Consider the following 55143-nt stretch of genomic DNA (forward strand, 5'->3'; position numbering starts at 1 on the left):
CCTTCCCCCGGACCCCCATCCCCCTTTCCCTCCTAAACTTTTTGTGCGCTTCGCGGAGAGCGGGGGAGAAGGAAATTCGGATTAATGGGGCAAACGGTCTTGCCTTATCGTCCACATGCCGGATACAAGGGGCGGGCGTGAAGGTTAGCGCCGCACCCCGCGAAGCGGCGATAAAAAGTTTTGGAGATTCTTAAGAACCTTTTCCAAAAGGTTCTTGAGCGGGTCCAGGGCAGCGCCCTGGCCGCCGGAGGCATCCGCCTCCCCATGGCACAACCGGGACAGCTTGAACGAGTGTTCCGTATTGATATAAGGACGGATCTCCAGTGCACGGGGCACGGCGGGAGCGCCTGCCGGGAGCGGTGAAAAAGCCGTGACCGTCGAGGTGGCGCGTGGATCGCCAAACTCCCCGCTTGGGCTGGGAAGCCATTCGCATCCACATTTTACCCACAGAGGATATCACCATGGAAGAGCTGTTTATCCAGGACCCGGCGGTCGCCACCGCCATTGCCGACGAAATCGACCGTCAGGTCTCCAAGCTGGAGCTCATCGCCAGCGAGAACTTCGTGTCCACCGCCGTGCGCCAGGCCCAGGGCTCGGTCATGACCCATAAATACGCCGAAGGCTATCCGGGCAAGCGCTGGTACGGCGGCTGCGAGTTCGTGGACGAGGTCGAGGACCTGGCCCGCGAGCGCGCCAAGGAGCTGTTCGGCGCGACCTACGCCAACGTCCAGCCGCACTCCGGCTCCCAAGCCAACATGGCCGTGTATTTCGCGGCCTGCCAGCCCGGCGACACCGTGCTCGGCATGGACCTGTCCCACGGCGGCCACCTGACCCACGGCTCCCCGGTCAACTTTTCGGGCAAGCTCTTCAACATGGTGCACTACGGCGTGGACAAGGACACCCAGACCATCGACTACGACGCGGTCGAGGCCCTGGCCAAGGAGCACAAGCCGACCATGATCATCGCGGGCGCGTCCGCCTACCCGCGCATCATCGATTTCGCCCGCTTTCGCGCCATCGCGGACGAGGTCGGAGCCAAGCTGATGGTCGACATGGCCCACATCGCGGGCCTGATCGCCGCGGGCGAGCATCCCTCCTGCATCGAATACGCCCACTACACCACGACCACGACCCACAAGACCCTGCGCGGCCCGCGCGGCGGCATGATCCTGAGCACCGACGACCTGGAGCAGGAACTGAACTCCAACATCTTCCCCGGCATCCAGGGCGGCCCGCTGATGCACGTCATCGCGGCCAAGGCCGTGGCCTTCGGCGAGGCCCTGTCCCCCGGCTTCGTGGAGTACCAGCAGCAGGTGGTCAAGAACGCCAAGCAGCTGGCCGCCTCCCTGACCGAGGCGGGCTACAAGCTGGTCTCCGGCGGCACCGACAACCACATGATGCTGCTCGACCTGTCCGACAAGGACTACACCGGCAAGGACGCCCAGATCGCCCTGGACAAGGCGGGCATCACCGCCAACAAGAACACCATCCCGTTCGAGACCAAGTCCCCGTTCCAGACCTCGGGCGTGCGTCTGGGCACCCCGGCCCTGACCACCCGCGGCATGATCGAAGAGGACATGATCGTGGTCGCCGAAGCCATCGTGGCCGCGCTCGACAACATGAACGACGACCAGACCCTGGCCAACATCGCCGAGGAAGTGGAGGAGTTCGCCCGCGAATTCCCGCTCTTCGCCTGGTAGGCCGCGTTCGATACGCCTTTACAAAGCCCCGGCCCGCATGTGCGGACCGGGGCTTTTTTTGCCTCCGGCAGCCAGAGGGGGAACCTCTTGAAAGAGGTTCCCCCCTCTGGACTCCCCCTCCAGAACTTTTTGGCGCCGCTTCGCGGGGGGAGCGGGAGATGGGCTTATTCCACCGGGAAATCGAAGTAGGTTTCGGGGTAGGGTTCGTCGCGGAGGGTGAAGTGCCACCATTCGGCCTCGTAGGGCTTGAAGCCGTGGCCGACCATGACGGCGCGGAGCAGGGCGCGGTTGGCCCGGACCTGAGGCGGGAAACCGGCGGCCTCGGGCCAGGATTCCGGGCCGAAGAAGTCGAACGGGGTGCCCATGTCGAGCTCCTTGCCCGTGGCCCTGTCCACCAGGGTCAGGTCCACGGTGGAGCCGCGCGAGTGGCCGGACCGCGCCGCGATGTACCCGTCGCGGAACAGGTTGCGCTTGTCCACGTCCGGGTAGTGCGCGGCCTTGGTGCGCGTGTCCTTGAGGTCGGCGGCCCAGCGCACGAAGTGGTCCACGGCCATCTGCGGGCGGTAGCCGTCGAAGAATTTGAGGGACAGGCCGAACCGGGCCACGTCCGCCTGGACCGCCTTCAGGGCCGTGGCCGCTTCCACGGTGGCCAGGACCTTGGGCGCGTGATAGCCGTCCACCCGCGCGCCCACGAAGTTGTCTCCGGTGTAGTACTTCACGTCGTAGACCGCGCCCGGAAGGAACTCGTTAAGCGTGACGAACCCATCGGGCTGCCCTTCGGCCAGGGCCGGGGCCGCGAGCAGCAGGCATGCGAAGAGGACGGCGTGGACGAAGGGAAGAACGAGCGGGGCGGGACGGATGTGTTTCATGGCCGTCTTCTAGCCCCTTTTGCCGCGCAAATCCAGCGGGGGAGCCGGGCGGCTCCCCCGCTGCGTGGTTACTTCAGGGTCTGGCCCAGGAACTGCGTGAACCGCGCCCAGGACTTCTCGTCCGCGTCCTTGCGGTAGCGCTCCGTGCCCCACACGGTGAAGGCGTGGGGCGCGCCGCCGTAGGTGGTCATCTCGTGGGGGATGCCCGTGGCCTCCAGCTGTTCGGCCAGGGCCGCGAACTGACTCATGGGCACGGACTGGTCCGCCGAGCCGTGGAAGACCAGTATGAACCCCTTGGCGGCCTTGTAGTCCTGGCCCTCGGGCGTGGCCAGGCCGCCGTGGAAGGTCACGAAGGCCTTGAGGTTCACCCCGGACCGGGCCAGCTCCAGGACCGCCGTGCCGCCGAAGCAGTAGCCCATGGCCACGGCGTCGGACAGGTTGGCCCCCAGGTCGGCGGCCTTGTTCATTCCGGCCATGAGCCGCGTGCGCATCATCTGCCGGTCGGCGTACAGCTCGCCGGTCAGCCGCTTCTTGTCCTCGATCCTGGTGGGCCGCACGCCCTTGCCGAACAGGTCCACGGCGAACACGGCGTAGCCCAGGTCGGCGAGCATTCCGGCGCGCTTCACTTCATAGTCGGTCAGCCCGTCCCAGTCGTGGACCAGGAAGACCAGCGGGGCTTTGGCGGCCGGGCTGATGTAATATCCCTCGAAGGGCTCCCCGTTGATTTCGTAGTCCACCGTCCGCCCGTCCGCCGCCATGGCGGTGTACGGAAGCAGCAACAATGACAATATGATGAGTGATTTCTTCATGGCATGCTCCTTGGTTTGGCTAGAGTTCAATGCCTGGAGAATACCACAGGTGTGGCGTATAGGGCGAGAAAAAGGGGAGGGCGATCAGTCTGTGGTAGCCATGCGGTCAAGGGTCTGATCGCACCGGCCAACGACGAACTCCACGATGGCGGGCACGATTCGCGACTTGCCGTACCGCTTGGCGAATTCCGTCCCTACTATGGGGGCGGCCATCTTGAGCAGGTTGGCCATCTGGATGACCACATTCAGTCCTGCGACCGGGGTGAGCCCGGCTTGTTCCGCCAGACGCAGCCAGTGCCGCTTCATGACGAATTTCGGATAGTATTGCCCGCCGATCTTCATGGCGTTTTTCGTGCTCAGGCCGTAATCAACGTATACTTGGGTGCAGAGCAAGTCATAAAATGGGGCAAGGACAGGCCTGGGCGGGTCGGGATAGAGCAGGGAAAGGTTCTTGGCGTGGGCGTCCGTGTTGCCGATCAGGAAGTTGTAGACGAAGAGCTTGAACAATTGTTCCCGGTCGGCCTGCGGGTCGGCGCAATGGTCGAGCAGAGCGAAACAATCCTCTGGTCCGGGGCCGCCCTCGTTTTGGTACTTCAGGGCTACAGGCAGTCCCATGGCTTGGCAGAAGTCCTCCTGATGGATGCGCCGGATGCCTCCCCCTTCGATCATCCGGTCGTACCTGGCCACCAGGTACCCCCTCGGTATGGTGTCTGTGATGAGCACATTGGGAACGGTGAGGTTTGCCAATCGGGCCAAACTCATGCAGAAGGTTTCGTTTTCGACGGTCTCGGGCAGGTCGTCGATGGGCGGCTTGAGGATGTGTGTACTCGGGGAGCCATTGAGAGGGATGGAAAACGCTCCATCGAAAACGGCAACGGGCAATTTGTTCTGCGCACCCGCCAGGGAAAGGCGCACCCCGTCCTCGCCGGCCAGGAGCGGGCGTTTGGGCAGGAGAGCGATCAGTTCCCCCAGTTTCGCATTGGAGACTGGATTGTATTCGGGCCGCAATGCCGGGTGTTCGTTCTCGGGCAGGATGGACAAGGCCCCCGCGCACTCGCCACCTAATGTCTCCAGCAGGCCAAACACATTCTTTTCGGAAATATGCACCTGTTTCGAGACGTTGGCTCGGATTCCCTCTTCGGGGAGAAGATTGTCGAAGAACGAGCGTGTGCTCTCATCGTCGAAGGGCTCCGACCTCAGGGGAAGGCTGATGGAGAGGGGGAAGCCGGACTTGAGCCAGTCCTTTCCATAGGCAAACGCCAGCCGGGACTTGCCTTCCCTGGAGATGGCGCCGACGAGCCGACCATCGAACCAGACTCCCAGTTGCTGTTCCATGCCTAGCCTCGAACCGTGATCCTGGTTTCCAGGCCAAGGGCATGGAGCAGGTCGAATACCTTACCAACCTCGGCGGTTTCCTTGCCTCGTTCAATCTCGCCGACGAACCGTTCGCCTGTACCGCTTGCGTCGGCCAGCTCCTTTTGCGTCATGCCCAAATCCTTCCGCCGGAGCCGGATGGCTTCGCCGATATCCCTTGCAGTGGCGGCGGTACGTGAAGTGAATCGTTTTTCAGGCGAAGAAAGCAAGGCGTTGAGAACGACGCCGCCCATCAAGAGGCCACCCAAGGCCAGCGCTCCCTTGGCAACAGATGATTCGCTCTTGGGCGTTTCGTCGTTGAAAAGATTGCGGGCCTTGGCTTCGATTTCTTCCTGGGTGGGAATACTGGTGTTGCTAATCGACTCGGACATTTTACCTCCCGTACGGTAAGATAGATGCTGAACGGTAAAAGTCAAGTCAAATTACCGTACGGTAAGACGTCAACGTTCTTCAGTACCGGGCCTCGATCCGGCGGATGGTGCCGTCCCGGCGCATTGCGCGCAGCACCCGGTTGATTCTTTGCAGGGTTTCCCGCCGGGCCATGCTCTGGGTGAAGCCGATGTAGTTGTCGTCGCGGACAAAGGGCGTGTCCAGGATGACGAACTGGTCGCGGTTTTCCATGAGCGTGTTGTCCCGGGTGATGGCCGTGCGGACCGAGGTCCGGCCGGGGCCGATCAGGGCCGCGTCGATGCGCCCGACCAGGAGCATGCGCAGCCGGGAGACCGCGCCGGAGTCCTCGCTGGGAACGAATATCCTGCCCTTGGCCCGATCGTACTCGTCGCCGTAGGAGGCCCCGCGCGTGACGCCCAGGGTCTTGCCCTTGAGGTCCTCCACCGAGCGGTAGGCGAACTCGCGTCCCTTGAGCACCACCAGGCGCATCTCGTCCACGTACATGACGTCGGAGAAGTCGAACAGGGACAGGCGTTGCCTGTTCTTGGACAGACCGAAGATGCCGCCCCGGTCGTCCAGGGCGCTCAGGTAGGCCCGTTTCCAGGGCATGAGCCGGATGTCGAAGACCAGGCCGGAGCGCGCCTCGATCTCGTGCAGGATGTCCACCAGGATTCCCTTGGCGCAGCCGTCCTCCATCCAGGACTTGGGCGGTTTGCTGTCGTTGCCGAAGATGACGATGGGGTCGGCGGCATGAGCGGGCGGAGCGGGGAGCTGGGCGGCGAGGAGGGTGAGGAGGGCGAGGAGCAGTGTGAAGGGGCGCATGCGTCGTGTCCTTGTCCGGGCCTATGGTCCTGGTGGTGTTTCCATGCCGCAGCCCGCGCACTGCCCGCATCCACGGGCCGAGCAGCCCGGGCTGACCTTGGCGGCCTTGGCGCGTTCCCATTCCTTCCACATGTATTCGCGCCGGACGCCGATATCCACGACCTCCCAGGGGAAGGGCTCGTCCTGTCCGCGCTCGCGGTCCAGAATCACGGCGGGGTCGCCGTCCCACAATTTAAGCGCCTTTTTCCAGCCGCCGTGCTCGGCGGCCAGAAGGATGAACTCGGCCAGTTCCTCGCCGCCGCGCGCCAGCAGCCCCTGGAGCCGGGCCTGGAACGGGTCGTCGTGCTGCAGGGTCACGCCCTTGTACGGCTTGGCCAGCTTCTCCAGGCTCTTCATGCGCGCGTTGAGGGCGTCCTCGGACAGCATCGGGGCCCACTGGAACGGGGTGAACGGCTTGGGCACCAGCGAGCTGACTCCGATGGTGATGCGCATGAACTGCTTCTTGCGCCCGCCGGGCTCTTCGCCGCGGATGCGCACGATCTCGGCCAGGAATTCGGCCAGTTCGGCGTAATCCTCGTCGGTCTCGCCGGGCCAGCCCGCGATCATGTAGATCTTGAGGTGGTTCACGCCGTACCGGGCGCACAGCCGGACCGCGTTCAGAAAGTCCTTGGGATCGAGCTTCTTGCTCATCATCCGCCGCAGCCGCTCGCTGGCCCCTTCCAGGGCCAGGGTGATGGTCCGGATGCCACGTTCGCGCAGGTAGACCAGCAGCTCCTCGGTGATGCCGTCCGCGCGCATGGAGGAGAGCGAAAATTTCTTTTTGCGTTCGTGCAGCCACTTGAGGAACGGGAGCAGCTCCGGCCAGTCGGTCAGGGCCGTGCCCACCAGCCCCACCTTGGGCGGGTCGGCCAGCTCCACGATGCGCTTGAGTTCGTCGAGTTCGGCGTGGCGCGGGGGGCGGTAGATGTATCCCGCCGCGCAGAACCGGCAGCCGTAGGGGCAGCCCCGGTTGACCTCGAGCAGCAGGGTGTCGCGGAAGGCGGCCCGGCCCGAGATGAAGCAGGAGAAGGCGGGGTCGGTCAGGGGGCCCTGGCCGCCCGAGGTGATCCGTTTGACCGGTGTCCTGGAGCGGCCCGGCGCGTACACGCCGTCCATGTCTTTGACCGCGTCGAGGATGGCTTCCTTGTCCGCGCCGTCAAAGACCAGTCGGCGCAGGGTGTCGAAAAAGAGGAGAAAGCGGTCGTCCGCCTCGCCCACCCAGAAGCAGTCCACGAACGGGGCGATGGGCGCGGGGTTGAGAAAGGCCACCGGGCCTCCGGCCACGACCAGGGGAAGAGATGGGCGTTCCGCCGCAAGCGGCGGAACGCCCGCTGCCAGGAGCGTTCGAGGAAGGCTGAGGAAATCCTCCTCGAACGTGATGCTCCAGGCTATTACAGGGAATGAGGATAGTGGGCTGTTTGATTCGCGCGTTCGGGGATCAAGACCCTCGGTGGTGCCGAGCTTGTCGGGAAAGACCCGCTCCACGGCCAGTCCGGGCGCTTCGGCCAGGGCCCGATACACGGACTGCCAGCCGAGCGCGGACAGGGCCGCCTTATCGCCTCCGGGGACGGCCAGCGCCACGGGCAGCCGTCCTCCGAGGTCGGGAGCAGGTGGCTCCGACACGCCATGATACAGGGTACGGGTACCGATGAGGGCACCCCCTTACACGCGCCGCATATCGCGTCTAGTCCACGTTCTTGCGGATGAACGCGGGAACGTCGAGGTTGTCTTCCTCGAAGATGAACTCCTCTTCGCCGGGGCCCGGCAGATTGCCGCCCACGACGCGCTGGCCGACCTGCCGGGAGGGCAGGTCCGTGGTGTTCAGTTCGCCGCCCGCCTTGCGCAGGTAGGCCGGGATGTTGCGGTCCGTGTTCAGGACCCGCTGGTGCCCGGCGCGGCGCGGCTGTTCGACGGTCTTGTTCACGCCGCGGGGTCCGAGCAACAGCAGCTTCTGCTGTTCGGCCTTGGACAGGCCCGGTTCGGGCTCTTCCATGGCGGGCTCGATGCCCGTGGCGATGACGGTGATGCGCATTTCGTCGCCCGCGTCCGGGTCGAAGACCGTTCCGAAGAAGATCTCGGCGTCGTCGTGGGCTTCCTTGTAGATGATGTCGGCGGCTTCGGAGACCTCGTCGATGAGCATGTCCGGGCCGCAGGTGATGTTGATCAGCACGCCCTTGGCGCCCTCGATGGACACGTCCTCGAGCAGCGGGGAGGTGATGGCCTTCATGGCCGCTTCCTTGGCCCGGGACTCGCCCGAGGCGATGCCGGTGCCCATCAGCGCCATGCCGGAGTTGGACATGGCCGCCTTGACGTCGGCGAAGTCCAGGTTGATCAGGCCGTGCACGGTGATCAGGTCGGCGATGCCCTTGACCGCGTAGTACAGGACCTCATCGGCCTTCTTGAGCATGTCCGAGAAGGACGCCTTCTTGGCGGCCAGCTGGAGCAGGCGGTCGTTGGGGATGGTGATGATGGAGTCGACCACGTCGGCCAGGGCGCGGGTGCCCTCTTCGGCCTGTTCCAGGCGGCGTTTGCCCTCGAAGTAGAAGGGCTTGGTCACGACGCCGACGGTCAGCGCGCCCAGTTCCTTGGCCACCTGGGCCACCACCGGGGCGGAGCCGGTGCCCGTGCCGCCGCCCATGCCGGCGGTGATGAAGACCATGTCCGAGCCGTCCAGGGCCTCGCGGATCTGGTCCATGGACTCCATGGCGGCGGACCGGCCGATCTCGGGGTTGGCGCCTGCGCCGAGCCCCTTGGTCAGCTTCTCGCCGATCTGGATCTTGTGTTCGGCCAGGGACTTGTGGATGTCCTGGCTGTCGGTGTTGGCGACGATGAACTTCACGCCCTTGAGCGCGGACTGGATCATGTTGTTGACCGCGTTTCCGCCGCCTCCGCCACAACCCACGACCTTGATTTTGGCGTTGGATTCATGTTCGATCTCGAAATATTCCATTTCAATGTCCTCCTCAGTTTGTTCCCTGTTGAGCGTTTCCCTGTATCCTCAAAGTCATTCCTCGTTTAAGCGATGTCCGAGAACCACTTCTTCATCCTGCCGACGATGCGGTCGAAACCGGAGTCGTCGCGGATCTTGAAGGGCCGGACCTTGTTGTGCAGGCCTTCCTCTTCGGCCCCGTGGAGCAGCAGCCCCACGGCCGTGGCGTACTTGGGGCTCCTGACCTCCTCGGCCAGGCCGCCGATGCCCTCGGCCGGAAAGCCGATGCGCACCGGCAGGTCGAAAATCTGTTCGGCCAGTTCCTGCATGCCGTCGATGAGCACGGTGCCGCCGGTCAGGACCACGCCCGCGGCGATCATGTTCTTGAACCCGGACTTGATCAGCTCCTGGTCCACCAGGGCGAGGATTTCCTCGCAGCGCGGCTCGCAGATCTCGGCCAGCACGCGCTTGCTCATCTTGCGCGACTCGCGGCCGCCCACGCTCGGGACCTCGATGATCTCCTCGGAGGTGACCAGGTCGGCCATGGCGCAGCCGTAGTCCATCTTGATCTTCTCGGCGGACATCATCGGCGTGCGCAGGCCGTAGGCGATGTCGTTGGTCAGGTTGTGGCCGCCCAGCGCCAGCACGCTGGTGTGCTTGATGGAGTCCTTGGAGAAGACCGCGATGTCCGTGGTCCCGCCGCCGATGTCCACCAGGGCCACGCCGATCTCGCGCTCCTCGGCCGAGAGCACGGCCTTGGAGGAGGCCAGGGACTCCAGGACGATGTTGGACACGTCCAGGCCGGACCGGTTGCAGGAGCGGATGATGTTCTGGGCCGAGGTCACCGCACCGGTGACGATGTGGACCTTCACTTCCAGCCGGACTCCGGCCATGCCCAGCGGATCGGCGATGCCGCGCTGGTCGTCGACGATGAATTCCTGGGGCAGGGTGTGCAGCACCTCGCGGTCCATGGGGATGGCGATGGCCTTGGCCGCCTCGATGACCCGGTCCACGTCGCGTTGGGTCACTTCGCCGCCCTTGACCGCGATGACGCCGTGGGAGTTGAAGCCCTGGATGTGGCTGCCCGCGATGCCCGCGTAGACGGTGCGGATGTCGCACCCCGCCATGAGTTCGGCGTCCTCCAGGGATTTCTTGATGCACTGGACGGTCTTCTCGATGTTGACGACCACCCCCCGGCGCAGCCCCGTGGAGGGGGCGGTGCCGATGCCGATGATGTCGACGCCGTTGTCCGTGGCCTCGCCGACCACGGTGCATATCTTGGTGGTGCCCACGTCCAGGCCCACTATGAGATCGTTTCTAGCCATACTGACTCCTGTGTTGTTCCCTGTGAGATATTGTCGGGCGCTAACCCGCTGCCGGGTTCTGGCGCTTCTGTATCCAGATCTTGTCGCCGCTGGCCGCGATAATGGCCGCGTCGTCGAATTCGTTGCGGCGCATGAGGTCGCGCCAGACCACCTTGAGCCGCTCCAGCTGGACCTCCCAGCGGTCCATGGACAGCTTCACGATCAGCCCCTTGCCGCCCGCCGCGCCGTCCAGGTAGATTTCCAGTTCGTGGGCGCTGGTCAGCTTGATCCAGGCCGTCTGGGCCTGGGTGAAGGGGGTCTCCTGGTCGGCCATCTTCTTGAGGATGCCGGTCAGGACCTCGGAGCCTCCGGGCAGGTCGTCGGCCACGCTCAGGATGGGCAGGGAGGCCTGCTCGCCGGGGTGCATGGGCGCGATGACCCGGCCCTGGGCGTCCGCGAAATACAACCCGGCGCCCTGGCGCACCCAGAAGGCCGGGACTTTCTCGCGCACGTCGATCAGCAGCCGGTTGGGCAGTTCGCGGCGCACGGTCACGGAGTCGATCCAGGGGTTGGCGTCGAGCCGGTTCTTGACCTCGCCCACGTTCATGTCCAGGCAGTTGAGGCCGAGATCGACCTGGGCGGTCTTGAGGATGTCCTCGTAGCTCAGCCGGTCGTTGCCCGCCACGCGGATGTCCTGGAGGTCGAAATAGGGGTGGGCGGTGATGTAGCGGTACCCGTAGAGCAGCCCCACGCCGAGCACGGCCACCATGGACAGCACCAGGCTGAGCATGACCATGCGGACGATGAATTGGCCCGCTCCCACCAGCCTGCGCGTGGAGGACTCGCGCGCCAGCAGGGGGTTGGCGGTTTTTCTGCGCTTGCGGGTGTTGCCGCGGGCGGCGCGCTTTCCGCCGATGTTCAGGCGGCTCTGTTTGCCCATGGTCAGGGTGCTCACAGTACGATGACCTCCGGTTCGAGAGTTATGCCGAATTGGTCCATGACCCGCTCGCGGCCCAAGGCCATGAGTTCGAGCGCGTCGGCGGCCTTGCCGCCGCCCAGGTTGACGAGGAAATTCGCGTGCACGTCCGAGAAGGCCATGTGCCCCAGGCGCACGCCCTTCATGCCCGCCTTGTCCAGGAGCCTGCCCGCGCTTTCCTCTGGCGGGTTCTTGAACACGCAGCCCGCGGTCCGGGCCGTGACCGGCTGGGCGGCCTTCTTCTTTTCGTAGACGTCGTGCATGGAATGGCGCACCCCCTTGGGGTCGGACTCCCTGAGGGCCAGCTCAACTTCCCAGACCAGGCACTTGCCCGGCAGCTTCACGGGGGAGAAGTGGCGGTAGTCGAAAATACACTGGTTGCGGTCCAGCCAGGCGAGGCCGCCCGACGGGGACCATATCCGCACGCGGGTGACTAGGTCGCCGATCTCCACGCCGTAGGAGCCCGCGTTCATGGCCACGGCGCCGCCCACGGTGCCGGGGATGCCGGTCATGCCCTCCAGGCCGGAGAAGCCCGCCTTCTGCGCCCAGCCGAGCAGGCCGGGCAGCCTCAGCCCCGCGCCGCAGCGGACGATGATGGCCGAGCCGTCGCGCTCCACGCGCTCGGGGCCGGGGCAGTCGGCCACGCGGACCAGGGCCAGCTCCAGGGGATCGTCCCCGGCCAGCAGGTTGCTGCCCGCGCCGATGACGAACGGCGGCAGGGTTTCCCTGGTCAGGAAGGCCGAGAGCTCGTCCAGGTCGGCTTCCTCGCGCACGACCGCCTCGACCACGGCGGGGCCGCCGAGGCGCAGGGTGGTGCGCTCGCAGAGCAGGGGATTGGCGGTCAGTTCAAGCGGCATCTACAGCTCCTCGTCTCCGTTGCCGTTCTCCGGGCCGTCTTCGGGTTCGTCTTCCTGTTCGAGCCAGTTCTCGCCGATCTTCCAGATGGAGCCCGCGCCCTGGGTCATGAACAGGTCGCCGGGCCGCAAAATATCCTTGAGCCGTTTCTCCAGGGACTCGAAGTCCGGGAAGAACTGCACCTTGGTCTCCGAGACCTGCTTGATGCCCTGGGCCAGCGACAGGCCGGACACGCCGGGAATGGGCGACTCCGAGGCCGGGTAGATCTCGGTCAGCAGGAGGATGTCCGCGTCGCCGAAGGCCTTGCAGAACTCGCCGAACAACGCCTGGGTGCGCGAGAAGCGGTGGGGCTGGAAGGCGACCACCAGCCGCCGGTCCGGGTAGCATTCCTTGGCGGTCTTCAGGTTGGCCATGATCTCAGCCGGGTGGTGGCCGTAGTCGTCGACCACGATGACGCCCTTTCTCTCGCCCTTGCGCTCGAAGCGCCGTCCCACGCCGCCGAAGTTGCCCAGCCCCTGGATGATCTCGTCCTTTTCCAGGCCGACCTCCAGGGCCACGCCGATGCAGGCCAGGGCGTTGAGCACGTTGTGCGTGCCGGGCTGGGCCACGGTGACCTCGCCCCACTCCTCGCCGTCGTAGTAGACCTTGAACAGGGAGCGCAGGTGGGAGCTGATGATCTCGCCCCTGAGCTTGTTCTGCCTGCCCAGGCCGTAGGTCAGGTAGGGGCGCTTGATCAGCGGGAGCAGCCGCTGCACGCCCTCGTCGTCGCCGCAGACCACGTTCATGCCGTAGAACGGGGTGGAGTTCATGAAGCGCATGAACGACAGGTCGATGGCGTCCTGGTTGTCGTAGAAATCCATGTGGTCCTTGTCGATGTTCGTGACCACGGTGATGATCGGCGCGAGCCGCAGGAAGGAGCCGTCCGACTCGTCCGCCTCGGCGATGAGGTAGTCGCCCTCGCCCAGGCGCGCGTTGGCCCCGTAGGTGTTCAGCCGACCGCCGATGATGACCGTCGGGTCCAGGTCCGCCTCGGTGAAGATGGTCGCCAGGAGCGAGGTGGTGGTCGTCTTGCCGTGGGTTCCGGCCACGGCGATGCCGGTCTTCAGGCGCATGAGCTCGGCCAGCATCTCGGCGCGCGGGATGATCGGGATGCCGCGCTCGCGGGCTTCGACCAGCTCCGGGTTCTTGTCCGGGATGGCCGTGGACTTGATGAGCACGTCGGCCTCGCCCACGTTGTCGGCCCCGTGGCCGATGTAGACCGTGGCCCCGAGCTTTTCCAGCCGCCGCACCGCCGCCGACGCGGACAGGTCCGAGCCGGTGATGTTGAAGCCCATGTTGATGAGCACCTCGGCGATGCCGTTCATGCCCGAGCCGCCGATGCCGACCATGTGGATGTTGTTCACCCTGGCCCGCATGGCCGGGCAGGCCTCGCCGCCCACGGTGAGATACGGTCCCTGTGCTGCCATACTCTATAACTCCTGCCCGGCCATGGCGGTCAACCCGGCCACGATGTCCCGCGCCGCGTATTGCCTGGCCATGCCCTTGGCCGCTGTTTCCATTGATTCGAGCCGCTCGCGGTCGGCGAGCAGTTCCAGCACGCGGTCGGCCAGGGCCGCGCCGCTCAAGCCCGACTGGGGCAGCAGCACGGCCGCGCCGATGTCCGACATGGCGCGCGCGTTCATTGTCTGATGATCGTGGGTGGCCTGGGGGAAGGGCACGAAGATGGCCGGGGCCCCCGCCGCCGCGATTTCGAAGACCGTGGACGCCCCGGACCGGCAGACCACCAGGTCGCAGGCCGTGTATTCGGCGCCCATGTCGTCGATGAATTCCCGGACCTGTGCCGGGTCCGCGCCCGCCGCCTGATAGGCTGCGCGCACGCGGGAAAAGTCTATCCGGCCCGCCTGGTGGACGATCTCCACCCCGGCCTCCATGAGCCTGGGCAACGCCTCGATGACCGCGTCGTTGATGGGCCGGGCCCCCTGGCCGCCGCCGAAGACGAACAGCCGTTTGCCCGCGATCCGGCCGCGACGCCGCTCGCCCGCCTTGAATATCTCGGGCCGCACCGGGTTGCCGGTCAGGAAGGTCTTGTCGGCCGGGAACACGCCCATGGTGTCCGGGAAGCTCAGGAAAATCCGTTTGACCATCCTGCCGAGCACCTTGTTGGTCACGCCGGGCACGGAGTTCTGCTCGTGCACGGCCGTGGGGACGTTCAGGATGCGCGCGGCCAGCACCGGGCAGAAGCCCGCGTAGCCGCCGAAGCCGATGACCGCCTCGGGCCGGAAGCGCCAGACCTCGTACAACGCCTTGGGGATGCCCGTGCCGAGCCAGCCCAGGCCGGAGAGCATGCCGGGGATGCCCTTGCCCATGACGCCGCTGGCGGGCAGCTCCAGGAACTCCAGGCCGTGGTTGCGGGCCAGCTCGCCCTCGGGGCCGGGGCCGCCCATGAACAGGATGCGCACGCCCTTGTTGTATTCGCGCAGGGCCGTGGCCACGGCCAGGGCCGGGAAGATGTGGCCGCAGGTGCCGCCGGTGGTCAGTACGACGCGGTTCAGGCTCATGCCTTCACCCTCCGGGAGAGATTGAGCAGGATGCCCGCGCAGATGAAGGACACGGTGAGCGAGGAGCCGCCGTAGGAGATGAACGGCATGGCCACGCCCTTGGGCGGCACGGTGCCGAGCACCACGGCCAGGTTCAGGACCATGCCCAGCGCCAGGATCAGGGTCGTGCCGAAGGCCGTGAACCGGTCCTGCAGGTCCTCCAGCCGCATGGCCACGCGGAAGGCCCGGTACAGGAACAGCCCGACCAGGACGAAGAACAGGGACATGCCCACGAAGCCGAGCTCCTCGCCGACCACGGCCATGATGAAGTCGTTGTGCGCCTCGGGCAGGAAGAAGAGCTTGCGCTGGCCCGCGCCGATGCCGGTGCCGAAGATCTTGCCCGAGCCGAAGGCGTACAGGGACTGGACCAGCTGGTAGCCCTCGTTCTGGGCCGAGGCGAAGGGGTCCAGGAAGGCGGTCCAGCGCTTGAAGCGGTAGGGCGAGGACGAAATGAGCATCCAGCCCGCGCCGCCCGCGAAGATGAGCGAGATGAACAGGTAGCTGAACCGGGTGCCGCCCGCCAGGCACATGAAGAAGAGCAGGCCGCACATGACCACGGCCCCGCCGAAGTCCGGCTGGAGCAGGAGCAGGCCGCACAACAGGCCCGTGACCATGAAGGGCGGCAAAAAACCCACCGAGAAGGTCCGGACCAGGTCCTGCTTGCGGGCGAAGAAGTAGGCCAGGTACAGGACCAGGGCCACCTTGGCGTATTCCAGGGGCTGGACGTTGACCGGGCCGATGCGCACCCAGCGGCTGGCCCCGTTGACGCTGGCCCCGAGCGGGCTGACGCACAGGGCGAGCAGGATGATGGCCAGTCCCACCCAGAAGTAGGTCAGGGAGTAGATGGCCTTGCGGGGAATCTGGATGATGGCGACCATGGCCACGATGCCCGCGCCCGTGAACATCAGCTGGCGTTTGAAGAAATAGTAGGTGTCGCCGTAGATGCGCTCGGCCATGATGCCCGAGGCGGACAGGACCATGATCAGGCCGAAGCCCGCCAGCATCAGGGTGGCGGTCAGCAGCCAGTAGTCCATGCGGCCCTTTTCGCCGCCTTTCTGGGCGTTCAGCGCGCTAGCCATCGATCCCCTCCACCGCGCGTTTGAAGTCCGCGCCGCGTTCGGCCATGTTCCTGTACTGGTCGAAGCTCGAGGTGGCCGGGGAGAGCAGGATCACGTCGCCCGGCGCGGCCAGGGCGGTCTGCCGCCGGACGGCCGCTTCCAGGGTCTCGTCCCAGGTCACGGAAAAATGTCTGGCCAGTTCCGGCTCCAGGACGTCGCGCGAGCCGCCGAACAGCCCGACCGCCGCCACGCGGCCCTCGATGCCCTCGGCGAATTTGGCCACATCGCCGCCCTTCCACACGCCGCCCATGAGGATGCGCACCGGGCGGTCGAAGGCGTGCACGGCGGCCTCGGCCGCGTCCAGGGTGGTGGCCTTGGAGTCGTTGATGTAGAGCACCCCGTTCTTCTCGGCCACGGGCTCGATGCGGTGGGGCAGGGGGCGGAAGTCGCGGATGGCCTCGGCGGCCTGCTCCTCGGTGACCCCGAACCGCTTCACGGCCTGCCAGGCGGCCTCCACGTTGGAACGGTTGTGCTCGCCCATGAGGTACGGGGCCTCGAACCGGCTGGTCGGGCCGAACCACTCGATGCGCGCGCTGGTGAATGTCCGGCCGTCGAGCAGGGGGTGCAGGGATTCGTGCAGCAGGGCGGTGTCGTCCAGGGTCATCCGGCTGAACAGGTGCAGCTTGGCGTCCAGGTATTCGTCCAGGTCCTGGTGGTAGTCCAGGTGGTTGGCCGAGAAATTCAGGAACACGCCGACGTGCGGCTTGAACAGGCGGCAGTTCTGCAGCTGGAAGCTGGAGACCTCGAGCACGATGATCTCGGCGGGCTCCATGTCCAGGAGGTATTCGCACAGGGGCACGCCGATGTTCCCGCCGGTGAACACGCGGCGGCCGGATTTCTCCAGGATCTGCGAGATCAGCGTGGTGGTCGTGGTCTTGCCGTTGGACCCGGTCACGGCCAGGATCGGGGCCTCGATGAACCAGGAGGCGAACTCCAGCTCCGAGACCAGGTTGCGGGTCGGGATGCCTTCGAGCACCGGAGCGAGCTTGCGCACCGCCACGCCCGGGGAGAAGACGATCATGTCCGCGTCCGCGAAGTGCGCCTTCTCGTGGGGGCCGGTGACCAGTTCGGCTTTGCCCTTGAGCGGGCCGAGCTTGTCCTCGGTGACCGCCTCGTCGCGGTCGACCACGCGCACTTTCGCCCCGAGCACGTCCAAAAGCCGGGCGGCGGCCAGGCCGGACTTGCCGGTGCCGACGACCACGGCCCGTTTGCCGGTGAGAATGGCCTCGTTGATGAAGTTGCGGACGATACGGTTCACGACTCTACCTCAGTTTCAGCGTGGACAGGGCCATCAGGGCCATGAGTATGGACAGGATCCAGAAGCGGACGATGATTTTGGATTCCGGGATGCCCTTGAGTTCGAAATGGTGGTGCAGCGGGGCCATCTTGAAGATGCGCTTGCCCCCGGTCAGCTTGAAGTAGCCGACCTGGAGGATGACCGACAGGGTCTCGAAGACGAACACGCCGCCGACGATGGCCAGGAGCAGTTCCTGTTTGGCCAGCACGGCCACGAAGCCGAGCGCGCCGCCCAGGCCGAGCGAGCCCACGTCGCCCATGAAGACCTGGGCCGGGTGGGCGTTGAACCACAAGAAGCCGAGCCCCGCGCCGACCATGGCCCCGCAGAAGACCGTGACTTCGCCGATGCCCTGGATGTTCTGGACCTGGAGGTATTCGGCCATGGTCGCGTGCCCGGACACGTAGACGAAGATGGCGAAGCAGGCCATGGCCACGACCATGGGGCCGATGGCCAGCCCGTCCAGGCCGTCGGTCAGGTTGACCGCGTTGGACGCGCCGACCATGACCACCAGGGCGAACGGCAGGTAGAACCAGCCGAGGTCCGGGTTGAAATTCTTGAAGAACGGCACGGACAGCCGGGTGGAGTAGGCCGGTTCGCTGATGAGCAGGGCGATGGCCGTGGCCGCCACCAGGCATTGCAGGGAGAACTTGGCCTTGGCCGACAGCCCCTTGTTCCGCCGCTTGACCACCTTGATGTAGTCGTCCGCGAAGCCGATGGCGCTGAACCCGGAGAAGGCCAGCAGGGTCAGCCAGACGTAGATGTTGGTCAGGTCGGCCCACAGCAGGGTGGATACGCCCACGGAGAGCAGGATCATGATTCCGCCCATGGTCGGGGTGCCCTGCTTGGCCTGGTGCTTGGGGCCGTCCTCGCGGATGTATTGGCCGCACTTGATCCGGGTCAGCCAGCGGATCATGGCCGGTCCGAACAGGATGGAGATGATCAGCGCGGTCAGCAGCGCCCAGACCGAACGGAAGGTGATGTACCGGAAGACGTTGAGGACGCCGACGTCCGTGCTGAGCGGGACGAGCAGATTGTAGATCACAGCCCGCCTCCTTGGGCCCGGGCGTCCAGCGTCCGGCAGAGAACGTTGGCGAACTGCTCCATCTTCAGGGAGCGGGACCCCTTGACCAGGACCACGCCCTCGGTGATGCACAGCTCGCGCCACGCCTCCAGAAACGCTTCGGGTTTGTCGGCCTCGCGCATGTACCCGCCGAAGCCGCGCTCCACGTCCAGGAAGTGGTCGCCCTTGTAGAAGACCATGGCGGGCGCGACCTCGCGCAGGACCCGGCCGAGCTCCTCGTGGAGGGCCATGGCCTCCTTGCCGAGTTCGCGCATGTCGCCGAGCACCAGGACCAGGGGCTTTTCCCCGGCCATTTCCCGCGCGGTGCGCACGGACTGGGCCATGGACAGGGGGTTGGCGTTGTAGGTGTCGTCGATGACCGTGATGCCCTTGCCGATCTTGCAGCAGAACCGTTGCGGGTCCGCAGTCATGGCGTTTACCCCTTCGACCACGTCGTCCCGGGACAGGCCCAGGCAGTGGGCCGCCGCGGCCACGCAGGCCAGGTTTTCGGCATAGTGCGCCCCGAGGAACGGGGCGGTCAGCTCGCCGTCTCCGTCCGGGGTCCTCAGTCGGAAGCGCCCCCGCCCGTCGGAGGCGGCCCCGAGGAATACGGCGAAAAAGTCGGTGTCGGCGTCGTCCCGGCCCGAGAAGCCCACGGGCGCGTCCACCAGTTCCAGGGCCGCGTTCCAGAGCAGGGGATAGTCCTTGCCGATCACGGCGCGGCCGCCCTGGCGCAGGTAGCGCAGCAGGGTCGTTTTGGCGCTCGCCACGCCCGCCTCGTCGCCGAGGCCTTCCAGGTGGCCGGGGCCCACGTTGGTGATGATCGCCAGGTCCGGGCTGGCCACCGGGGCCAGCTCCTCCATGTCGCCGAGGCGGGAGATGCCCAGCTCCATGATCCACAGCTCCTGGTCGGCCGAGGCCTTGAGCATGGATACGGGCAGCCCGATCTGGTTGTTGAAATTGCGGTAGTTCTTGGCTGTGGCGAACTTGCGCGAGACCACGGCGTGGAGCATTTCCTTGACCGTGGTCTTGCCCGCCGTGCCGGTCACGGCCACCAGCTTCGCCCCGCAGGTGTCGTGCCAGCAGGCGGCCAGCCTGCCCAGGGCGGCCTTGGTGTCGCGGACCATGATGATCGGCGCGTCGAGCTTGTCGATCATGCGCGAGGCCACGATGGCGCAGGCCCCGCTCGCGGCGGCCTGGGCCGCGAACTCGTGGCCGTCGTAATTCTCGCCCGCGATGCAGAAGAAGAGATCGCCGGGTTCCACGGTGCGGGAGTCCGTCTTCACCTCGGTGACCACGGTGTTCTCGAAGCCCTCGTCGGCCAGGGTGCCGAGGCAGCGTGCGATTTCAGCCAGGGTCAGGTTCACGAATACACTTCCTCGATGGCCTTGAGCGCGGCTTCCCTGTCCGAAAAGTGGCGCTTGGTGGTGCCGATGATCTGGTAGTCCTCATGCCCCTTGCCCGCGATGAGCAGGGCGTCGCCCGGCTCCATCTCGGCCACGGCCATCCTGATGGCCTCGGCCCGGTCGGGGTTCTCCATGACGCGCTTGGCCCCGGCCAGTCCGGGGCGGGCGTCGTCCATGATCGCGGCCGGGTCCTCGGTGCGCGGGTTGTCCGAGGTCAGGACGGCCACGTCGGCGTAGCGGGCCGCGGACGCGGCCATGAGCGGGCGCTTGGTCCGGTCGCGGTCGCCGCCGCAGCCGAACACGGTGATCAGCCGCTTGAAATCCAGTTCCTTGAGGGTCTCCTGCACGTTCTCCAGGGCGTCCGGGGTGTGGGCGTAGTCCACGAAGATGTCCAGGTCCCGGTCGTTCATGACCCGCTCCAGCCGTCCGGGCACGCCCGGGAAGGAGGACAGCGTGCGCATGTCCCGGCAGTTCAGGCCGAGCTGCAGCCCCACGGCCTGGGCGGCCAGCAGGTTCATGGCGTTGAACGAGCCCACCAGCGGGGACTGGACCACCCAGGTCTTGCCCTTGAAGGAGGTCTCGATCTCCATGCCCTGGCCGGTCATGGACAGGATGCGCCCCTGGACCAGGGGCTTGTCCCCGACCTCGGCGCGGACCGCGTCGGTCTCGCCGATGCCGTAGCCGATGCCGCCCTCGCATTCCTTGAGCAGGCGCAGGCCGTACGGGTCGTTGAAATTGATCACGCCCGCCTTGTCCAGGCGCGGGTACTCGGCGAAGAGCTTGGCCTTCGCCCGGAAATAGGTCTCCATGTCGCCGTGGTAGTCCAGGTGGTCCTGGGTCAGGTTGGTGAACACGGCGGCGTCGAAGTCCAGCCCGGCCACGCGGTACTGGTCGAGCGCGTGGGAGGAGACCTCCATGACGGCCACGTCCACGTCCGCCTTCTTCATGTTGAAGAGCAGCTCGTGGATCATCCAGCAGTCCGGGGTGGTCAGGGGGGCGTCCATCATGAAGCCGGGCCAGCGGTAATTGACCGTGCCGAGCACGCCCACCTTGAGCCCGCTCCGGGCCAGCAGGTGCTCGATGATGTAGGAGGTGGTCGTCTTGCCGTTGGTCCCGGTGATGGCCACCAGCTTGAGGTCGCGGTCCATGACGTGGAAGTGCGCCCGTGCCAGTTCGCCCAGGGCGATGGCCGGATTCTTCACGTACACGGCCACGGCGCGCTTCTCGACCACCGGGGCGACCAGGTCGCGGGCGGCCTCGGGGGCCACGATGTAGCGCGCGCCGTTGTCCATGGCGCCCGGGATGTAGTCGATGCCGCGCACGGCCGTGCCGGGCATGGCCACGAAGCACTCGCCGTCCTGGATCTTGCGTGAATCCGTGCGCACGACCAGGCCTTTTTTCGCCTTTTCCAACAGGGTCTCGAAATCCATGACGCCCCGTACCTTTTCCTTTTCGCTATGAGAGCCAGAGAACAAAAACATCATCCGCTCCCTCCTTGGTGCGGTTTCCGGGCCAGGGCTGCCCCGCCGCGGGCTCCTGGCGCTTGACCGTCATCCCCTGCCCCTTGAGCACGGGGACTATCCCCATCCGAACCAGGGTCTCGAGCGCCCGGCGCACGGGCATGCCCTCGATGTTCGGCACCTTGCCGTCGTCGATCCGGGCCACGGGCGCGGGCACGGCCCCGGTCAGCGGTTCGTCGGCCAGTTCGTCCACGGTGCCGTTGTCCCCGGCCGAGGCGTGCAGAGTCTCGGACAGCTGGCCGTGGTAGGCCAGGGTGCGCACGGTCACCTCGCGGCAGACCGGGGCGGCCACCATGGAGCCGTAGTTGGCCTTCTGCGGTTCGTCGATCATGGTGATGACCAGCAGCTCCGGGTCCTTGGCCGGGACCAGGGTCACGAAGGAGGACAGGTACTGGTCGCCGTAGCCCCCGTCCTTGGAGGCCTTCTGGGCGGTGCCGGTCTTGCCCGCCATGGTGATGCCCTCGATGCGCGCGCTGCGGCCCGTGCCGTCCTCCTGGACGACCTCTTCCATCATCTTCAGGACCGTGGCCGCGGTCTCGGGGGTGAACACCTGGATGGAGGCGTTCTTGCGCGCTTCCCTGGGGCTCAGGATGAGATTCAGGTCGCGGGTGGCCCCCTGGTTGGCCAGACAGAGGAAGGCGTGGGCCAGCTGCACGGCGGTCACGCCGATGGACTGGCCGAAGCTGATGCAGGCCAGGTCCACGGTGGACCAGGACCCCGGAGGCCGGAGGATGCCCGAGGACTCGCCGGGCAGGCCGAGGTGGGTCTTCTCACCGAAACCGAGTTTGGTCAAATAGTCGTAGTACACGCCCGCGCCGAGGTTCATGCCGATCTTGGCCGAACCGATGTTCGAGGAGTAGCGCAGGACCTTGTGGGCCGGGAGCCATTTGGACGGGTGGGTGTCCCGGATGATCCGGCGGGCCACCTTCCAGCGGCCGTTCTCGCAGTCGATCAGCGTGTCCGGGGTGATGGTCCCCTCCTGGAGCGCGGCGGCGAACAGGAACGGCTTCATGGTCGAACCGGGCTCGTAGATGTCGGTCAGGGGCCGCAGGCGGCGATGGGACGGCCTGGACGAGCGCACCGTGTTCGGGTTGAAGAAGGGCTCGCTGGCCATGGCCAGGATGTCGCCGGACTTGACGTCGACCACCAGGACGATGCCCGCCTTGGCCTCGTACTTGGAAATGGAATTGGCCAGGGCCTGCTCGGCGGCGTGCTGGATGTGGGTGTCGATGGTCAGCTGCACGTCCTGGCCGTTGACGTCGATCTCCCGGCCGTGGGCGTCCAGGTAGAGATGGCGGCCCGTGGCGTCGCGCTGGACCACGAACTCGGCCTTGCTCGGGGCGAGGAGCTTGTCGAAGACGTGCTCGATGCCCTCGCGGCCCCGGCCATCGATGTCGGTGAAGCCGAGCAGCTGCCCGGCGAGATGCCCGTTGGGATAGATGCGGGAATATTCCGTGGTCAGGCGGATGCCCTTGAGGTCGGCCCGGTTCAGGGCGGCGGCCTCGCGGTCCGAGACCTGCCGTTTTATCCAGATGAATTTCCGGCGCGACTTGAGCTTGCGGTAGACCTCGGTGCGGGGGAGCTTGAGGTCACGGGACAGGGTGTCGGCGGCCACGTCGATGTTCTCGATCTCGTGGGGACGGGCGAACACGGACTGGGCTTCCACGGACGTGGCCAGCATCTCGCCGTTGCGGTCGAAGATGCGGCCCCGCTCGCCGTATTCGTATTCGGCGGCGCGGCTCTGCCTGGAGGCCTGATCGGCCAGGTCGTCGCCGTCATGGAGCTGCACCCATCCGGTGCGCACCCACAGAGCACCGAGCGCGATCGAGAAGAGGGCCATGACGAACCCCATCTTGATCCCGCTGTGATCCGTGCGCCTTGTCTTGTCCTGTGCCATCGTATTCCCTGTTTCCCACTATGGCGGCGCGTTGTATGGCGTAAGCGCGTCGCTATTGCGAGGCAATGCGCCGTATCTGGCCCGGCGCCGCCACTCCCAGGCCGAGTTGGCCCGCGAGCTTTTTCAGCCTGTAGGGCGAAACCAGGTTGTTCCTCTCAACCGTCAGTTTCGCGGCCAGATCCTCTTTCCGGCCCAGGCTCTGCTCCATCTTGCGCAGGTCGTATGCCAGATCCATGCGCTCGATGTTCAACCAGACCGCTCCCAAACCGAGGCACAGCGCCATGCCCAAAAGGCCCAGCACCATCCAGAGGAGCGTCTTGTCGGTCTTGCTCATGCTTCTTCTCCGTCGGGGCTAAGCTTCTCCGCCACCCGGAGCTTGGCGCTCCTGGCGCGGGGGTTCGCGTCCCGCTCGGCATCCGAGGCGGCCTCCGGTTTCCTGGTGAGCACTTTCATCTCGGGCACGCCGCCGCAGGTGCAGTGGAGTTGATGCGGGGGGCATTTGCACCCTTTGGCGGCATCCCGAAATGCGTGCTTCACGGCCCTGTCCTCCAGGGAGTGAAACGAAATTATGGCCAGCCTCGCGCCCGGTCTCAGGCGTCCGACTATGGTTGAAAGGTAATGTTCAAGTTCCTCAGTTTCCCTGTTGACCGCTATGCGCAGTCCCTGGAAGGTCCGGGTCGCCGGGTGGTTGCGGGCCGTATGCCGCATCTTCGGCGGGTAGGCCAGCCGCACTATCTCGGCCAGCTCAAGCGTCCTCGTGATCGCTCCCTTTTCCCGTTCCCTCACTATTGCGGACGCGATCTTCCCGGCCAGGGGGTCTTCCCCGTAGACCCGGATGATCCGCGCCAACTCCCCGTGTTTCAGCGTATTGACCAGTTCCTCGGCCGGGGGGCCGACGTCCGGGTCCATGCGCATGTCCAAGGGCCCGTCGTGGATGAAGCTGAATCCTCTATCAGCCTCGTCCAGCTGGAGGGAGGACACGCCGAGGTCCAGGACCGCGCCGTCGATGTACTCCCAGCCGACCTCGTCGAGGGCTTCCTCATACCGGGAAAAGGGCAGGTGAAAGAGGTGCACGCGGTCCTTGAACGGCTCAAGCCGCTTGGTCGCGAGCGCCAACGCCTCCCGGTCCCGGTCGAGCCCCACGAGCTCGGCCCCTTCGCCCGCCGCTTCGAGAAGCGCCAGGCTGTGGCCGCCCATGCCCAGCGTGCCGTCCATGTAACGGCCTCCCGGGCGGGGGCGCAGCCACCGAACCACTTCATGTAAAAGAACCGTGGTGTGGAGCGATGCGGGGCTGACCTCTCCCGTCTTCATCTAGAAGGGCAGGGAGACGTTGTTTTCCGCCAGCTCCGTGGACACGTCGTAGTCCTGGTCGAGCAGCTCTTCAAATGCCTCGGCGGACCAGATTTCCAGCCGCCTGCCCGCGCCGATGACCACCACTTCCTTGTCCAGCTTGCCGGACTTGCGCAGGTGCGCGGGAATGGCGATGCGCCCCTGCTTGCCCACCGGGGTCTCGGTGTACCCCAGGTTCAGCAGCCGAATGGTGTTCTGCAGCTCGCGGCTGGGCGACTTGATGGACTCCAGCTCGCGTTCGAGCTTGTTCCACTGGTCCGGGGTGATGCCGATGACGTGTTTGTCGAAGATGGTCAGCACAATGACGCCGTCCGGCAATTCATCCCGGATCGCATCCCGGAACTCGGGCGGCAGAATCAGCCGTCCCTTGTCGTCCAGGCTTCTGTGTGCGTGACCTCTGAATTTCATCGTTTTCCCCGGAACACCATCTTGCTCCACATCTTTACACCATGTCCACACTAAATTCCACTTCTTCCCACCTCTGCGCGAAAATCAAGGGAAAGTCAACCGTTCGCCAGGAAATGCTGGGCAAAATTCACCGAGTTTAATTGATTTTTTTACGGCCGGGGCCTAGACTTGGACCACTCTTGAACGAGTGCCCTCGGCAATTGTTCTGTAAATTCAAAACATAAGACAGGCTCCGGCAGGAGCGCCCGCAGGGCGCGAGCCGGGGAGGGGAGGCCGTCATGGACAGGCATATCAAGATCATATCCACGCTGGGACCAGCCACGGAGACCTATGAGGGCGTCAAGGAGCTGGTCAGCTCGGGGGCCAAGATCTTCCGGCTCAATTTCTCCCACGGCGGCAAGGAGTTCTTCGCCAAGATGGTCGATATCATCCGCAGGCTGGAGAAGGAGACCGGGCTGACCCTGACCGTGCTCCAGGACCTGTCCGGGCCCAAGATCCGTACCTGCGACGTGGGTCTGGGGGCCATCGAGGTGACCAAGGGCACCGAGGTCCTGCTCGGCACCCCGGACAAGGCCGAGGGCGTGACCGAGCCGTTCATCTGCCTGGACATCCCCGAGATGTTCCACGGCGTGAAGATCGGCGACCCCGTGGCCCTGTCCGACGGCATGATCCGCTTCAACGTGGTCAAGATCGAGGGCGAGAACCTCATCCGCCTGAAGGCCACCAACTCGGGCATGTGCCCGCCGCGCAAGGGTATCACCTTCCCCGGCACCAAGACCCCGCTGGCCCCGCTGACCGACAAGGACAAGGCGGACCTGGCCATCGGCATGGAGCTGGGCGTGGACGTGGTGGCCATGAGCTTCGTGCAGAAGTCCGAGGACATCCGCCACCTGCGCAAGGAGATGCTCAAGCACGGCAAGTCCCTGCCCATCATCGCCAAGCTCGAACGCACCGCGGCCCTGGACTGCCTGGACGAAATCATCGACGAGGCCGACGGCATCATGGTGGCGCGCGGCGACCTCGGTCTGGAGCTGGACCTGGCCGAGCTGCCCGTGGCCCAGAAGCGCATCATCAAGCAGTGCAACCAGGCGGGCAAGCCGGTCATCGTGGCTACCCAGATGCTCCTGTCCATGGTCAACTCGCCCATGGCCACTCGGGCCGAGACCACGGACGTGGCCAACGCCATCCTGGACGGCGCGGACTGCGTCATGCTCTCCGAGGAGACGGCCATCGGCAACTATCCGGGCGAGACCGTCCGGTTCATGCGCAAGATCGCCTATCAGATCGAGGCCTTCATGTTCGAGTCCGGGCCCGAGGAGCTGGACCGGGGCGGGGCCAGGGACAACCCCTCGACCTTCCTGGCCTATGCCGCGGCCATGCTCGCCGGCAAGACCAACGCCCGGGCCATCGTCTGCCACTCCACCTCCGGGGCCACCTCCCGGCTGCTCTCGTCCTGCCGCCCCCGGCAGTCGGTCTACGCCCTGTCGTCCGACCGCGTCGTAAGGCACTTCACAAATTTGTCCTGGGGGGTTATCCCTGCCATACCCCTGGACGTCATCCACGACCATCAGGAGCGCGCCGAGGTCTTCGTCCGGCAGAGCGCGGACTTCTCGGAAGGGGATATCGTCATCATCACGGCGGGCCAGCCCGAGCAGGGCAAGTCCACCACCCAGACCAACGTGGTCAAGCTGTACGAGAAACTGAACAAGGAAGAGGAATAGCCCAGCGATGCGAGCCGACCAGAAGCACGACATTCCCGACGGACTCAACGAGGAGTACTACCAGGTCAGCGAGGACATCCTGGGCAGCTTCAACAAATATCGGCCTCCCCTGAACATCTTCACCTTCAAGGAGGATGTCGCCCGGGTGGTGCCGTATTACAAGGTCGGCGGCAGGCTTTCCAACGACCAGGTGGCCGAACTGGCCGAACTGACCAACGAGGGGCTGGTCTTCGTCTCCCGCGAGGACCATCCGGTCTACGTCAAGCACATCAGCTACCAGCTCGACCTGGTCCTGGTGGACGGGAACCTCAAGGAAAAGGAGATCGCGGACATCTTCACCCAGGCCCTGACCCGCAGGCTGGCCGAGTTCTTCGAGCAGCCCGTGAATGCGGTCTTCGACAAGCTCTGGGTGGACCTCATGGTCCTGTCCGAATACCTTTATGCCGACATCCGCCGCGCACGGGCCCTGGTCCGGCGGCTGCACCGCGAGCACACCCTGGAGAACCACTCCATGAACACCGGGTTCCTCGGCCTGGCCCTGTGGGGCAAGCTCAAGGACAAGGGCTTTGCGGAAGCGGTCAAGCGGCCCACCTTCGACCGCGTCCTGGCCGGGCTGTTCCTGCACGACCTGGGCATGGCCAAGGTGCCCGTCTTCATCCGCACCAAGGACAAGCCCCTGACCGGCGACGAGCGCACCAAGGTCAACGCCCACACCAAGGTGGGCTTCGAGATGCTCGGCAAGCTCGGCCTGCGTTACGCCGAGATGGACCAGTGCGTGTCCGAGCACCACGAGCGGGTCAACGGCTCGGGCTATCCGCTCAAGTCGGTCAAGCAGGAGTTCCCCGGCAGGCTGACCGCCGTGGCCGACTCCTTCTGCGCCATGATCACCAAGCGGCCCTACGCCGAGGCCATGAACCCCGTCCAGGCGGCCAACGCCCTGGCCCAGGATCCGCGCTACGACGCGGAGATCACCAAGGCGCTGCAGATGCTCCTGCTGATAGACCTGAAGATGAAGTAGGGCGGGCGCCGCACTCCGCCACGACACTGCCGAAAATAAAGGGCCCGCTCCATCCGGAGCGGGCCCTGCGCGTTTCGGGGGATCGCGGAAACTACTTCTTGAAGATCTGGACCATGTCGCGGGTCATGTCGCGGTACACGTCGGTGACGTAGACCACGCCCATGACCTTTTCGGACTCCACCACCAGGGCCCAGTCGCGGCGGGACTTGAGGAACACGTCCAGGACCACCAGGATGGGGTCGTTGGGCTTGAGCAGCGGCGGGTTGGGGATGATGTACTCGTCGAGCCTAAGCTGGGTGCAGATCAGGCAGGCGTTGGCGAACTGCTGGTCCCAGTCGACCTCGCCGTCCAGGGTCAGGTTCTCGTCCTTGAGCACGGACTGCTTGACCGCCTTGAAGAGCTGCCACAGGTTGATGGTCCCCTTGAGCTTGCCGCCCTTGGTCTTGACCACCACAACCTGCGAGTCCGGGGCCTCGACCATGGCCTCGCGCATGACGCGGATGGCCTCGGCCAGACTGGCGTCTTCCTGTACGGTCGGGTATTCGTCGCGCATCATGTCCCAGGCGCGTTTTCTGAGCATCATAGGGGCTTTCCTCCGGTAACTGGCTTGAGTCAGGGCTTCTCCTCTGCCTGTCGTACCTCGTGTGCAGGTATTTGTCCATAACAACGGCGTGGTTACAGGGCTCCTCCTTGACTTGGGCGCGGTTCGTGCCGACTATGTGGCATGCGCAAAATCATTCTGACCGCATTTTTCGTGCTCCTTCTGGCCGTTCCGGCCCGGTCCGCCGAGGACCCGGCCATGCCCTTCGGCCAGGGCGAGAGGCTCTATTACGACATCTACTGGACCGTGATCCACGCGGGAAGGGCCGAACTGCTCTGCATGGAGGACACGGAGATGGACGGCCGGCCCGCCCGATACTTCTTCGCCAAGGCGCGGACGCTCGGCTGGGTGGACAACTTCTATAAGGTCCGGGACACCATGGAGGCTTGGACCGACATGGATGTGAACTACGCCCTGCGCTACAAAAAAGACCAGAACGAGGGCTCCTACCACAAGAAGGTGGAGCTGATCTTCGACAAGAAGACCAACCGGTCCTACCGCTACGCCCGGGGCAAGCTGCAGCACACCCTGGACCAGCCCGAGAACGTCTTCGACCCCATGTCCATCCTGTTCGCCTTCCGCAAACACTCCCTGTACAAGGGCATGGAATTCGACGCCAACGTGTCCGACGGCAAGGTGTCGGTGGTGGGCAAGGCGTACGTGGAGGACAGGGAGCGCGTCGAGACCGGCATCGGCGACGTGGACGCCTACCGAGTGCGCCTGGACATCAAGCACCTGTCCGGGGTGTTCAAGAAGTCCAAGGATGCCGAACTGTACGTCTGGTTCTCGGCCGACGAGCGGCGCATTCCGGTCAGGGTCAAGTCCAAGGTGGCGGTCGGCTACTTCTCCATGACCCTGCGCGAGTATTACCCGCCGGCCCGGAGCTAGGCGCACGGCTCAGCGCTCACGCACGTGGACCTTGTTGGACCGGGGGAACTCCCGCTTGAGGATGGCCTTGAGCCGCTTCCTGAGCCCGGCGGCGTCCTCCGTGCTCGTCTCGTCCAGGTAGCCGAACTCGCGGATTTCGAAGCCCGCGCCGACCCTGCGCACGGCCACGCCCCGGTCGCGCTTGAAGGTCAGAAGCTCCAGCACCGCGCCGTCGGGCAGCTTCCTCAGCCGGGAGAGGGCCGTGGGCAGGGCCGCGCCGAGGTCGATCATATGATCTTGCGCTCCCCGAGTCCGGCCGCTTCCGCCGCGCCGAGGTCGTAGACCCGGATCTTGGCCGAGCGCGGGAACTCCCGCTTGAGCAGGACCCTGAGCAGTTTTTTCAGGTCGGCGAACGGGACCCGGAAGTCCTCCCGGTGGAAGCCGTCCTCGGCCACGTCGAAGGCGTCCGCGCCCGCGCGCCGGATGAGTACCGAGCGGTTGCGCTTGTATGTGCGCAGGTCCAGGGCGTGTCCTTGGGGCAGCTTGTCGAGTTTTCGCAGCAGGGCGGGCAGGGCGGTGGCCTTGTCGAGCATGGGGTAAACCATAGACAGCCGCTTCAATCCATGTCAAACCCGCTATCCGCGACAATCATTGTATACAGCGTCCCGGCGTGCCACAGTGTAGGCCAACCGGAACCACAGGAGGCGCCCCATGCCCTTGCAGAAAGACGAAATCATAGAATGTTCCATCGAGTCCCTGGCCTTCGGAGGCCGGGGAGTGGCCCACGTGGACGGCATGGCCGTGTTCGTGGCGGGCGGCCTGCCCGGCGATACGGTCACGGCCCGCGTGGCCAAAGCCAAGAAACGCTTCGCCGAGGCCGTGCTCGAAACCGTGGTCACGCCGTCCGCGCACCGCGTGAAGCCGAGATGCCCCCACTTCGGGGAGTGCGGCGGCTGCGCCATGCAGGACCTGGACTACCCCGAGCAGGTGGCCCAGAAGGCGGCCCAGGTGGAGAACGCCCTGAAGCGCATCGGCGGGGTGGAAGGGTTCGTCATGGACGCGCCCGCGCCGTCGCCCGCCGTCTGGAACTACCGCAACAAGATGGAGTTCGCCTTCGAGCAGCGTTCCGACGGCCTGCACCTGGGGCTGCGCTCCAACCTCGCCGCCGGGGAGAAGGGGCTTGCTCCGGTCCTGGACATCGAGGAGTGCCACCTCTGCGCCGGCCGGGACGTGGATATCCTGCGCGCGGCCCGCGAGTTCGCCCGCGCCTCGGGCCTGCCCGCCTTCGACCCGGAGGCGAACGACGGCTTCTGGCGGCACCTGGTGGTCCGCCACACCTCGCTCAACGAGATCATGGTCCACCTGATCACCAGCGAGGAGACGCGCCACTACGCCCGGGCCGAGGAGTTGGGCGCGACCCTGGTGGACCGTTTCCCGGACCTGACCTCCTTCGTCCACTCATCGCGCGCCCGCCGTTCCCTGGCGGCCGTGGGCGAGAAGACGGTCTTCCGCCTGGGCGCCCGCGCGGTGGAGGAGATGGTCGAGCATGATGGTCGCCAGGCTCGCTACCACATCGGGCCCAACGCCTTTTTCCAGACCAACACGGCCGGTGCGGGCGAGCTCTTCGGCACGGTCCGCGAGTTCGCCGGGTTCACCGGCGCCGAGACCGTGCTCGACCTCTACTGCGGCATCGGCGCCATCGGCATCTTCCTGGCGGACAAGGCCGCCCGGGTCATCGGCTTCGAGATCAGCGAGGAGGCCGTGGCCAAGGCGTGGTCCAGCGCCAAGCTCAACGGCCTGTACAACTGCGACTTCGCCGTGGGCACCCTGGACACCGCCGCCAACCTCAAGGCGCTGCCCGAAAACGACGTGCTGATCATCGACCCGCCCCGCGCGGGCATGCATGAGAACACGGCCCGGGCCATCCTCGACCTGGGTTCCCCGAAGATCATCGCCGTGTCCTGCGACCCCGCGACCCTGGCCCGCGACGTGAAGCGGCTCTCGGAGAAATATGTACTGAAGCGCGCCCGCGCCGTGGACATGTTCCCGCACACCCATCACATCGAGACCGTGGCCCTGCTGGAATTGATCTAGGCCGGATGTCCGGGCCCGGGTATAATTGTTTTGAAGACGAAAGGGGGGGGGCAGTCCCATTCCATGATGGACAGGTTGAGACAATTCCGCTTCGAGAGCGGCGTCGATGACGGAGGGCGGTCCCTGCTGCCCTTGCTGCTGTGCTGCGTCTTCTGGTTTTCGCTCCCCGTGGGCGCGATGGCCGGGGAGTTCAAGGTGTTGGTCATCCCCAAGGCCGAATCGACCAGTTATTGGGAGGCCGTCAAGCAGGGCGCCATGGATGCGGGGATCGAGCGGGGCGTGAAGGTCGTCTTTCGCGGGCCGAGGGTCCAGGAAGAAGTCAAAGCGCAACAGGCCATCCTCGCCGAGGAGATGCAGGACAGGCCCGACGCCATCGTCATCGCGCCGGCCCACACCACCCACCTGGCGGATGCCCTGAACAAGGCGCGGCAACGGGGCACCCTCGTGCTGGGCATCGACTCGTCCATGGAAGGGGTGGACCTGACCAGCTTCATCGCCACGGACAACAGGGCGGCCGGGCGCGAGGCCGCGGCCTACCTGCTGCGGCTCACCCAGGGCCAGGGGCCGATCCTGCTCCTGCGCCACACGGACGACAACGGGTCCACCCTGGCCCGTGAGAAAGGCTTTGTGGAGACCGTGGCGGCCCGGGCTCCGGGCGCGGAGTTGATCGACTCGGAATTCATCGGAATCAGCGTGGGCAACGCCTATCACCGCACCCTGGACCTGCTGCGCCAACACCCGGACGCCAAGGCCGTCTTTTCCTCGGCGGAAATGACGTCCATCGGCTGCGTCCAGGCCTTGCGCGAGCTGAACCTGGCGGGCAGGGGCCATGTCCTGGTCTTCGACCAGACCCCGGAGATCCGGGAGGCGTTGCGGGAAAAGTACATCGACGCCGTCATGGTCCAGCAGCCCTATCGCATGGGCTACCTCGGCGTAGCCACGGCCTGCGACGCCCTTGAGGGCAAGCCGGTACCCAAACGTATCGTCACCAAGGTGAAACTCGTCACCGAGGTCGAGGAACTCCGGTCCGAGACGCGGTAGCGGGCGGGGCCTTTCCGCAGGCCTGTTTGGCACATAATTAGCATAAGCTTGCGGCGAATCCCCCCAGTGGGAAAATTTGGCACGCTCCGTAGGAATGGGCCGCAACCGCTGCGCATGGTGAATTATGCTTACCAAAGTCTACATCCCGGTGGACGACTACGTCGAACTGCTCCCCCTCATCCTCAAGGCCCGCATCCCCCACTGCAAGAGCAGGCCCCGGCCCGAACTCGATCTCGGCGACCTGCGCTGCATGTTCCTCACCTTCCAGGGGGTGGACGCCTACGTCAGGACCCCGTTCGCCTTTCCCTTCGTCCTGTCGCTCCTGCGCGGTGAATTTTGCCAGCCCATGCACCGCCTGGGCGGGGTGGACTGGCTGTTCCTCGGGAGCGACAAGAAGGTCTTCGCCGCGGCCCTGGCCGAACACGTGGAGGCCACGGGCGAGGAGGCCGAGCTGATACCGTTCCGGCAGCTGACCGGCACCGTGCCGCAGGAGCCGCGCGAGGGCGAGTACCACCTGATCGTCCCGCGCAAAACGACCAACTACAACGAGAAGAGCTGGGTCCGGAACAAGCGCCTCCTGTCCGACACGCCGCCCGAGGAGTGGGCCCGGAAAACCGCTGAAAATACCGGCAACTTCGCGCACCTAGTGGACCGCTTCGCCACGCCGCGCCTGCCCCGCCCGCCCCGGACCATCGTCGACCTCGGCAGCGGCCTGGGCTACACCGCCGCGGGCCTGGCCCGGCTCCATCCCGAGGCGCAGGTCTTCGGGCTCGAACTGTCGGACGCCGCCCTGGACGTGGCGCGCGCCTCCTTCGACGAGCCGAACCTGACCTTCCTCAAGCACGACATCTCCAATCCCCTCGATTTCGAAGAAGGGTCCATCGACCTCCTGGTCAGCATCAACGCCCTGGTCTACGCCTGCGACCAGAAGCGGAGCGCGGCCGATATCTTCGCCAAGCTCTCGCCCGACGGCATCTTCTTCAACCACAACCGAACCGGCTATGCCCATGATTTCTGGGAGTTCCCCTACAGCTTGATCTGGCCCCTGATCTTTCAGATCTATCCCGAGACCTGGGCCGGGGCGGCCCGTGAGCGCGGGTTCAACACCCGGATGCTGCCCGCGCAGCTGAGCCGCCGCCTGACCCCCTGGAGCTTCATGCACGGCATGTCCCAGGGGACCATGCGGGGCATGGAGCGGTGCAGCCTGCGCTACCAGGAAGAGGAGAATCCGGAGTATCTGCCTTGCCTCACCCACTCGTTGATGCTCCACTCGCGGCACGTGGAGGACAACATGGACGGCCTCCTGAGCGGCGACGGCTCAAGGCGGGAGACCCTCGCCCATTGCCTGGGCCTGGCCCCGAAAATGCCCGACTACGTGCAGGAGGTGGCGCTGCGCAGCCACCGCGAAAACGCCAGGGAGATCGGGCTCGGGGACGTGGGGATGGATTACTGCCGTCGTTTCACCGGCTGCCGGTTCGCCTTCTAGGCGGGCTCCCTGTGCCGGACGCATTGCCGGACGCGGGGGCATCCTCGCGTCCGCCGTCGTCTTTCATGCCTCAATGAATAAAAATCGCCGCCGGAAACCGCGCGGGGGACGGCGGGTTACGGCCGGATGTGGAGGACGGGGTCTTCCGGCGGTATGCCGTCCGGCAGGTTGGGGTTGTCGATGCGGATGATGCGGCGGTGGTTGAGGTCGGCCCGGCGGATGGTCTCGTCGAAGTTGTCGTGGAACATGCGGTCCAGGGTGCCGTTGCCGTCGAGGATCGCCATGCCGCGCCGGATGCGGTCGGCCAGGCCGGGGAAGGCGGGCGAGACGTAGAAGAATTGCGGGCACGGGATGTACAGGGCCAGGGTCGGCTCCACGCGGAGGTCCGGGTTCTTCACGGTCCGCGTCGACGCTTCACGGTAGCAGTCGCTGAGGGAGGACGGGATGTAGTCGAAGCGGCGGGCGGCGAGCATGGAGAACAGCCCTTCGTAGCTCGTGGCCCTGACCAACGCGCACCCGGTCCGGTCGAGGATGTCCTCCGAAATCCATTGATAGACCACCCCGCCCTTTAACCTGCGGAAATCGTCCATGGTGCGGACGTCGCGGAAGCGGTCGAGGGACTGGCTGTTCACCAGCAGCAGACGGTAGCTCTTCACCCCCCTGAAGATGGGAACGCGCACGGGAAGCGCCTTCTCGTCCCATTCCCGGCTGGCCGTGGCGATGCTGACGTTGATCGACTTGCCGTCGCCCAGTTCGGCCAGGGCACGGTCGAAGTGCATGGGCAGCCGGTACCGGCCGATGCAGAACGGGCCGTCGGTGTCCTCCGTGGCCATCATGGCCCGGGTCAGCACCTCAAGGGGAAACCGCCAGCGGGTGTCCAGGGGCGAGGTGTCGGCCGGGAGCACCAGCCTGTCCATGGCGTGCGCGGTCCCGGTCGTCCCGGCAAGGACGGCGAGCAGGACGAGCGTATGGAGGAGGCGGTTTCGCATCTGTTCCCGCAGGGTTGGAATTCCGAACGTCAACGGCCCGATAGACGACCATATACCGAAAGGAAGCGGGGGACAAGGCGGCGTGCCGCCGTGTGCCGTCTAGTCGAAATCCGCCAGCAGGGCGCTGACCTGGACCCCGGCGACCACCGGGGCTTCCTTGTATTTCTGCTGGATGCGGTACAGGGCGTGGTGCAGCTGGCCCGAGGAGATGCCGTTCTTCAGGGCGGTGTGGGCCTCGATGTACGCGGCCAGGGCATCCGAGACCTTGAGCAGGGGGCCGTCCTTGGGGTCCAGGGTGTCGTGGTTGTACCTGCCCGCCAGGTCGGCTTCCGGGGCCTCGGTGATCACGCCGTCCAGGACCACGGTGGCCTTGAACTCGCTGCCGACCTCCAGGCCCAGGAAATACTCCAGCCGCTCGGTGATGTCCGTGTACCCGCCTGCCTTGAGGGGGTTGAGGACCACCCGGTGCAGCTCCAGGATCTCGTATTCGTGGATCAGCTCGCTGATGTCGTGGGAGGCCGCCTTGACCGGGGAGATGATGTCACGGGTCAGCAGCTCGGGCAGGTCGTGGAACAGGCCGGAGAAGAAGTTGTTCTGGCAACGGGCGCGGCACGCGCCGACCTCCATGGAGAAGAACCAGGAATAGGCGGCCACGATGAACATGTGGCCTAGGACCGAGGTCTCGGGCACGCGCGGGGTCTGGGACCAGCGCTTCTGGAACCGCAGCCGCCCGCACATGCGCGCGAAGCCGCCGAGCACCGTGCCGTCCTCGTCGAGGAGCTCGGCCACGCCGTTCAGGTCGCGCATGGCCTCCAGCCGGTCGATGAAGCTCTGCTCGATCTCGGTCAGTTCGTGGTCCATGCGGTTGATGGACTTGAGCAGCTTGAACTCCGAGTAGCTGGCGTACAGGTGGGCGGCGTGCAGGATGCGCCGTGCCAGCCCCTTGTCCTCGGGGTGCATCAGGTATTCGCCCATGCGCCGCATGAAGTCCTCGCCCAGCGGCATGATGCGCGGGGTCAACTCCTTGAGCACCCAGTTGGTCAGAGTGCGGTAGTCCTCGGCGTTCTCCTTGATGCGGTAGAAGACCGGCGGCTTGATGTCCGTGATGACCAGGCGGTAGAGGTAGTCGAAGATGCCGCCCTCGATGATCGCCTCGCCCAGCGCCCGCTTGCGGGCCACGTCCATGTCGCGGGAGTTGAGCAGGAAGAGCAGCCAGGCCACGATCATCTTGTGCCCCTGCTTGTCCACCTCCACCAGCTCCATGGGCCGCAGCTTGTCGTTCCAGCGCTTCATGAACGCGCCGGAAAAGATGAGTTCGAGCAAGCTCTTTCGAATGATGACCGACATGGATTCTCCCTTTGGTTGCCGTGCGTTCCAACAGTGCCGCAAAGGGCCGGGGATGGCAATACGCCCGCCCGCCGGGCCGCCCGCAAAGACCGCTTGAAAAAACGGTTCGCGAGGTGTATACAAATTCACAATTGTTAACACGCTGGCGAAATCTTCCCGGAATCCGGGGGGTTGTTCCGTCCGCATTTATGGAAAGCGGGTCCTATGCACATCTCGGAAGGGGTTTTATCCTGGCCGGTCCTCGCGGGCGGGGCGGTCCTCACCGTGGCCGGGACGGCCATCGGCCTGAAGAAGATCGACTACGACCGGATCATGTCCGTGGCCATCCTTTCGGCCACCTTTTTCATCGCCTCCCTGATCCACGTGCCCATCGGCCCGTCCAGCGCCCACCTCATCCTGGGCGGCCTGCTCGGCGTGGTCCTGGGCTGGGCGGCCTTTCCGTCCATCCTGGTGGGGCTGGCCCTCCAGGCCGTGCTCTTCCAGTACGGCGGCCTGACCGTGCTCGGGGTCAACTGCTTCAACATGGCCGCGCCCGCCGTGCTCTGCTACTACCTTTTCCGGCCCATGCTCCTGCGCGGCGCGGGCAGCCGATTCGCCGGGGCCTTCGCCTGCGGGTTCCTGGCCATGCTCCTGAGCGCCACCCTGACTGCTACGGCTCTGGCCCTGTCCGGTGACGAGTTTGTCGAGGCGGCCCAGGTGCTGTTCGTCGCCCACCTGCCCGTCATGGCCATCGAGGGCGTCATCACCGGCTTCGCCTATTCGTTCCTGTCCAAGGTCAAGCCCGAGGTCCTGGGCTGTTGATCCTTTCCGCAATTTTCACACAACCTGAGGAGTCGTCATGAACCGCCTGATCATCGCCGTCTGTCTGGCCCTGGCTGCGACCCTGTGCCTGGCCGCCGTATCCGAGGCCCACAAGGTGAACATCTTCGCCTACGTCGACGGCGACCGTATCGTCACCGACAGCGGCTACAGCCGGACCAAGCGGGTCTACGACGGCGAGGTGGAGGTCTATGACGCGGCCACCGGGGCCCTGCTGCTGAGCGGCAAGACCGACACCGACGGCAAGTTCGCCTTCGTCGTCCCCGAGGCGGCCCGGGAAAAGAAGATGGACCTGCGCCTGCTGCTCAAGGCCGGGCAGGGCCACCAGGCCGAATGGACCGTGCGGTACGAAGAGTTCGCCGATGCTCCCAGGCCCGTGTCCGACATGGTCGCGGAGGAAAACCCCGCCGTACCGGCCGAGGCCGCCTCCGAGTCCGCCCCGGCTTCCGCTCCGGCCGCGTCCGCTGCGGGCGCGCTGACCGCCGCCGAGGTGGACGCCATCGTCAAGCGCGAGGTGGAGCCCATCAAGCGCATGCTCGCCGAGCTGCATGATTCCGGCCCGTCCATGACCGACATCTTCGGCGGCATCGGCTGGATTTTCGGCCTGTTCGGCGTGGCCGCCTACATGAAGAGCCGCCGCAATCCGTAAGCCGCACGGCTTTGCGAAAAATCAGACCCCAAAGGTCGCGATTGTTGTCGCGGCCTTTTTTTTGTGCTAATTCCCCTACGGAAAGATTCGGAATTATCCGAGCACACAATTGCGGGGGAGACCAACTAATGAGTTTGATAGGGAGAATCTGGAGAGGCGAGGAGGGGCTTGGCCTGACCTTCTGGGGATACGGCCTCGGGGCCAACCTCCTGTTTTCGATGATCATGCTCATGACCCTTCAGCTGCGCCTCCCCATATGGGCATTCTCGGCCGTCTTTTTGTTCAGGCTCGTCTACATGGTGTTTATTTCCGTGGGAATCTGGCGTAGCGCAGGCCGTTATACGGGGAATCAGGCATGGGCCTTCCTCGCAAAGCTCATGGTAATCATAGGGTATATCAATGTTTTCCTGTCTCTGGGAAGGGGTGCCTGAGGGCATGGGTTTCCAGACCGCAAAACGTAAAGGGGGCCACTCATGAAACTGACCACACGCAGCCGTTACGGCACGCGCATGATGCTCGACATCGCCCAGCATGGAAAGGACGGCCCGGTGCGCATCCAGGACATCGCCGACCGCCAGGGCGTCTCGGCCAAGTACCTGGAAAAGCTCATCCGCAAGCTCAAGGACGTGGGGTTCGTCAAGTCCAAGCGCGGCCCCCGGGGCGGCCATTCCCTGGCCAAGCCCGCATCCGAGATCCCCATCGGCGAGGTGGTCCACGCGCTCGAGGGCGACGGCTCCCTGGTGGAGTGCCGGTCCGGCGACAAGGGCTGCACCCGCATCAGGGAATGCCTGACCCGCCGCCTGTGGCAGGAGGCCGCCGACGCCATGTACGACCGGCTGAACACCTTCACCCTGGCCGACCTGATCAGCGACGCCGAGCAGTGCGGGAGTTCCGACGTCGAGCCGTGGAGCCGGGGCGGTTTCTGATCCGGCGCGGCTTCATGCCCGGCCACGGTCGCGCCCGCCCGTTGCGGAAAGTCCGCCGTCAAACGCTTGTTTGCTTCGGGCAACTGTGTAACAGTGAAGCTGGCACAATTGCCAGGGAGTCCTTATGAGACTATCGCTTCGTGACCCGATCAGCGGATTGACCCATTGCATCGCCGCGGCCCTGGCCGTGCTCGGCACGGTCCTGCTCCTCGTGCGCGCGACCAGCCCGGCCCTGCCGTGGCATATCGTGGCCTTCTCCATCTTCGGCGGCGGCATGATCCTGCTCTACACCGCCTCCACCCTGTACCATTGGCTGCCCGTGGGCGAGCGCGGCGTCCGCCTGCTCCGCCGGGTGGACCACTCCATGATCTTCTTCTACATCGCGGCCACCTACACGCCCATCTGCCTCATCCCCCTGCGCGGCCCCTGGGGCTGGTCCATGTTCGGGGTCATCTGGGCTATCGCCCTCGGCGGCATCGCCATGAAGATCTTCTGGCTCTCGGCCCCGCGCTGGCTGTCCACCGGCATCTACCTGGCCATGGGCTGGCTCGTCCTGGTGGGCATCTACCCGCTGGTCCAGGCCATGTCCGCCGCCTCCCTCGTCTGGCTGGTGGCCGGCGGCCTGGTCTACTCGCTGGGCGCGGTCATCTACGCCGTCAAATGGCCCGATCCCCTCCCGAGGCGCTTCGGTTTCCACGAGATATTCCACCTCTTCGTCATCGGCGGCAGTGCGTGTCACTACGTCGTCATGTACTGGTACGTGTAGGGGCGCGGGCGGCTTCCGATAGCGGCGCGTCAGCACATTTTCCGAGGGCGCGGCCGATCCTCACGTATGACGCAATACGCTGCGGTCGGCCGCGCCCTCGAAAAATGCACTGCCACACCACTCTCGAAAGCCTCTTGGCGTCGGGGAGGGCGCCGGGGCGCTTCGCTGCCGACGCTTTCGGGCGCGAAGGGGGAGGGCGTCGGAGCGCTTCGCTGCCGACGCTGTCGGGGGCGGAGGAGGGCGTCGGGGCGCTTTGCTGCCGACGCTGTCGGGCGCGGGGGAGTGCGGAATCTGTCAGTAGGGAAGGCGTCGGGCGATTGGGGCCGACGCCTTTTTTTGCGTCTAGCGGTCCGGGTGGAGGGGAGGCAGGAGCTCGCGCATGCGGCGTCGCAGGCGCTCCTCTTCGGTCTCCCGGAGGGGCCTGGGCTCGCGGGGGGGCCAGGGGATGGCGGCCAGGGTGGGGCCGTAGGCGGCCGAGGCCAGGAGCGCGATGATGCCCAGGAGGTCCAGGGGCATGGCGCCCCCGGTCAGGGCGAGCAGGATGCGCGGCAGGACGAAGACCAGGCAGAGGTACAGGCCTGTGTGGACCAGGCACCGTTTCCAGCGCTGGCCGCCGGTCAGGGAGGCGAACCGGACGTTCGGCCGGGCCACGGTCAGCCGGTGGAGCATCCACAGGCCCATGACGGACTTGGCCAGGAAGAGCAGGACCAACCCCATGCGCACGTTGGGCTGCGGCGCCAGCCGCGTGATGAGCATGGCTCCGGCATAGGTCGCGATGACGTACACGCTGGCATAGGTCATCCACCGCCTGGGGCCGTCCTCGAACCGGCCGTCGTCCGGTTCCGGCACGTCCTTTTGCTTCGGGGAATGGAGCATGCCCAGAAAGAGCAGGACCGGCGCGGCCAGGGTCAGGCGGAACAGGTCCGAACCGGCGCGGAGCATCAGCAGGGCGGGCATCATCACCAGCCCGAGGTACAGGGTCAGGTACAGCACCCAGCGTATGGTCCGGTGGGTCCAGGACTCGAAGGCGAACCGCGCCTGGGGCCGGAAGACCACCAGGTTCAGGCTCATGAGCACGTATATCGTGGCCAGGATTCCCTGCACCGCCGCATGGGCCTCGTCGGGGCGTGCGCCGAACAGGGCCTGCCAGCGCACCAGCAGGGCATAGGACAGGTAGTACAGAACCAGGGCGAACAGATACCGCTTCAGATACATGGGCTTCTCCACGGGCGACACGAAGCGCCGGAAAGAGGGCCGGAAGCGAAAGGGGATGAGGCGGGACGCACAAAAGGACCCTTTTGCGCCAGAGCAGAATCCATGTACCCGCGCCGTGGCCCGGCTGTCAATACTTCGCCCCGTGCATGCCCGTCTGCCGGGCGCATGCGGCAGTATCTCGCGCCCTCCGTCCGCGCGGTCAGGCCGGGGTGTTGTTCTCCCGGGCGAGCCTGTCCAGGCGGCGTTTGATCGCCTGGTCGTCGACCTTTCTTTCCGGTTTGAAGGGATTGGCGAAGCCGCCCCCCTTCCTGTACAGCCGGACGTCCGTGCCCATGGCGGCGAACAGGAACAGCGGCAGCTCCAGGTACAGGTGTGAAGGCATCCGCCATCTCCAGGCGTAGTGGGTGACGATCGGGACGATGGTCGCGAAGAAGGCGTAGGCGGCCGCGTACCGGGCGAAGCGGAGCCGCCGGGCGCGCGGGGAGAGCTCCTCGAACCGGGAGTGCGGTTTGGTCACGACGAGCCGGTAGAGCATGGACAGCAGGATCGCATATTGGATCAGTAGGACCAGCAGGGCGAGCGGCAATATGCCCAGGTGCAGGAATTTGACGGCGAAGACGACCACGGCGAAGTTCAGGGTGATCCAGGCCGCCATGTAGATGAACGAATACTTGATGGGGCGGCCCATGCCGTCTTTGGGCGCGTGCCTGGCCGGGAGATAATACGGCTCCCGCTTTTCGTTCAGGATGAGCGGGAACAGGGCCAGCGGGACGAAGGCCGCGAGCCAGGCGTTGGGCGAATGGAGCTTCGCGCCGACGAAGATCGGGCCGATGCAGGCCGTCAGGACGAATATCCCCAGGTACATGGCGTACCGCGCCCAGCGTCGGCCCGCCCGCTCGAAGGCGAAGCGCTCGGCCGGCTTCATGACGATCAGCCGCAGGCTCATGGCCGCGAAGACGCAGAGCATGACCCAGGCGGTTTCCCCCGGGATCATGTATCCCGGAAGCCGGGAGGCCGCCCCCATGTCGGCGAGCTGGAAGCGGAGCCAGGCGAAGACGCTGAAGATCAGAAAATAAACGACGTAGTATTTGATGGCGCGACCGTAGGACATGGCAATTTCCCCTGTATGCGATGAGGGTTGTACCCGGAAACGGAAGCGCGAAAAGCAAAGGGTGAGGGGCGCAAAGGCGGCGCCTTTGAGCCAGAGCAGGCATAAAATATAGATGGGCCAGGGCGGCCTGTCAATCGGAGCGTGCAAAAAGGGGCCGGAACGTCGCGCGTTCCGGCCCCTTCTGGTCGCGTGCGAACGAAACGCCGTCTAGTGGCGCTTGTTGTTGATGGCCAGGCGGATACTGCAGGCGGCGCCGCCCCAGGTGACGCCCAGGCCGATGCACAGCATGATGATGGCGGATGTGGTCATGGTGCCTCCTTAGTTTTGACGCACGAAGCCGTAGGCGGCTTCGCGGCGGCTCAGGGCCAGTCCGAGGACGAAGGCCACGGGCAGCAGGGACCAGCCGAGCAGGGCCAGGTCGGGTTGCGCGTAGCCGCCGTAGGGGGTGCCCAGGTCGGTGATGATGTTCATGACGAAGGTGTAGCCGAGCACGGCCACGGTGACGAGCTTGAGGCAGAGCCGCCAGGCGGTGCCGACCTTGAAGTCGGAGACCGCGTTGACGTGCGCGTTCAGGTCGTCCAGTCCGACGATGTAGCTCATCAGCAGGATCTCGGCCAGGGCCAGGCCCAGGATGCAGAGATTGTTGACGAAGTGGTCGACGATGTCGAGGATGAGCAGTCCGCCGCCGGTGGTGAAGATCACGGTCATGAGGAAGCCGAAGCCGCAGACCAGGGTGGCGGTCCGTTTGCGGCTGATGCCGAACTTGTCGATGAAGGACGAGCTGACGGCCTCGACGATGGAGATGTGCGAGCTGACCCCGGCCATGGTCAGGCAGAGAAAGAACAAGGTGCCCACAAAGGCGGGCGCGGGCATGGTGTTGATGGCCGCCGGGATGGTGATGAAGGCCAGCCCCACGCCCGCTCCGGCCACGTCGGACACGTCCTGTCCCGTGGCGTGGGCCATGTTGCCCAGCACCGAGAAGATCATGATGCCCGCGAGCAGGGAGAAACCGCAGTTGATGAACACGGTCATGGCCGCGTTGTTGTTGATGTCCGAGTCCTCGGGCAGGTAGCTGGAGTAGGCCAGCATGATGGAGAAGCCGATGGACAGGGAGAAGAATATCTGGCCGTAGGCGTCGGCCCAGACCGTGAAGTCGGCCAGCTTGGAGAAGTCGGGGTGGAACAGGTAGTTCAGGCCGGTCATGGCCCCGGGCAGGTTGACCACGCGGGCGATGAGCACCAGGACCAGGACGAAGAGCAGCGGGATGAGAATCTTGCAGGCCCGTTCGATGCCCTTGCGCACGCCCGAGGTGATGGCCAGCCAGGTGATGCCCCAGGCCAGGGTGCAGGCGGCCAGGATGGGCCAGCGGATACCGCCCAGGGCCAGCGGCGATTTGCTCAGGCCCAGGTAGTCGCCGAAGAAGAAGGCCTTGGGATCGGCGCCCCAGGACTGGTTCAGGGCGAACCCGGTGTAGTTGATGGTCCAGCCGATGACGGCCACGTAGTAGATGGAGATGACCAGGGCGACGATGACCTGCATCCAGCCGAGCCACTCCCATTTCTCGCCCAGGGCGCGGAAGACCTTGGGCGCGGAGCCCCGGTACTTCTGGCCCATGCCGAATTCGAGGATCATGAAGGGAATGCCTGCGGTCAGCAGGGCGAAGATGTACGGGATGAGAAAAGCGCCGCCGCCGTTCTCGTAGGCCATGTACGGGAAGCGCCAGATGTTCCCCAGCCCGATGGCGGACCCGACCGCGGCCAGGACAAAGCCTGCGCGGGAGCCCCATTGTTCTCGTTGAGCCATATTTCACCTGCGGTTTTTTAAACGTGGGCCGCGCGGTCCTGGCGCGGCTTCCGTTCGGGCCGGAGGGACGGCGCGCCCCTGTGCCCGGGAGCGGAAAAAGAGAACGGGACCCCTTTCGGGCGCCCCTTCCCTTAGTCCGCGAACGGATTTTTAAAAAGCGAGATGTCTGTATGACAAATTTTACGGGATGTCCACTTTTGGGGCCGGATTATGCCGGGTAAAATTCGATTTTCCGGGGGAATCCGTGAAGTTTTTATGTGTTTTTTCGATAAATCGCCGAAAAAACGACGTTTGACATTCCGCGTGCGCGGCAGGGGCTTCCTCCCGCGCACGCGGACCGGTCGGCTAGAAGGTCAGGATGGTGTAGCCCTTGTCCATGTAGGCGGCCATGGACGGGTGCCCGGACATGTCGTCGAGCAGGGGCAGGTTCGCGCCCTTGACCGCCTCGAGCACGCCGAGCTTGGACGAGCACGCCTTGCACGCGCCAGCGATGACCCCGGCCGCCCTGGCCTTCCGGTAGAGGGCGTGGAAGGGGTTCTCGGGTTTCTCCAGCTCGGGCACGAGGGTCACGGCCATGCCCTCGAAGACGATGATCGCCTCCTTGCCCTTTTCCTTCATGTCGAGCGCGTTGAGCAGGACGTGCACGAAGCACATCAGTTCGCCGTTGAATGCGTAGAGACAGTACATGATCGCTCCTTGGTGTTGTCGGACCCTGGAAAGGACAGGCCTACCGACCGTATCCGGAGGGCCGCTTCGGCGTCAATCGGGGGGGGCGAAGGCCGGCGAAAACACCGCCCCGAGGAGCGGGCAAGGGGCTACTTGGCGTGGTGGGCCATGAGAAATTCGGAGTACCGGGCGTCGGACCGGCCCATGTGCTCGGTGGTCCAGTCGCGAAGGAAGACGTAGACCGACAGGTCCAGGTTGGCGGGGTCATCCCGGTACCGGGCGATGTAGTGGAGGACCCGGTCGGTCAGGGCCTTGTGCTCGGCCTGGTGTTCGGCCAGGAGATCCTCGGGATAGCCGTACTTGCGCAGCAGCCCTTCCTCGTGGGTGAAGTGGTAGACGGCGTAGTCGGCCAGGTCGTTCAGGACGCCCTCAAGGGCCGTTTCCCCGGTCTCGTCCATGATGGCCAGGAAAAGCCGGTTGGTCAGGGCCATCAGCCGCTTGTGCTGATCGTCTATGGAGGGGACGCCCACCGAGTTGGATTCGTGCCATTCAATTCCGTGCATATGCGCCTCCATAGCCGATTTTTCGCTTTTGCGAAAGGCGGTTATCGACCGTTCAGCATCTCCCTGAGCCGCTCTACCCGCTTGCGGTTGACCCCGAAATCCGAGTAGCCGACCCGTGACGCGGAGCGCACCTCGACGCGTCCTGTCCCCCGGTCGTACAGGCATTCCAGGTCGTCCCGGAACCGCCACAACCGGCTGGTGAACACGGCGTGCAGGTAGTTGCCGCGCACCTCAGCCACCTTCCCGCCCTCCATGGACCCGACGACCTCGGCCAGCCGGGCCATGGCCTCGTCCACCGGCCCGCTCGCGGCCAGGGGCGCGACCCGTCGGTCCGGATTCCCGGCCTCGGACGACACGCAATTGTCGGCGTCCGGGCAGTCCATGAGCCGTCCGTCCACCGGGCCAAGCCGGTCCGGGGGCCGGGCGGACAGGCGCGAGAGCCCGAACAGGGCGGCCAGGAGAGCCGCGGCGAGGATGAGGAGGTACTTCATTACCTACAAGATAGGTCTGAAACGGGTCGGATGGCAAGCCTCCGGCCCACGGAAAACCGTATCCGCCGCATCAGGGAGAACCAAAGACGCCGCCGCCATTGATTCCGGTTCCGGATGCGGTCACAATGACGGGCAGAGATTGTTTGCCCGCTTGAGCGTAGGAGGAGCACATGGGTGTTTTTGAAGAGGATGGCTATGAGAACGCAACCTTTGCCCGCGTGGAATGGCGGGGCGATCTGGAAGGCGTGGAATTCTACAACTGTCTGTTTGAGCACTCGTCGTTCCAGTCCTGCCGGCTGAGGGGCTGCAGCTTTGACAACTGCACCTTTGTCCAGTCCAACCTATCCCTTGTCGAAATCATGAATACCTCCTTTCTGGACGCGCGGTTTTCGGAATGCAAGATGATCGGGGTCGCCTGGAGCGCGGTGGGCGGGTTTCTGTCCGCGATCTACGACAGGTGCAACCTGAACAACAATATTTTCTCCGACATGAATCTGACCAAGTTCAACTTCACATCGTGCTCGCTGGAAGAAGCGTCCTTCCAGCATACGAAATTGCGGTATGCCGTCTTTGACGATTGTGATTTGGCCCGGTGCCGGTTCTCCCAAGTGGATTTGAGCTTTGCCGATTTCACGACGTCCAGGAACTATTTTATCAATGCCGAGCGCAATACGCTGCACAAGACCCGGTTCTCATTGCCGGAGGCCGTTTCGTTGCTGGAGAATCTGGACATCGTGATCCGTTAGGGCGATGCGGGGAATGCCCCCCCCCGCCAAGGTACGAAAAAGGCCCCGGACATTGTCCGGGGCCGGGGATTGCCTGATCGCGGCCTTCCGAAGAACTTCGGAGGACCGTCGTGGCGAGGGTTCGATTGTCGTCTATCTGACCACGATCAGTTCGTATTCCCTGGTGCCCAGCCCGATCTTCTCGGCGTGGTCCAGGCAGGTCTTCCACTCGGATTCCGGCCTGGAGTTGGTGAAGTGGTCGTGGTGGTCGACGAAACCCTTCTTGGCCAGGTTCTTCGCGAGCTGGCTGCCGGGGAGCGGCTCGGCCTTCATGCAGGCGTCCACGCAGGCCTGGTCCAGGGCCAGGGGATCGAAGGACGCGAACATGCCCAGGTTGGGCAGGATGGGCACGTCGTTTTCGCCGTGACAGTCGCAGTTGGGGGAGACGTCCACGATCAGGGAGATGTGGAACTGCGGGCGGCCGTCCACCACGGCCTTGGTGTACTCGGCCATCTTCCGGTTGAGGTCGCAGATGGCGGAGTCCAGGCCGAAGGCGATCGCATCGAAGTTGCAGGCCCCAAGGCACCGGCCGCAGCCCACGCAGTTGTCGTGATTGATGCGGGACTTTTTGGCTTCCTCGTCGAAATGCAGGGCGTCGTTGGCGCATTCCTTGATGCACGCCTTGCAGCCGACACACTTCTTCTCGTCGATGTCGGGCTTGCCGCCGCTGTGCTGCTCGGTCTTGCCCGCGCGCGAGCCGCAGCCCATGCCGATGTTCTTGATGGTGCCGCCGAAGCCGGTCATCTCGTGGCCCTTGAAGTGGGTCAGGCTGATGAACACGTCGGCGTCCATGACGGCCCGGCCGATCTTGGCCTTCTTGATGTATTCGCCGCCCTCGACGGGCACTTCGACGTCGTCGGTGCCCTTGAGGCCGTCGCCGATCAGGATGGGGCAGCCCACGGTCAGGGGCGTGAAGCCGTTTTCCCAGGCGCATTCCAGATGCTCCAGGGCGTTCTTCCGCTTGCCGGGATACATGGTGTTGCAGTCGGTCAGGAAGGGCCTGCCGCCCAGCTCCTTGACCACGTCGGCCACGGCCTTGGCATAGTTGGGCCGCAGGTAGCTGATGTTCCCGAGCTCACCGAAATGCATCTTGATGGCGGCAAACCGGCCTTTCATGTCGATTTCACCGATCCCGGCCTTCTTGATCATCTTCTTGAGCTTGGCGGGCAGCCCGTCGCCGAAGGCCTTGGTGTGAAAATTGGTGAAGTAGACTTTTGCTTTTTCCATGGTTCCCTCAAACTTTTCAAGGTTTGCGTATTCAAGACAACACTCGGCGTGAGCCCGGACAGGGCCCAGTCGATCCCATTTCCGGTGGCGGGGCGTCCCGTTGCCGCAGCCGTCACGGCGAACGAGGCTTTCATTGAGACCGTCTTAGTACCTCTTTTTGAAGAAGAGAAAAAGCTCCGATCCTCCGCGAAACTTGCCGGATTCTCCGAGAGCCCTTCCATCCAGGGTGCCGGACGCTGGTCGGAAGGTTCGGTGTGAATGTGTCCGTTTTGAGCCCGTGCGGTCAAGCCGGAGACGGAAAAGGCCCCGGACGATGTCCGGGGCCTGAATCGGCTGGTCGGAGTGGAGGGATTTGAACCCCCGGCATCCTGCTCCCAAAGCAGGCGCGCTACCAGTCTGCGCCACACTCCGTCAGGTGGCTGAGGATTCCCCCTGGCTGGGTTGCCGCGAAGGATTCAGACACTTGCGTATTGAGATACGCGGCTGGTCCTGAATCCTTCCTGCGCCTTGCCAGGCGAAATCCTCGATCTCCTGGCCAGGCTCGCAGCCATGGGCTGCTCGCGCGAGGGTGTGCATACCTACTGAAAAAGCGGGCTGTTTGCAAGCCGGTCAGCCGAGGTCCACGCCGTGGATGATCCGGCCGCAGGCCTGGCATTTGCCGTCGCGCAGGCCCTGGACGCGGGCCGAGAAGCCGGTCCGGTTGATCAGCTCGCGGCCACAGCCGGGACAGACCGTGTCCTGTCTGTTGGAGCCGGGCATGTTCCCGATGTACACGTACTCGAGCCCCTTGGCCTTGCCCATGGCGTAGGCCGTCTCCAGCGAGTCGCCGGACGTGGGCGGGGCGTCGGTCATCTGGTAGTCGGGGTGGAACCGGGAGATGTGCCACGGCGTGTCCGTCCCGATCTCGTCGGCCAGGAAGTCGGTCAGCCGGTCCAGTTCCTCGGGCGAATCGTTCTTGCCCGGGATGAGCAGGGTGGTCACTTCGAGCCACCACTTGAGTTCGTGCTTGATGCGCCTCAGGTTGTCCAGCACCGGCCCGAGCCGGGCCCCGGAGACGTCCTTGTAGAATTCCTCGGTGAAGCACTTGAGGTCCACGTTGATGGCGTCGATGTCGGACCCGAGCGCATCCAGGCACTCGCGGCTCATGAACCCGTTGGAGACCATGATGTTCTTGAGCCCCGCCCCGTGGGCGAGCCTGGCCGTGTCCTGCATCAGTTCGAAGAAGATGGTCGGCTCGGAGTAGGTGTAGGAGATGGACGCGGCGTCCAGGCGCACGGCCTCGGCCACCAGCTCCTCGGGCGTGGCCGCCTGGCCCCGGATGGGCGCGCCCGTGCGCGGCGGCTGGGACAGGGACCAGTTCTGGCAGAAGGTGCAGGCCAGGTTGCAGCCCATGGTGGCGAAGGAAAAGGTCATGGAACCCGGCTGGAAGTGGTAGAGCGGCTTCTTCTCCACCGGGTCGAGGTTGACGGCCGCCACCTTGCCGTAGTTCAGGGAATACAGGGTGCCGTTGCGGTTTTCGCGTACCCCGCACTGGCCGCGTTCGTCCGGCTCGATCATGCAGTAATGGTTGCACAGGCGGCATTGGACGATGCCGTCCTTGAGCGGTTTCCAGAGTCTTGCTTCGATCATGACGTCGATCCTCCCGGGGCGTTTATTCCAGAAGGGCCGGGCCGCAACGCGGCCCCGGTCATTCCTGCGTGCTCGTGGTGGTGGTCGTCGAGGTGGTGGTGTTGCCCACGCCGTCCGTGGTCGTGGTCTTGGAGGTGGTGGACTTCGAGTTCGGCCAGGACACGTCCGGGTCCACGGCGATGATCACCTTGTCGTACCAGTCCACCTCTTCCTTCTTGGGCTGGTGCGAGTCGATGGTCGAGTTGCCCGCCGCGTTGGTGCCGAAGGTGGTCACCGGCGCCTCGCCCTCCACGGGCCGGGTGCCGAAGCTCTCGTCCTGGCGGTTCTTGGCCGTGTCCTCGTTCTTGAACTTGTTCTGGGCCAGGCCCATGGTCGGCGTCAAAAGGGCAACGGCCAGGACCAGGACGGCTATGACGCTGAAATGGCGCATGGTTTCCTCCTAGGCATTGCGATACTGCCACATTCCTATATTATAGGTATCGCATACGGGCTTGGCAATGCAAATGGCGGGCCGCGCACTTGTTGCTTGAACTTGGTCCGCCTTCCATCTATAAGCGACCAAAGCCAACCAGGAGAGACCCATGAGCGACAGCGCCAAGCGATCCCAGGCATACACCGAAGCCGGTGTGGACATCGAGGCGGGCAACGAATTCGTCCGTCGAATCAAGGACATGGTCAAGTCCACCTTCACGCCCGGCGTGGCCACGGACATCGGCGGCTTCGGCGGCCTGTTCAAGCCCGAGATTTCCGGCATGGAGGCCCCCATGCTGGTGGCCGGGACCGACGGCGTGGGCACCAAGCTCAAGCTCGCCTTCCTGTTCGACCGTCACGACACCGTGGGCATCGACCTGGTGGCCATGTCGGTCAACGACGTGCTCGTCCAGGGCGCGGCCCCGCTCTTCTTCCTCGACTATTTCGCCACCGGCAAGCTCGAACCCGGCGTGGCCGCCCAGGTGGTTTCCGGCGTGTGCGAGGGCTGCCGCCAGTCCGCCTGCGCCCTGCTCGGCGGCGAGACCGCCGAGATGCCCGGTTTCTACCCGGACGGCGAATACGACCTGTCCGGCTTCGCCGTGGGCATGGTCGACACCCCCAAGCTGGTCTCCGGCAAGGACATCGCCCCCGGCGACGTGCTCATCGGCCTGGCCTCCTCGGGCGTGCACTCCAACGGCTGGTCCCTGGTGCGCAAGCTCCTGGCCGAATCCGGCCTGGACCATGACGACACCTTCCCCGGCACGGACAAGACCGTGGCCGACGTGCTCATCGAGCCCACCAAGATCTACGTCAAGCCGGTCCTCGAACTGCTCGCCGCCCTGCCCGTCAAGGGCATGGTCCACGTCACCGGCGGCGGGTTTTACGACAACGTGCCCCGCGTCCTGCCCGACGGCGTGGCCGCCTCGGTCCAGTTCGGCTCCTGGCCCATGCTCCCGGTCTTCGACTGGATCAAGGCGCAGGGCGACCTGTCCTGGCCCGAAATGCTCCAGATATTCAACTGCTCCATCGGCTACATCCTCATCGTCGCCCCGGAACACGCCGACGAGGCCCTGGAACGGCTCGACGCCCGCGACGACGTCGAGGCCTTCCGCATCGGCGAAATCACCAGGCGCCAGGAAGCCGCCGAACAGGTCGAGGTCCTTTTCCCGTAGACAGACCGCATCCCCAAGACGAAAAGGCCCCTGCCGCGCACATGCGCCGCAGGGGCTTTCTTCTTTGCCAGCCGAGGGAACCGCCCCCGGAATTCCGCAAGGCGGTTTACCTGGCCGGTGCGCTGGGGTAACTATCGTGTAAACCGGGCATGCGCCGATCCGGAACGCGCCGTTTGACCTGGAGCTTATTGCCGCACAGCGAGGTTTTCACATGACCACAAAGTCCTCCCCCCACCAGGCGGCTTCGCCGAAGCCGAGGCACACCTGCCACATCTGTGGACAGAGCAAGGCGAACATGATCCCCGCCTCGACCATCCGCCCCTCCATATTCGCCGAGATCGCCGAAGAACGGCCGGACTTCACGCCGTCCAGCTACATCTGCACGGACGACCTGAACCACTTCCGGTTCAAGTACGTGGAAGACATCATGCGCTCGGAAAAGGGCGAGTTGAGCGAGCTGGACCAGGAGGTGCTGCAGAGCCTGGAACGGCATGAACTGCTCTCCAGCAACCCGGAAGAGGAGCTGGACCGGACGCGCACCACGGGCGAGCGGCTGGCCGACATGATCGCCGATTTCGGCGGCAGCTGGAAGTTCATCATTATTTTCTTCGCGTTCATCCTCATATGGGTGCTCGTGAACACGCTGCTGCTCGTCTTCCGGCCCTTCGACCCGTACCCCTTCATCCTGCTCAACCTGATGCTCTCGCTGCTGGCCGCCATCCAGGCCCCGATCATCATGATGAGCCAGAACCGCCAGGAGGACAAGGACCGGGCCCGGGCCGAAAACGACTACAAGGTCAACCTCAAGGCCGAACTGGAAATCCGCCACCTGCACGAAAAACTCGACCACCTCATCTCCAACCAGTGGGAACGGCTCCTGGATATCCAGCAACTGCAAATGGACCTGATGACCGAAATCATGGCCTCCCGACCCCGCAAGGACACGCACAAGTAGCCGGGGTGAAGATGCCTCCGGTGGCCGGGGGAAGGGGAACCCTTTGAGAAAAGGGTTCCCCTCTCCCCTTCCCCCGGACCCCCATCCCCTCTTCCCTCCTAAACTTTTTGGTGCCGCTTCGCGGAGTGCGGAGACGGTTGTTGGGATAGCCTGACCAAAGGAGGCTTGCCTCGATGGCGCACGGCCTGCCGGAGGCGCACGTCTTTGGGGATTTGGACAACAGGTCGGCGGAAACGACCAGCGAATGATGGACGAATATAAAATATACCGTCTGGGGGTAATTTTTCAACCATTGGACGGCGTCGCCCTCCGGCCAGAACAAATATAAAAACATGACAGGACGTTGTGGTACAAAAGGTACGCCCATGCCACTGCAATAAAATATACGTAGCAGTAATTGACTTTGAACTCATTATTTAATATACAATATATAGGCGGATACTAGCTGCTCTCTGCGAGGATGGTAACTCCTTGTTGGTGCAGGGATTTCAAAAAGGATGGTTTAAAAAGGAGGGATTAGCCATGTCTGTTTCACAACGAGATGTTACAATTGTTACAGCGCTTGTCCTGGCCGTCGGCCTGATGGTGTCATCCCCGGCAAGAGCCAGCTTTATTGTTGATACCGGTCATTCAAGCTCCACTTCGGTTAGCGGGCTGGTTTTAGAGGCGTACAGAGTGTACGGTTTTGAGCCCAACCTCACGATTACTCCGTCCAATTCATGGGTTGCGGCCGAGTTTACGCTTGATGCGCAATACGTCATCACGGATGTACTGGGTTGGATGGGCCGCGATCGCCGTCCTGAATACAACCTGTTCAGTCTTAAGATCTATGGTGACGGCGGTGACGTTCCCAATGCAACGGAATACCTTTCCGGCGACTTTACCGTCGGCTATCAGGAACTGGCCTGGAACGGCCTGACCGGGCTTGATCTTACCTTGGATGCCGGTACGTACTGGGTCGCCTTTGAGGTCCCGGGACAGATTCTCATAGACAACGTCCTTACCGCCAACCTCTCCCGCGCCGTAATGCCCACCCGTGCTCCCGATCCACTCGGGAACGATGCCTGGCTGTACAAGGGGGAGTGGCTTCCGGACTCCGGAGACAACCTCGACTTCGGCGTTCGTATTCTGGGGGACACTCCGTCCATTGCTCCCGTTCCCGAGCCGGGAACGATGATGCTGCTCGGAATGGGCTTCATGGGTCTTGTGGGATTTACGAGAAGAAAGAGATAAAAGTACCAGTCGATTCGGATTCAAGGCAGGGCTATTGCAATAGCCCTGCCCTTTTTTTTGCTATTATGCTTCGTACAGGTATTGCCTGCTGGCCAATTTAGCTCGTCGCTGGGCTTTCCCGATACGGCGAGGAATTGGGAATGCCGAGAAAGAAGCTGGATGGGGGCACGCACGGCTCTGCCGAAGGCACACAAAAAGTTTTGAAGGGGAGTCCAGAGGGGAAACTTTTTCAAAAGTTTTCCCCTCTGGCCGATCGCTGCTGTCCTCATCCGTAAGGCTCGAAGACTCGCCAACGGCTGAGGCCCGGAGGCATTCTTCTACCTACCCGAGGTACGGGTTGAAATAGCCGTAGTCGATCCAGGGGAGGGCTTTCTTGAGTCGTTTCTTGAAGTTGTTGAAGCCCATGGACGGGGAGTGGCCGAAGGGTTCCATGAGGCGGAGGTAGAGTTCGGGGTCGAGGTTGAGGTTACGCAGCTGGATGAAGTCGTAGCGGCAGGTCTCGCCCAACTCGACCAGGGCGTCGAACTCCTCTTCGGTGTCGGTGATGCCGGGGAAGAAGAGCAGGTTCAGGGACACGAACAGGCCGACGTCGTGGGCCTTGCAGATGGTCTCGCGCACGTCGTCGAAGGTGTAGGTCCTGGGCCGGTAGTAGGCCTCGTAGGGGCCCTTGCGCGCGGAGTTGAGGCTGACCCTGATGGAGTTGACCCCGGCGATCTTGAGCGCGGGCATGGTCTGGTTGCGCGAGCCGTTGGTGTTGACGTTGACCGTGCCGGTGCCGCCCTCGTGGCGGTACTGGGCGACCGCCTCGCAGATCAGCTCGGCCTCGAGCAGGGGCTCGCCCTCGCAGCCCTGGCCGAAGGAGAAAATGGGGCGGCGTTCGCGCGACTCGTGGCGGCGCATGATCTGGACGATCTCGTCCGGGGTGGGCCGAAACGAGATGCGGCACTGCGGGGAGGGGAACCCGGAGTCCTCGGGCTGGTAGGAGATGCAGCCCACGCACTCGGCGTTGCACACCTGGGAGGTGGGCAGGGGGCACTCGAACCGGCCGAGCGCCAGGTTCTTGGCCGCCGGGCATCCGCTGGTCAGGGCGCAGCCCGCCAGGTGGTTGACCAGCCGGTTCTCGGGCATCTCGGAGAGCAGCTCGTGCGCGCCCGCCTCGATGCGGTCGGGCGGGATGTGGGTGAAGACCTGGCGCTTGTCCTCGTCCACCTGCTTGGCGCAGACCCAGAACTTGCCGTTGGCGTAGCCGATGGCGGCGTAGGAGAGCAGGGGCAGGGTCGGGGCGTCGTCGTCGGATTCATAGGCCACGACGCCGGTGACCGTGTGGCCGGGGCAGGCGAAGGCGGCCACGGCCAGCTCCTCCATGACCTCGGCCCGTCCGTCCTCCTGGCTGTAGCCCATGGCGTGGCGGCCGGGCAGCATGAAGAACTCGGATTCGTCGGGCAGGGGCATGATCTCGTCGGGCCGGGGCAGGCCGAACTCGTCGCCCCGCCGGACCATCAGGAGCAGGTCGGGATGGTCGTAGATTTCCCCTTCGGGGGAGGCGAAGAGCATGCGCGGCTGCGGTTTTTTCTTGGATGGCATAGTGAAGGTACTCTAGGGCCAAATGCGTGGCCGGGCAAGAATTGAATGGGATTTTTCCCCTGATCGGGGCCGGGGGACGTGTTTCGGGAAATGATCGGCGCGTTCCCAACGTGAAAAGGCCGGCACCATGCGGTACCGGCCTGTGTGGGCTGGGTATCCCAGTCTCGGCTTAACGCTTGGAGAACTGGAAGGAGGCGCGGGCGCCGCGCAGACCGTACTTTTTGCGCTCTTTCTTACGAGCGTCGCGGGTCAGGAGACCGGCGGGCTTGAGCACGGCGCGAAGTTCCGGGTCCAGGGCGCAGAGGGCGCGGGAGATGCCGTGGCGCAGGGCCTCGGCCTGTCCGGACACGCCGCCGCCGGAGCAGTTGGCCTTGATGTCGAAGCGTTCGAGCATCTTGACCAGCTTCAGGGGCTGCTGCACGACCATCTGCAGGGTCTTGCGGGGGAAATAGTCCTCGAAGGGACGGCCGTTGACGGTGATCTGCCCGGTGCCGGCGTACAGCCGGGTGCGGGAGATCGCATTCTTACGTTTGCCAGTGGCGTAGGTGAAATCGCTCATGATAATCCCCGATTAGAAATCCAGAGTTTTGGGAGCCTGGGCCGCGTGCGGGTGCTCGGGACCGGCGTAGACCTTCAGCTTCTTCAGCTGCTGGGCGGCCAGCTTGTTCTTTGGCAGCATGCCCTTGACCGCGGCGGTGATGACGTTCTCAGGCTTGATGTCCAGCATCTGGCGGAGGGTTTTTTCCTTGAGGCCGCCGGGATGGTTGGTGTGCTTGTAGTACATCTTGGCGTCCATCTTCTGGCCGGTGACTTTGATCTTCTCGGCGTTGATGACCACCACGAAGTCGCCCATGTCCATGTGGGGGGCGAACTCAGGCTTGTGCTTGCCGCGCAGACGGGTAGTGATCTCGGTGGCCAGGCGGCCCAGGATCTTGTCCGTGGCGTCGACGACGTACCATTCGCGGTTCGCGTCTTCCGGCTTCGGGCTATATGTCTTCATAAAAATGCTCCTTGCAAATTCTCAAGAAGGGGACCTTTACGGGCATTGCGCCCGCCTGTCAACCCAATTCAACTATATAAGAGTGGTCACGCGATCAGGCCGCCGGACCCGGGAGAACGGGGTTGTAACGGGTGTTCTCCTAAGCCGGTGTACAGACCGGGAGAGAGTTCTTACCTGAAATGGAAGCGGGCCAC

Annotated in this window: 55 protein-coding genes and 1 tRNA gene; 16 read left to right on the plus strand and 40 right to left on the minus strand. The window is 64.7% G+C overall.

The window, feature by feature from the left end:
- The first annotated feature begins 461 nt into the window (after nucleotides 1-461).
- Nucleotides 462-1700 carry a serine hydroxymethyltransferase gene (glyA, locus tag AB6M95_RS07545; RefSeq protein WP_371386126.1) on the plus strand — a complete coding sequence of 413 codons (1239 nt, stop codon included), beginning with the start codon at nucleotides 462-464 and terminating at the stop codon, nucleotides 1698-1700.
- A 164-nt stretch (nucleotides 1701-1864) separates the two neighbouring features.
- On the opposite strand, the gene AB6M95_RS07550 is transcribed toward glyA, so the two are convergent.
- The 21 genes from AB6M95_RS07550 to AB6M95_RS07650 all read right to left on the minus strand — a co-directional run bounded on the left by AB6M95_RS07550 (nucleotide 1865) and on the right by AB6M95_RS07650 (nucleotide 24720).
- A complete protein-coding gene (locus tag AB6M95_RS07550) occupies nucleotides 1865-2569 on the minus strand; it encodes a M15 family metallopeptidase (RefSeq protein ID WP_371386127.1) in 705 nt (234 codons plus the stop codon).
- A gap of 68 nt (nucleotides 2570-2637) precedes the next feature.
- Nucleotides 2638-3378, minus strand: coding sequence for a dienelactone hydrolase family protein (locus tag AB6M95_RS07555; protein WP_371386128.1), 741 nt, complete (start codon nucleotides 3376-3378; stop codon nucleotides 2638-2640).
- A gap of 84 nt (nucleotides 3379-3462) precedes the next feature.
- Nucleotides 3463-4713, minus strand: coding sequence for a type II toxin-antitoxin system HipA family toxin (locus tag AB6M95_RS07560; protein WP_371386129.1), 1251 nt, complete (start codon nucleotides 4711-4713; stop codon nucleotides 3463-3465).
- A 2-nt stretch (nucleotides 4714-4715) separates the two neighbouring features.
- Nucleotides 4716-5123: a helix-turn-helix transcriptional regulator gene (locus AB6M95_RS07565; RefSeq protein ID WP_371386130.1), complete on the minus strand. Its 408-nt coding sequence runs from the start codon at nucleotides 5121-5123 to the stop codon at nucleotides 4716-4718.
- A 79-nt stretch (nucleotides 5124-5202) separates the two neighbouring features.
- Entirely contained in the window at nucleotides 5203-5964 is a 762-nt protein-coding gene (locus tag AB6M95_RS07570) for a substrate-binding periplasmic protein (RefSeq protein ID WP_371386131.1), read from the minus strand.
- A 21-nt stretch (nucleotides 5965-5985) separates the two neighbouring features.
- The gene (locus tag AB6M95_RS07575; RefSeq protein ID WP_371386186.1) at nucleotides 5986-7653 is read right to left on the minus strand and encodes a radical SAM protein; all 1668 of its coding nucleotides are present in this window, start codon (nucleotides 7651-7653) and stop codon (nucleotides 5986-5988) included.
- A 34-nt stretch (nucleotides 7654-7687) separates the two neighbouring features.
- Nucleotides 7688-8953: a cell division protein FtsZ gene (ftsZ, locus tag AB6M95_RS07580; RefSeq protein ID WP_371386132.1), complete on the minus strand. Its 1266-nt coding sequence runs from the start codon at nucleotides 8951-8953 to the stop codon at nucleotides 7688-7690.
- 65 nt (nucleotides 8954-9018) lie between these two features.
- Nucleotides 9019-10257 carry a cell division protein FtsA gene (ftsA, locus tag AB6M95_RS07585; RefSeq protein ID WP_071544822.1) on the minus strand — a complete coding sequence of 413 codons (1239 nt, stop codon included), beginning with the start codon at nucleotides 10255-10257 and terminating at the stop codon, nucleotides 9019-9021.
- A gap of 40 nt (nucleotides 10258-10297) precedes the next feature.
- Complete coding sequence (locus AB6M95_RS07590) at nucleotides 10298-11191, minus strand: cell division protein FtsQ/DivIB (RefSeq protein ID WP_371386133.1); 894 nt, start codon at nucleotides 11189-11191, stop codon at nucleotides 10298-10300.
- Nucleotides 11188-12069 (minus strand): UDP-N-acetylmuramate dehydrogenase, encoded by an 882-nt coding sequence (murB, locus tag AB6M95_RS07595; protein ID WP_371386134.1) that lies wholly within the window; start codon nucleotides 12067-12069, stop codon nucleotides 11188-11190. The genes AB6M95_RS07590 and murB overlap by 4 nt, the downstream gene beginning before the upstream one ends.
- Nucleotides 12070-13482 (minus strand): UDP-N-acetylmuramate--L-alanine ligase, encoded by a 1413-nt coding sequence (gene murC / locus AB6M95_RS07600; RefSeq protein ID WP_371386187.1) that lies wholly within the window; start codon nucleotides 13480-13482, stop codon nucleotides 12070-12072. It abuts the gene before it with no gap.
- Between the two features lie 54 nt (nucleotides 13483-13536).
- Nucleotides 13537-14619, minus strand: coding sequence for an undecaprenyldiphospho-muramoylpentapeptide beta-N-acetylglucosaminyltransferase (murG, locus tag AB6M95_RS07605; protein ID WP_371386188.1), 1083 nt, complete (start codon nucleotides 14617-14619; stop codon nucleotides 13537-13539).
- A gap of 2 nt (nucleotides 14620-14621) precedes the next feature.
- The gene (ftsW, locus tag AB6M95_RS07610; RefSeq protein WP_371386135.1) at nucleotides 14622-15743 is read right to left on the minus strand and encodes a putative lipid II flippase FtsW; all 1122 of its coding nucleotides are present in this window, start codon (nucleotides 15741-15743) and stop codon (nucleotides 14622-14624) included.
- Nucleotides 15736-17040 carry a UDP-N-acetylmuramoyl-L-alanine--D-glutamate ligase gene (murD, locus tag AB6M95_RS07615; protein ID WP_371386136.1) on the minus strand — a complete coding sequence of 435 codons (1305 nt, stop codon included), beginning with the start codon at nucleotides 17038-17040 and terminating at the stop codon, nucleotides 15736-15738. The genes ftsW and murD overlap by 8 nt, the downstream gene beginning before the upstream one ends.
- Before the next feature lie 4 nt (nucleotides 17041-17044).
- Entirely contained in the window at nucleotides 17045-18121 is a 1077-nt protein-coding gene (gene mraY, locus AB6M95_RS07620; protein ID WP_371386137.1) for a phospho-N-acetylmuramoyl-pentapeptide-transferase, read from the minus strand.
- Nucleotides 18118-19506, minus strand: coding sequence for a UDP-N-acetylmuramoyl-tripeptide--D-alanyl-D-alanine ligase (locus tag AB6M95_RS07625; protein WP_371386138.1), 1389 nt, complete (start codon nucleotides 19504-19506; stop codon nucleotides 18118-18120). The genes mraY and AB6M95_RS07625 overlap by 4 nt, the downstream gene beginning before the upstream one ends.
- Nucleotides 19503-21026 (minus strand): UDP-N-acetylmuramoyl-L-alanyl-D-glutamate--2,6-diaminopimelate ligase, encoded by a 1524-nt coding sequence (locus AB6M95_RS07630; RefSeq protein WP_371386139.1) that lies wholly within the window; start codon nucleotides 21024-21026, stop codon nucleotides 19503-19505. Before AB6M95_RS07630 ends, AB6M95_RS07625 begins: the two co-directional genes overlap by 4 nt.
- The gene (locus tag AB6M95_RS07635) at nucleotides 21001-22962 is read right to left on the minus strand and encodes a penicillin-binding transpeptidase domain-containing protein (RefSeq protein ID WP_371386140.1); all 1962 of its coding nucleotides are present in this window, start codon (nucleotides 22960-22962) and stop codon (nucleotides 21001-21003) included. The genes AB6M95_RS07630 and AB6M95_RS07635 overlap by 26 nt, the downstream gene beginning before the upstream one ends.
- 52 nt (nucleotides 22963-23014) lie before the next feature.
- The gene (locus AB6M95_RS07640; RefSeq protein WP_319583336.1) at nucleotides 23015-23296 is read right to left on the minus strand and encodes a hypothetical protein; all 282 of its coding nucleotides are present in this window, start codon (nucleotides 23294-23296) and stop codon (nucleotides 23015-23017) included.
- The gene (rsmH, locus tag AB6M95_RS07645; protein ID WP_371386141.1) at nucleotides 23293-24273 is read right to left on the minus strand and encodes a 16S rRNA (cytosine(1402)-N(4))-methyltransferase RsmH; all 981 of its coding nucleotides are present in this window, start codon (nucleotides 24271-24273) and stop codon (nucleotides 23293-23295) included. Before rsmH ends, AB6M95_RS07640 begins: the two co-directional genes overlap by 4 nt.
- On the minus strand, nucleotides 24274-24720 hold the full coding sequence (locus AB6M95_RS07650; protein ID WP_371386142.1) for a division/cell wall cluster transcriptional repressor MraZ: 447 nt from the start codon (nucleotides 24718-24720) through the stop codon (nucleotides 24274-24276).
- A 278-nt stretch (nucleotides 24721-24998) separates the two neighbouring features.
- Between AB6M95_RS07650 and pyk the strand changes: the two genes are divergently transcribed.
- Together pyk and AB6M95_RS07660 are read left to right on the plus strand one after the other, a co-directional pair.
- A complete protein-coding gene (pyk, locus tag AB6M95_RS07655) occupies nucleotides 24999-26441 on the plus strand; it encodes a pyruvate kinase (protein ID WP_371386143.1) in 1443 nt (480 codons plus the stop codon).
- A gap of 7 nt (nucleotides 26442-26448) precedes the next feature.
- The gene (locus AB6M95_RS07660) at nucleotides 26449-27459 is read left to right on the plus strand and encodes an HD-GYP domain-containing protein (RefSeq protein WP_371386144.1); all 1011 of its coding nucleotides are present in this window, start codon (nucleotides 26449-26451) and stop codon (nucleotides 27457-27459) included.
- A gap of 91 nt (nucleotides 27460-27550) precedes the next feature.
- On the opposite strand, the gene AB6M95_RS07665 is transcribed toward AB6M95_RS07660, so the two are convergent.
- Entirely contained in the window at nucleotides 27551-28042 is a 492-nt protein-coding gene (locus AB6M95_RS07665; protein ID WP_371386145.1) for a CBS domain-containing protein, read from the minus strand.
- 141 nt (nucleotides 28043-28183) lie between these two features.
- On the opposite strand from AB6M95_RS07665, the gene AB6M95_RS07670 reads away from it, so the two are divergent.
- Entirely contained in the window at nucleotides 28184-28948 is a 765-nt protein-coding gene (locus AB6M95_RS07670; RefSeq protein WP_371386146.1) for a DUF3108 domain-containing protein, read from the plus strand.
- Nucleotides 28949-28957: 9 nt separating this feature from the next.
- Here AB6M95_RS07670 and AB6M95_RS07675 read toward each other — a convergent pair whose 3' ends face one another.
- Entirely contained in the window at nucleotides 28958-29218 is a 261-nt protein-coding gene (locus AB6M95_RS07675) for a hypothetical protein (RefSeq protein ID WP_371386147.1), read from the minus strand.
- Nucleotides 29215-29532 (minus strand): hypothetical protein, encoded by a 318-nt coding sequence (locus tag AB6M95_RS07680; protein ID WP_371386148.1) that lies wholly within the window; start codon nucleotides 29530-29532, stop codon nucleotides 29215-29217. Before AB6M95_RS07680 ends, AB6M95_RS07675 begins: the two co-directional genes overlap by 4 nt.
- Nucleotides 29533-29638: 106 nt before the next feature.
- Here AB6M95_RS07680 and rlmD point away from each other — a divergent pair, with 106 nt between their 5' ends.
- From rlmD to AB6M95_RS07695, 3 genes are all read left to right on the plus strand, one after another.
- Complete coding sequence (gene rlmD, locus AB6M95_RS07685; protein ID WP_371386149.1) at nucleotides 29639-31021, plus strand: 23S rRNA (uracil(1939)-C(5))-methyltransferase RlmD; 1383 nt, start codon at nucleotides 29639-29641, stop codon at nucleotides 31019-31021.
- A gap of 63 nt (nucleotides 31022-31084) precedes the next feature.
- Nucleotides 31085-32062 carry an ABC transporter substrate-binding protein gene (locus AB6M95_RS07690; RefSeq protein WP_371386150.1) on the plus strand — a complete coding sequence of 326 codons (978 nt, stop codon included), beginning with the start codon at nucleotides 31085-31087 and terminating at the stop codon, nucleotides 32060-32062.
- A gap of 124 nt (nucleotides 32063-32186) precedes the next feature.
- Nucleotides 32187-33548, plus strand: coding sequence for a class I SAM-dependent methyltransferase (locus AB6M95_RS07695; RefSeq protein WP_371386151.1), 1362 nt, complete (start codon nucleotides 32187-32189; stop codon nucleotides 33546-33548).
- Nucleotides 33549-33664: 116 nt separating this feature from the next.
- Here AB6M95_RS07695 and AB6M95_RS07700 read toward each other — a convergent pair whose 3' ends face one another.
- The gene (locus AB6M95_RS07700) at nucleotides 33665-34537 is read right to left on the minus strand and encodes a transporter substrate-binding domain-containing protein (protein ID WP_371386152.1); all 873 of its coding nucleotides are present in this window, start codon (nucleotides 34535-34537) and stop codon (nucleotides 33665-33667) included.
- A gap of 99 nt (nucleotides 34538-34636) precedes the next feature.
- A complete protein-coding gene (locus AB6M95_RS07705) occupies nucleotides 34637-35884 on the minus strand; it encodes an HD domain-containing protein (protein WP_371386153.1) in 1248 nt (415 codons plus the stop codon).
- 204 nt (nucleotides 35885-36088) lie between these two features.
- On the opposite strand from AB6M95_RS07705, the gene cbiM reads away from it, so the two are divergent.
- From cbiM to trhA, 5 genes are all read left to right on the plus strand, one after another.
- Nucleotides 36089-36685, plus strand: a complete 597-nt coding sequence (cbiM, locus tag AB6M95_RS07710; protein ID WP_371386154.1) for a cobalt transporter CbiM — start codon at nucleotides 36089-36091, stop codon at nucleotides 36683-36685.
- Nucleotides 36686-36722: 37 nt separating this feature from the next.
- Nucleotides 36723-37352, plus strand: coding sequence for a NikL family nickel/cobalt ECF transporter subunit (locus AB6M95_RS07715; protein WP_371386155.1), 630 nt, complete (start codon nucleotides 36723-36725; stop codon nucleotides 37350-37352).
- Between the two features lie 128 nt (nucleotides 37353-37480).
- A complete protein-coding gene (locus AB6M95_RS07720; protein WP_371386156.1) occupies nucleotides 37481-37783 on the plus strand; it encodes a hypothetical protein in 303 nt (100 codons plus the stop codon).
- Between the two features lie 42 nt (nucleotides 37784-37825).
- Nucleotides 37826-38278: an RrF2 family transcriptional regulator gene (locus tag AB6M95_RS07725; RefSeq protein WP_371386157.1), complete on the plus strand. Its 453-nt coding sequence runs from the start codon at nucleotides 37826-37828 to the stop codon at nucleotides 38276-38278.
- Nucleotides 38279-38402: 124 nt separating this feature from the next.
- On the plus strand, nucleotides 38403-39044 hold the full coding sequence (gene trhA, locus AB6M95_RS07730; RefSeq protein WP_371386158.1) for a PAQR family membrane homeostasis protein TrhA: 642 nt from the start codon (nucleotides 38403-38405) through the stop codon (nucleotides 39042-39044).
- A gap of 342 nt (nucleotides 39045-39386) precedes the next feature.
- On the opposite strand, the gene AB6M95_RS07735 is transcribed toward trhA, so the two are convergent.
- From AB6M95_RS07735 to AB6M95_RS07765, 7 genes are all read right to left on the minus strand, one after another.
- Nucleotides 39387-40259, minus strand: a complete 873-nt coding sequence (locus tag AB6M95_RS07735; protein WP_371386159.1) for a hypothetical protein — start codon at nucleotides 40257-40259, stop codon at nucleotides 39387-39389.
- A gap of 199 nt (nucleotides 40260-40458) precedes the next feature.
- Nucleotides 40459-41370, minus strand: coding sequence for a hypothetical protein (locus AB6M95_RS07740; protein WP_371386160.1), 912 nt, complete (start codon nucleotides 41368-41370; stop codon nucleotides 40459-40461).
- A gap of 207 nt (nucleotides 41371-41577) precedes the next feature.
- Nucleotides 41578-41679 (minus strand): MetS family NSS transporter small subunit, encoded by a 102-nt coding sequence (locus tag AB6M95_RS07745; RefSeq protein WP_371386161.1) that lies wholly within the window; start codon nucleotides 41677-41679, stop codon nucleotides 41578-41580.
- Between the two features lie 9 nt (nucleotides 41680-41688).
- A complete protein-coding gene (locus AB6M95_RS07750; RefSeq protein ID WP_371386162.1) occupies nucleotides 41689-43173 on the minus strand; it encodes a sodium-dependent transporter in 1485 nt (494 codons plus the stop codon).
- A 345-nt stretch (nucleotides 43174-43518) separates the two neighbouring features.
- Nucleotides 43519-43860, minus strand: coding sequence for a DsrE family protein (locus tag AB6M95_RS07755; protein WP_371386163.1), 342 nt, complete (start codon nucleotides 43858-43860; stop codon nucleotides 43519-43521).
- A 128-nt stretch (nucleotides 43861-43988) separates the two neighbouring features.
- Nucleotides 43989-44402: a bacteriohemerythrin gene (locus AB6M95_RS07760; protein ID WP_371386164.1), complete on the minus strand. Its 414-nt coding sequence runs from the start codon at nucleotides 44400-44402 to the stop codon at nucleotides 43989-43991.
- A 41-nt stretch (nucleotides 44403-44443) separates the two neighbouring features.
- On the minus strand, nucleotides 44444-44893 hold the full coding sequence (locus AB6M95_RS07765; RefSeq protein WP_371386165.1) for a DUF1499 domain-containing protein: 450 nt from the start codon (nucleotides 44891-44893) through the stop codon (nucleotides 44444-44446).
- Nucleotides 44894-45063: 170 nt separating this feature from the next.
- On the opposite strand from AB6M95_RS07765, the gene AB6M95_RS07770 reads away from it, so the two are divergent.
- Entirely contained in the window at nucleotides 45064-45639 is a 576-nt protein-coding gene (locus AB6M95_RS07770) for a pentapeptide repeat-containing protein (RefSeq protein ID WP_371386166.1), read from the plus strand.
- Nucleotides 45640-45771: 132 nt separating this feature from the next.
- Here the strand turns inward: AB6M95_RS07770 and AB6M95_RS07775 are convergent, their stop codons facing one another.
- The 4 genes from AB6M95_RS07775 to AB6M95_RS07790 all read right to left on the minus strand — a co-directional run bounded on the left by AB6M95_RS07775 (nucleotide 45772) and on the right by AB6M95_RS07790 (nucleotide 48964).
- Nucleotides 45772-46905, minus strand: coding sequence for a DUF362 domain-containing protein (locus AB6M95_RS07775; protein WP_371386167.1), 1134 nt, complete (start codon nucleotides 46903-46905; stop codon nucleotides 45772-45774).
- Between the two features lie 334 nt (nucleotides 46906-47239).
- A tRNA-Pro gene (locus tag AB6M95_RS07780) sits at nucleotides 47240-47316 on the minus strand.
- A gap of 198 nt (nucleotides 47317-47514) precedes the next feature.
- Nucleotides 47515-48534 (minus strand): AmmeMemoRadiSam system radical SAM enzyme, encoded by a 1020-nt coding sequence (gene amrS, locus AB6M95_RS07785; protein WP_371386168.1) that lies wholly within the window; start codon nucleotides 48532-48534, stop codon nucleotides 47515-47517.
- Between the two features lie 58 nt (nucleotides 48535-48592).
- Nucleotides 48593-48964: a hypothetical protein gene (locus AB6M95_RS07790; protein WP_371386169.1), complete on the minus strand. Its 372-nt coding sequence runs from the start codon at nucleotides 48962-48964 to the stop codon at nucleotides 48593-48595.
- Nucleotides 48965-49115: 151 nt separating this feature from the next.
- Here AB6M95_RS07790 and purM point away from each other — a divergent pair, with 151 nt between their 5' ends.
- The 3 genes from purM to AB6M95_RS07805 all read left to right on the plus strand — a co-directional run bounded on the left by purM (nucleotide 49116) and on the right by AB6M95_RS07805 (nucleotide 52365).
- Nucleotides 49116-50177 (plus strand): phosphoribosylformylglycinamidine cyclo-ligase, encoded by a 1062-nt coding sequence (gene purM / locus AB6M95_RS07795; RefSeq protein ID WP_371386170.1) that lies wholly within the window; start codon nucleotides 49116-49118, stop codon nucleotides 50175-50177.
- 211 nt (nucleotides 50178-50388) lie between these two features.
- Nucleotides 50389-51132: a DUF1003 domain-containing protein gene (locus tag AB6M95_RS07800; RefSeq protein WP_371386171.1), complete on the plus strand. Its 744-nt coding sequence runs from the start codon at nucleotides 50389-50391 to the stop codon at nucleotides 51130-51132.
- A gap of 522 nt (nucleotides 51133-51654) precedes the next feature.
- Nucleotides 51655-52365, plus strand: coding sequence for a PEP-CTERM sorting domain-containing protein (locus tag AB6M95_RS07805; RefSeq protein WP_371386172.1), 711 nt, complete (start codon nucleotides 51655-51657; stop codon nucleotides 52363-52365).
- Between the two features lie 321 nt (nucleotides 52366-52686).
- On the opposite strand, the gene AB6M95_RS07810 is transcribed toward AB6M95_RS07805, so the two are convergent.
- The 3 genes from AB6M95_RS07810 to rplM form a co-directional block, all read right to left on the minus strand.
- Nucleotides 52687-53949, minus strand: a complete 1263-nt coding sequence (locus AB6M95_RS07810; protein WP_371386173.1) for a radical SAM family protein — start codon at nucleotides 53947-53949, stop codon at nucleotides 52687-52689.
- A 169-nt stretch (nucleotides 53950-54118) separates the two neighbouring features.
- The gene (rpsI, locus tag AB6M95_RS07815; protein ID WP_371386174.1) at nucleotides 54119-54508 is read right to left on the minus strand and encodes a 30S ribosomal protein S9; all 390 of its coding nucleotides are present in this window, start codon (nucleotides 54506-54508) and stop codon (nucleotides 54119-54121) included.
- Nucleotides 54509-54520: 12 nt separating this feature from the next.
- Nucleotides 54521-54949: a 50S ribosomal protein L13 gene (gene rplM, locus AB6M95_RS07820; protein ID WP_071544788.1), complete on the minus strand. Its 429-nt coding sequence runs from the start codon at nucleotides 54947-54949 to the stop codon at nucleotides 54521-54523.
- Nucleotides 54950-55143: the final 194 nt, after the last annotated feature.

The organism is Pseudodesulfovibrio karagichevae (assembly GCF_041414475.1).
GTDB classification, from domain to species: Bacteria; Desulfobacterota; Desulfovibrionia; order Desulfovibrionales; family Desulfovibrionaceae; genus Pseudodesulfovibrio; species Pseudodesulfovibrio karagichevae.

Excerpts from the sequence above, each read along its gene's own strand:
- glyA (WP_371386126.1), top strand. The coding sequence starts at position 462 with ATGGAAGAGCTGTTTATCCAGGACCCGGCGGTCGCCACCGCCATTGCC.
- AB6M95_RS07550 (WP_371386127.1), bottom strand. The coding sequence starts at position 2,569 with ATGAAACACATCCGTCCCGCCCCGCTCGTTCTTCCCTTCGTCCACGCC.
- AB6M95_RS07555 (WP_371386128.1), bottom strand. The coding sequence starts at position 3,378 with ATGAAGAAATCACTCATCATATTGTCATTGTTGCTGCTTCCGTACACC.
- AB6M95_RS07560 (WP_371386129.1), bottom strand. The coding sequence starts at position 4,713 with ATGGAACAGCAACTGGGAGTCTGGTTCGATGGTCGGCTCGTCGGCGCC.
- AB6M95_RS07565 (WP_371386130.1), bottom strand. The coding sequence starts at position 5,123 with ATGTCCGAGTCGATTAGCAACACCAGTATTCCCACCCAGGAAGAAATC.
- AB6M95_RS07570 (WP_371386131.1), bottom strand. The coding sequence starts at position 5,964 with ATGCGCCCCTTCACACTGCTCCTCGCCCTCCTCACCCTCCTCGCCGCC.
- ftsZ (WP_371386132.1), bottom strand. The coding sequence starts at position 8,953 with ATGGAATATTTCGAGATCGAACATGAATCCAACGCCAAAATCAAGGTC.
- ftsA (WP_071544822.1), bottom strand. The coding sequence starts at position 10,257 with ATGGCTAGAAACGATCTCATAGTGGGCCTGGACGTGGGCACCACCAAG.
- murB (WP_371386134.1), bottom strand. The coding sequence starts at position 12,069 with ATGCCGCTTGAACTGACCGCCAATCCCCTGCTCTGCGAGCGCACCACC.
- murC (WP_371386187.1), bottom strand. The coding sequence starts at position 13,482 with ATGCGGGCCAGGGTGAACAACATCCACATGGTCGGCATCGGCGGCTCG.
- ftsW (WP_371386135.1), bottom strand. The coding sequence starts at position 15,743 with ATGGCTAGCGCGCTGAACGCCCAGAAAGGCGGCGAAAAGGGCCGCATG.
- AB6M95_RS07630 (WP_371386139.1), bottom strand. The coding sequence starts at position 21,026 with ATGTTTTTGTTCTCTGGCTCTCATAGCGAAAAGGAAAAGGTACGGGGC.
- AB6M95_RS07635 (WP_371386140.1), bottom strand. The coding sequence starts at position 22,962 with ATGGCACAGGACAAGACAAGGCGCACGGATCACAGCGGGATCAAGATG.
- AB6M95_RS07640 (WP_319583336.1), bottom strand. The coding sequence starts at position 23,296 with ATGAGCAAGACCGACAAGACGCTCCTCTGGATGGTGCTGGGCCTTTTG.
- rsmH (WP_371386141.1), bottom strand. The coding sequence starts at position 24,273 with ATGAAGACGGGAGAGGTCAGCCCCGCATCGCTCCACACCACGGTTCTT.
- AB6M95_RS07650 (WP_371386142.1), bottom strand. The coding sequence starts at position 24,720 with ATGAAATTCAGAGGTCACGCACACAGAAGCCTGGACGACAAGGGACGG.
- pyk (WP_371386143.1), top strand. The coding sequence starts at position 24,999 with ATGGACAGGCATATCAAGATCATATCCACGCTGGGACCAGCCACGGAG.
- AB6M95_RS07660 (WP_371386144.1), top strand. The coding sequence starts at position 26,449 with ATGCGAGCCGACCAGAAGCACGACATTCCCGACGGACTCAACGAGGAG.
- AB6M95_RS07665 (WP_371386145.1), bottom strand. The coding sequence starts at position 28,042 with ATGATGCTCAGAAAACGCGCCTGGGACATGATGCGCGACGAATACCCG.
- AB6M95_RS07670 (WP_371386146.1), top strand. The coding sequence starts at position 28,184 with ATGCGCAAAATCATTCTGACCGCATTTTTCGTGCTCCTTCTGGCCGTT.
- AB6M95_RS07675 (WP_371386147.1), bottom strand. The coding sequence starts at position 29,218 with ATGATCGACCTCGGCGCGGCCCTGCCCACGGCCCTCTCCCGGCTGAGG.
- AB6M95_RS07680 (WP_371386148.1), bottom strand. The coding sequence starts at position 29,532 with ATGGTTTACCCCATGCTCGACAAGGCCACCGCCCTGCCCGCCCTGCTG.
- rlmD (WP_371386149.1), top strand. The coding sequence starts at position 29,639 with ATGCCCTTGCAGAAAGACGAAATCATAGAATGTTCCATCGAGTCCCTG.
- AB6M95_RS07690 (WP_371386150.1), top strand. The coding sequence starts at position 31,085 with ATGATGGACAGGTTGAGACAATTCCGCTTCGAGAGCGGCGTCGATGAC.
- AB6M95_RS07695 (WP_371386151.1), top strand. The coding sequence starts at position 32,187 with ATGCTTACCAAAGTCTACATCCCGGTGGACGACTACGTCGAACTGCTC.
- AB6M95_RS07700 (WP_371386152.1), bottom strand. The coding sequence starts at position 34,537 with ATGCGAAACCGCCTCCTCCATACGCTCGTCCTGCTCGCCGTCCTTGCC.
- AB6M95_RS07705 (WP_371386153.1), bottom strand. The coding sequence starts at position 35,884 with ATGTCGGTCATCATTCGAAAGAGCTTGCTCGAACTCATCTTTTCCGGC.
- cbiM (WP_371386154.1), top strand. The coding sequence starts at position 36,089 with ATGCACATCTCGGAAGGGGTTTTATCCTGGCCGGTCCTCGCGGGCGGG.
- AB6M95_RS07715 (WP_371386155.1), top strand. The coding sequence starts at position 36,723 with ATGAACCGCCTGATCATCGCCGTCTGTCTGGCCCTGGCTGCGACCCTG.
- AB6M95_RS07720 (WP_371386156.1), top strand. The coding sequence starts at position 37,481 with ATGAGTTTGATAGGGAGAATCTGGAGAGGCGAGGAGGGGCTTGGCCTG.
- AB6M95_RS07725 (WP_371386157.1), top strand. The coding sequence starts at position 37,826 with ATGAAACTGACCACACGCAGCCGTTACGGCACGCGCATGATGCTCGAC.
- trhA (WP_371386158.1), top strand. The coding sequence starts at position 38,403 with ATGAGACTATCGCTTCGTGACCCGATCAGCGGATTGACCCATTGCATC.
- AB6M95_RS07735 (WP_371386159.1), bottom strand. The coding sequence starts at position 40,259 with ATGTATCTGAAGCGGTATCTGTTCGCCCTGGTTCTGTACTACCTGTCC.
- AB6M95_RS07740 (WP_371386160.1), bottom strand. The coding sequence starts at position 41,370 with ATGTCCTACGGTCGCGCCATCAAATACTACGTCGTTTATTTTCTGATC.
- AB6M95_RS07745 (WP_371386161.1), bottom strand. The coding sequence starts at position 41,679 with ATGACCACATCCGCCATCATCATGCTGTGCATCGGCCTGGGCGTCACC.
- AB6M95_RS07750 (WP_371386162.1), bottom strand. The coding sequence starts at position 43,173 with ATGGCTCAACGAGAACAATGGGGCTCCCGCGCAGGCTTTGTCCTGGCC.
- AB6M95_RS07755 (WP_371386163.1), bottom strand. The coding sequence starts at position 43,860 with ATGTACTGTCTCTACGCATTCAACGGCGAACTGATGTGCTTCGTGCAC.
- AB6M95_RS07760 (WP_371386164.1), bottom strand. The coding sequence starts at position 44,402 with ATGCACGGAATTGAATGGCACGAATCCAACTCGGTGGGCGTCCCCTCC.
- AB6M95_RS07765 (WP_371386165.1), bottom strand. The coding sequence starts at position 44,893 with ATGAAGTACCTCCTCATCCTCGCCGCGGCTCTCCTGGCCGCCCTGTTC.
- AB6M95_RS07770 (WP_371386166.1), top strand. The coding sequence starts at position 45,064 with ATGGGTGTTTTTGAAGAGGATGGCTATGAGAACGCAACCTTTGCCCGC.
- AB6M95_RS07775 (WP_371386167.1), bottom strand. The coding sequence starts at position 46,905 with ATGGAAAAAGCAAAAGTCTACTTCACCAATTTTCACACCAAGGCCTTC.
- amrS (WP_371386168.1), bottom strand. The coding sequence starts at position 48,534 with ATGATCGAAGCAAGACTCTGGAAACCGCTCAAGGACGGCATCGTCCAA.
- AB6M95_RS07790 (WP_371386169.1), bottom strand. The coding sequence starts at position 48,964 with ATGCGCCATTTCAGCGTCATAGCCGTCCTGGTCCTGGCCGTTGCCCTT.
- purM (WP_371386170.1), top strand. The coding sequence starts at position 49,116 with ATGAGCGACAGCGCCAAGCGATCCCAGGCATACACCGAAGCCGGTGTG.
- AB6M95_RS07800 (WP_371386171.1), top strand. The coding sequence starts at position 50,389 with ATGACCACAAAGTCCTCCCCCCACCAGGCGGCTTCGCCGAAGCCGAGG.
- AB6M95_RS07805 (WP_371386172.1), top strand. The coding sequence starts at position 51,655 with ATGTCTGTTTCACAACGAGATGTTACAATTGTTACAGCGCTTGTCCTG.
- AB6M95_RS07810 (WP_371386173.1), bottom strand. The coding sequence starts at position 53,949 with ATGCCATCCAAGAAAAAACCGCAGCCGCGCATGCTCTTCGCCTCCCCC.
- rpsI (WP_371386174.1), bottom strand. The coding sequence starts at position 54,508 with ATGAGCGATTTCACCTACGCCACTGGCAAACGTAAGAATGCGATCTCC.
- rplM (WP_071544788.1), bottom strand. The coding sequence starts at position 54,949 with ATGAAGACATATAGCCCGAAGCCGGAAGACGCGAACCGCGAATGGTAC.